The following is a 57,671-nucleotide window of genomic DNA, read 5'->3' on the forward strand; positions in this document are numbered from 1 at the left end:
ATAATAAATAGTTACTTCAGAAGACAATAGAGACATTACCCTCAAAGCAGTGTGACTGCTTTGCCAACTAATTTGATGAGAAGGTCAAGGATGACGATAGATAATAATGTGTTACGGGAACGCACGAGCTTATTAGGCTCTTTCTTAGGGGCTGCGATTTCTCGCCAGTCTGGTGAACAGACGGTACATACCATCGAAAAATTGCGTAAAGGTTTTATCCAACAACGCCGCGAGCCTAACGACGCACAAAAGCAGGAGCTTATTGACTTTATTGCCTCTTTAGACAATCAAGCATTGAAAAATGTCATACGTGGCTTTTCTATCTATTTTTTCTTAGCAAATTTAACGGAAGAAAATTACTTACGTGAGCAGCGTCATAACCTGCGTGCGCAGTCTGAGCAAAGCTGGGAAGGGTCGTTTCGTCGTACCCTGCTTGAGTGTCGTGAACGTAATATTGAACCTGCCCAAATGCAAGAGCTCATAGATCAACTCAAATTTATTCCTGTCTTTACCGCACACCCTACTGAAGCGCGTCGCCGCACGACGATGAATATCTTGCAAAGTCTGTTTACTCATAGCGATGCCTTAAACAATCTTAATGAAGACAGTTTCGCCTACGAGCAAGCGAAAGAACAAACGGCGCAAACCATTGATTTGTTATGGTCATCTGATGAGGTGCGTACGCGTAAGCCTTTGGTTTATGACGAGATAAATAATGGTTTACACTATTTTAACGCCAGTTTATTTAATGCCATTCCCAAGGTTTATCGTAATATTAAAAAAGCCATTATCGATATCTACCCAGAGCTAGCGGACAACCCATTACCAGCGTTTATGAGCTTTGGCTCTTGGATCGGTGGTGACAGAGATGGTAATCCATTCGTGACTTTTGAGACCACAGAGCTTGCTGTATTAATGCATGCGGATACCGTGTTGCGTCACTATCAAGTACTGCTCAAAAAACTGCGCCGCCAGCTCATTCATAGTGATACTACGGTTCATGTTGCTCCTGAGGTCTACGCCAAAATCAAAAGTTACGATGAGCTCGATAGACGAGTATTTGATTATAATCTCGATGATTATGGCAATGAGCCTTATCGTAGATTGCTTTCTTTAATCCTTACTAAAGTCAACGCTACTAATCGCCTGATTCAAAGTAAAGGCAGTGATAGTGACGCTAAAAAAGATGCCTACGCCGACCCACAAGAGCTGTTAGAAGACCTGCGTATTATTCGTCAGAGCGTGAATGGCCATGATACTGCTCATAGCGATGGCTTATTGCTTGACGTTATTCGTCTGGTGAAAACCTGTGGCTTTCATTTAGCCGCGCTGGATATCCGTCAAGAGTCGTCTTATCATAGTGAGGTGATTGACGATATTTTTGCCAGTGCCTCTAATCTGCCAGATTATCAAACTTTGAGTGAAAGCGAGCGCCAAGAGTGGCTGACTCGTTTGCTTGCAAAGCCTGGTACACCGCTCATTTATACTGATAACTTGACTGATAAAACACGTGAACAATTGGCATTGATGAACTCAGTGGCGACATTACGTAAGCTGGTAGGGCAAGAGACTTTTGGCAGTTATGTTATTTCGATGACTAATAATGCCAGTCAATTATTAGAAGTTTTATTATTGATGCGGTTTGCTGGCCTGTGCAGGGTTGATGAGGCAGGACAGTTATCTGCTGATTTGCCCGTTGCACCCTTGTTTGAGACCATTGAAGATCTTAAAAATATTGACAAGATTCTACCTGCCGTGTTGGATAATCCACTGTATCGAGGGTTGCTTGCGCACTCAGATAACACCCAAGAAATCATGCTTGGCTATTCAGATTCATCAAAAGATGGCGGTATCATTACCTCTGCATGGCAGCTGTATAGCGCGCAGCAAACTATCAATCGTATCGCTGAAGAATACGGTATTAAAACACGCTTGTTCCATGGTCGTGGTGGCTCAGTGAGTCGTGGTGGCGGATCAACGCATAACGCGATTGCCGCACAACCAGCGGGTACATTGCATGGAGAAATTAAAGTCACTGAGCAAGGCGAAGTGCTTTACGCCAAGTATGCCAACACTGATACGGCTGTATTTGAGCTGACCATGGGCATCACTGGTACATTGAAAGCCTGCTCTACCAGATTCGTGGTGCAACCGCCTGAACTGCCAGATTATGAAGCACTCTTTGCGCGTTTGGCAGATGCAGGTGAGCAGCGTTATCGTCAACTGACTGATAATACTGAAGGGTTTTATCAGTTCTACTCACAGGTGACCCCTGTGCAAGAAATCTCTTTATTAAATATTGGCTCACGTCCAGCGCATCGCAAAAAAGGCTTGCCGAGCAAAACGACTTTACGGGCAATTCCTTGGGTATTTGGTTGGTCATTAGCGCGTTTCACCTTACCGGCTTGGTATGGCGTCGGCAGTGCGTTACAGAGCGTTAAAGCAGACGAAGACTTAATGAGGGAGATGAATAAACATTGGCCATTTTTTAGCGTATTTATCAGCAATATCGAAATGGCTTTTACCAAATCTGAGATGAATATCGCTCAGGCTTATAGCCAGTTATGTGACGATGAGGCGTTACGTGAAAAAATTATGCAAGCGGTCATCGATGAGCACCAGCTGACCTCTTCTGGTTTAAATTCCTTGCTTAACCAAACATCGTTATTAGAGCACCAGCAGAATCTTGCCGCCTCACTACAGTGGCGAAACGCTTATTTAGATCCGATTAATTATATACAAATCGAGCTGTTAAAACGTGCCAGACAAAAAGACGTTACAGGCGTCATCAATCATGATGAGCTTGATGTTGAGGATCCATTAATCCGTAGTATTAACGCTTTGGCAGCAGGTTTGCGCAATACAGGTTAATTATTAGAGCGGCATATTCTTCGGTTAAGATTAAATATATAGTCAAAATATCCTAAAAACATTAGGGCGTGTCCTCATTTTAAAAATGGTGATAAAAATGAGGTAAATTGCAGTCAAACAAGGAAAATAGTGCAGATAATATCGAGATATTACCTAGCTATTTGACGATGTTTGGCAAGATTTAACCATTTTTAGCCCATTTAGATTGCTATCGGTTGAATTGAGGACACGCTCTAGGGTATTGCTGATATTAATTTTTTGTCGCCTCTGTCTGCGCAGGCACAGCAAGCAAGAAAAATTGATATCAGCAGGGCGTCGTGTATCGATATTACTTTTCACTGACTATAGTTTCGTTGATTAAATATAATCAACCAGTACTGGATTAATAAAAAAATCTTCAAGCTATAGTATATAGAGCTTGAAGTTTTTTATTTTAAGGAGATGCTTTCACTGTTGTACTGAAATAGACAGACAGTCTATTATAAAAACGTGACAGCATTCATCTCGTTTGAAGTATCATATAGCCCTCTGCAATCAAACATGGGTACCACGAATAGGGTAGTCGTTTTTTCGAACAAAAGACAATCCGTTGGCAAGGGCTTCAAGCTCAGGTCTGGCAAATGGGGCATTAGAGATGTCAATGATTTGAATCTCTTCTTTAGCATTAATAACGAAGACACCAGGCTCTGCAAAAGGATGATCGGTTTCTTTTTCAGAACGTGGGTCGGAGATATAAAGCCCCAAGGTATTCATCTGCTCAACAGTCAAGCTATAAGCTATTGGAAAGCTGATATCCAGCTCTTCTAAATGCGCCTCTAGCTGCTGTTTACTATCACCTGATACAGCAATGATGTCGACGCCAGCATCAGCGAATGATGATTTTACCGTTTCTAATTGATTGAGATATTTAGTACAGATCGGGCAATGTTTACCGCGATAAACCACCACTAACTTCCAATCGTGACCATTTTCAGGCTTGCCTAAGGTTTTCATTTCACCATCTAACATTGGTACTTGTATGTCAGGGAATTGACTACCGGCGCGGAGTTTTTGAGTATCTTTTGCTTGCATCATATTATCCTTTGAGGTGTTGTATTAATGTGAGTGATGAGGGTTAAAAAACTTATTTAATTATTGGGTAATGAGTGTTTGTGAATAAGTTAGCGTAAACCTTGCTAAGCATTCCATTAAAGGCTGGTTACGCCTACTTTAACTGGACTTGAGTAATCATTCAAGATAAAATTGGCTAATTACTCAAACGATACAGCCATGCTGACTTCATATAGAGGTCATGGCTTTGAGAGGTTGGAAGATATTATGTCACGTACCACACTATACAATCGTCACGAAGCCTTGGAGCGTGCTATACAGCTGTTCTGGCAAAAGGGCTTTCATGCCACTTCCTTAAAAGATATCGAACAAGCTCTCGATATGCGGCCGGGAAGTATCTATGCGGCGTTTGGTAATAAGGATGGGCTGTTTCAAGAAGCACTCGATCATTATGCTAACGCTTCGCTGACTGAGCTTGAACGCATATTCGCCAGCCACGAGTCCCCTTTATTAGGATTGGCGGCTTATATGCGTCAGCTTGGCGGTATCTGTGATCAAAAGATACCGAGTCGAGCTTGTATGTTGGTCAAAAGCTTACTCGAGCTTGGTGCTCGTGAGCAATCAGCGTTAGATAAAGTAGAAAAATTACTGGCTGGCATGGAAACACGTTTTACAAAGTGTTTCGTTGAGGCGCAGCGCCTAGGCGAGCTTGATAGTGATCTTGATGCGACTAGGCTGGGGCGACGCTTGCAGGCTGAAGTGATGGGCTTGCGTGCCTTTGCTCAGCGTGATGTTGATAGTGCAGCGGTGCAAGCATTGGCTGAAGATATGGCATTGTCTATAGAAAACATGCGTAATGGCGCGTTTGTTAATTAGACTGCTAACTGGTTTAGACAAGAGTGATCTTTAGGATAATTAAAAGCTAAGCTGAGAACCAAGCAATATGCAATAAGGTCAATTATCGGTATGAATAAATGAGAAAAGGGCTGCTCAAATATTAAATTTTGAGTTGCCCTTTTTTATATCTGGATTTTAATAACTGATTTTGCCAAATCAATTTTGAAATAATCAAAAATGCTTTTTACTCTGGTAGTTCTGCTAAATGCTGCAAGATACTTTTGAAGTTCTCTACCCCTTGTGCACCGCTAACCAAGTGTTTTTGATTAAAGATAAAGGAAGGCACACTTTGGATACCTTGCTGCCGCCAGTGCTGCTGCGCTTGACGTACTATTTCGGCAAAGCGTTGATCCTCTAATACCGCGAGTGCTTCACTACGATCTAAGCCAATCTGTGCTACAATATCTGCCAATATATCTCTTTTAGAGAGGTCTTTAGCATGGGTAAAGTGAGCCGCGAATAACGCTTGTTTTAACTCATGCATGCGCTCCTGCTGATCTGCCCAGTGCAGCAGCTGATGCATATCAAAGGTATTATAGGTGCGAGTCCCTTCGGTAAAGTTAAACTCAAATCCCACTTCCGCGCCCGCCTCAGTGATTCGGGCACGACTGGCATCAAACTCCTCTCTACTAGAGCCGTACTTTTTAGCAATATGCTCACGCCAATTTCTCCCTTCACTTGGCGTATCAGGGTTCAATTCGAACGGATGCCAATGAATCTCATGTTCAGTGTCCGTTTGCTTTAGTGCTTCAGCCAACTGTCCATAACCAACGGCGCACCAAGGACAAACCACGTCCGATATGATATCTATTCTAAGTGGAGTTTTTGAATTGGTCATAATGTATTCCTTCCTTATTATTGTGCAGATTCTTTTATTCAACCGATGCTAATCTTTGAATGACTTATTTATAAAGGCTTTACTTTTAAACGGCATTACGAGCAATCCCCATAGCGAGGCGTTTTGTTTGGGTGAGGGGTACTCTTTTAGCCCGATATCTAGCTTTTCGTCAGGTTTCTGCGCAGCGCCTTTATAACTACCAAAAATCCAATCCCACCAGATAACGCTAAAGCCGTAGTTTGAGTTGGTCTCAGACACACGTTGGCTGTGGTGAATGCGGTGCAAAATCTGCGTCATCAATATTAAGCGCAGTGGCTTTTCAACTGCAGGTGGCAGGCGAATATTGGCATGATTAAATATCGCCAAGCCATTTAGCGTAATCTCAAAAATCAGTACTGCGATGGCAGGGACGCCCAATAAGCTGACGGCAACGAGCTTTACTAGGATGCTTAAGACAATTTCAATCGGATGAAACCTAAGGCCTGTACTGGCATCAACATGCGCATCAGCATGATGGACTTTATGCAAACACCATAGAATAGGCACGCGGTGGAATAATCGGTGCTGCCAGTAAATAATGATGTCGAGCAATATTAAGCTTAATATGATGACGACGATGCTTGGCAAATTGATAATATTGAATAGACCAATTCCATGCTGCTGATTATAGAGCGCCACAGCCGTTAGACCGACAGGCACGGCTAGACGAGCAATAACGGATGACGCAAGCACCAAGCCAAAGTTAGCGAACCAGCGTTTACGGCTTTTGATCGGCGCGGTGCGTGCAGGCATGCGCCATTCAATCAGCATCATGATGACTAAGATGCTAAAAAAGAACCCAAGCCGCCACCATACTTCGTTAGTCATTACTTACCTCTTGAGAGTTTAAACCAGCTGAGCTACTAACATTCGCCTCTAGCTGTTTAAGGGTATGATAGCCACCATGGATACGGGTAAAAATCGTAATCGCGCATGCCGTTGCAAAAATGCTAGCGAGTAGTACAAAGTGCTGTGGCCAAATGCAAAAGGCCACGAACAGCGCAATAGTCTCAGTACCTTCAGTCAAACCGTTTAAATAATAAAAACTTTTATATTTGAACTGTGGTTTATCCAGTTTAAACTTTTCCGCGGCGATGGCAAACGCCAAAAAGCTAGAGCCTGTGCCGATAAAGGTAGCAAGTAATAAAGCGCCAACAATAGCGTTCTGTTCAGGATTTGCCAAGATAAAACCCAGCGGCACTGCTGCATAAAAGATAAAATCAAGCGTAATATCTAAGTAGCCGCCTGCGCTTGAGCTTTGCTGTGCATAGCGGGCAAGCGCGCCATCAAGACCATCCAAAATGCGATTTAATACAATCACCGCAAGCGCGCCATACCACAATTCAAACGCCAGTAATGGTAAGGCTAACATGCCGATTAAAAAGCCCGCCACCGTGAGTTGATCAGCCGTGATGCCGCGCTTGTGCAAGACAACGACCACAGGGGCTAGTATCGGCTTAATCATGGGCGTGAGAAATTTGTCTAGCATGCGCTTGCCTTTTGTATGGTAAGTTCTAAATAAAATCGATACGCTGATGTCTGCATGCTACTGGAATGAATTTTGCGCAGCCTCTGTCAGCGCAGACACAGCAAGCAAGTAAAAATTATTCCAGTAGCACCGTACCGGTTTTAAAGTGAATCAGCTATACTTTGTTTTGATTTTTAAGTTTCAAATCTAAAAGCATAGGCCTAAAACTATAGCTCTAAATGAATAACTTTACCCTTTGCGGCCTCAACATCGCTATGATCGTGCGTGACCATGATGGCGGGGAGTTTATGAGTACGAATTTGCTCAAATATCAATTGGCGCGTATCTACTCGCAGCTGGGTATCGAGCTTGCTAAAAGGCTCATCGAGTAGTATCGCTTTTGGCTCGCTCAATAGCGTTCTAAGTAGCGCCACTCGTGCTTGTTGTCCGCCCGATAGGTTGTCAGGATGGCGATTTCCCATGCCTGCTAATCCCACTTGTGCCAGCGCCTGTTCTATTTTTTCACTACGCTGTTTTCTATCGCCCATCTTATTGTTTTTAGGCATCGCAAAAGCAATATTACCCGCTACCGATAAATGTGAGAACAATAGGGCATCTTGATACAGTACTCCAATGTGACGCAGGTGCGTCGGCAGATGGCTTACATTCTTATCATTTAACCAGACCTCACCAGTAGCGATAAAACCATTTGGTAAGGTGCCTGTCAGCCAGTTCAATAAGCTCGATTTACCACTGCCAGATGGGCCCATGACGGTCAATATTTCGCCACCAGCAATCTGCTCATCTAGGCTGAGTAGTAGCGTGCCTTGTCGATATAACTGTAAGTCTTTTATCTGTAAAGATGATTGCATCAAGGACCCTTTTTTGTGTTTTTAACGACTGATATTTTCACAGCTACCTGACTCTTAACTTAGTATGGACAAACGTAGGCTGTTTCTTTAAAGTGGAGCGCTTATAGATGTTATTTCTAACGAGTGCCACTTTTAAAGAAATACTTCGGCAACACCCATGCCAATATAAAGCCAATTAATGGCAGTATCATTTGGATGATAGCGTACACCGCACTGGTGCGCCTACTGGCACCATTTGCGAGAGTCACCGCTTCGGTGGTGATGGTGGCGATTCGTCCGCCACCTGCCAATAATGTCGGCAAATACTGACCAAAGCTGATTGCCAAACCAAGGGCGATAGCAATTAACAGCGGCGCAAATAATTGTGGTAATTTTACCTGCAAAAATACTTTAACAGGAGTTGCACCAAGGCTTGCGGCTACATGAGCAAAACGCGGGTCTAGACGCCTGTAGCTACTGGCAAGCGATAAAAACACATAAGGCAGTACAAAAAGCAGATGGGTAAACGCCACATTAAAAAACGCCGTTTGGTTATTTACCAACTGCTGTAGCCATACCAAACCAAATAGAAACGCAATGCTCGGCACTAACAGTGGCAAATAGATAATGAAACTGGTAAATTTTGAGAGTGGTTTTTTACTTAATTGTTCAGCTTCTAGACATAATAAAGTCAGCACAATGGCAAATACGGTGCTCACGATACCGATTGTGATGGTATTAAATAATGGCGTACCCATTTGCGTAAAGGCACTTTGAAAATGTAATAACACCAATTGCTCTGGCAATACGGCGGGAAAGCGCCAAAAACCAGCTACTGACCACATGACCAGACCAATGAGCGCCAGCAAAATAAAGCCAATCAATACAGTGGTCAACGCGGCAGTGATTTTTTGCCATAATGCATCGGCATAGTGGCGCTTGCCATTTATCAACGTGCTGTTAAAACAAGTTTTTATCGCTCTCTCGCTACCAAGCCACAAGGCGATTAAGCTACCCGTCAATGCCAATTGTAATAACGCGCCCGCCGAGGCTTTTATACGTAGGTTTAAATCCACATCGTTAAACCATTGCATGATAGTAACCGCTAGCGTTGGCGGCGTGTTTGGACCCAATATCAATGGCATCTCTACGCTGGCACTGGCATAGGCAAGAACGGCTAAGATAGGCAAACGTAAAAAAGGATAGAGGACAGGGAGTACGGCTTTAAAAAAGGCAGTGATGGGATAATAGCCGAGATTTAGCGCAACTTTATATTGTTGACGCAGCTTTTTACCAAGCTCTGGTTGTGCCAAAGCCCCTAGTGCCATAAGTAATAAAAATGGCAGCTCTTTTAACGTCAAACCTAAAATAATACTGATGCCGTACGGGTCATGTGGAAACATACCGCCTGGCGCCAACTCCCAGCCACTTAGCCACGGTGAAATAAGGCGCGAAAACATACCAGAAGGCGCAATCAAAAAGCCAACCGCGATGGCTGCCGCTGCATGAGGAATGACCAAGATTGGACTCAGCAAACGCTCAATACGGGTCAGCCAAACACTATTAAAAAATGCCGCCAATACCATTAAGGCCATGACAAAAGCGAATAGCGTGCTGATTAATCCAGTAGCGATGCTCAACGCTACCATTTGGATAAGACCAGGCGTCTGCCAAAGATCGTTAAAGCCTTGTAGACCAAAAGTCGTTTGCTCAAGTGCAGGCACCCAGCTAAAGGCAGGTAACAGCACGCTGAGTAAACCACCGAGTACCGGTAATATCAGTAGCAGCAGTAAAAATGTCGGACTCAAGGAGACGGTACGCGTAAATAGATCTGTTTTATAAGGCGCGGTTATGCCAGTGCTTGTTGCGGAATTGACGTTTTTCTTCTCCCTTTTATTATTAGAATCTTTACTCATGGGCTGACTCCATAACGTGTCTGCCAGCCTTGCATAATGGCATCAACCCAGCTCGGATGTGGTTCATTCACGGTACGTTTTATAGCGTCAACCGGTAGGGCGCTCGGATGCGGTTTGTTAGTCTTGAATAGCGCTTGTTGCTCAGGGTCGAGCGTCGATTGGACGAGTACGGTTTTATCACCCCACACAGCAGGCGTTTGCTTTCTAGCCTGTGCTTCTGGGCTTAGCAAGAAGTTTGCCACTAGCTGCGCAGCTTGTGGGTGGCTGGCGTTATAAGGAATCGCCACAAAATGGGTGTTGCTTAAGCTGCCATCGCTCATGGCATAGCTACGAATGCTCTTGGGTAAGTCATAACGCTGCACGGCCGCAGGAATTTCAGGCGCGGAAAAGCTAAAGGCTAAGCTAAGCTCGGTATCATCGACCAAACGCCGCATGTGCGCGCCCGTTTGCACAAATTGGTCACCCTTGCGCCATAAGGTGGGATGCAAATCATCTAAAAACGTCCATAAAGGGGCTAATATAATATCTGTATTTTGCTCAGTGGCTGGCAAGTTGAGCTGTGCTTTGATATTTTCGCCTGTTTTAGCATCTTGCTTTTCGTGCAGCATGACTAAAGCATATTTTAAAAAGCTCATTCCTAAAAAGTCAGGCGGCTTTGGATAGCTAAAACGCCCGGGGTTTTGCGCTGTCCAATTGACTAGCTCATTTAAAGTGGTTGGTGGCTTGTTAGTTGATAAGCTGTCGTAATAAAAGGTCAGCGAGGCTTGTCCCCATGGTGCTTCCATACCATTAGTCGGTACACCAAAATCAAAGTTAACGGCAGGATTATTCTCTGGATCGGTCAAGGCAAAGTTAGGCAGCTTGTTCGCCCATTGTTTCAGTAATAACGAATTCTCACTCATGGTGGCAAAGTTTGCGCCATTTATCCAGATGAGATCAACGCTGCCTTTATCATTGTTGTTGGCAGACTTTTCCGCGAGTACGCGACTAACGGCTTCACTGGTGTCGCTCAATTTGACATGAACCAAATTAATATTATATTTGTCATCCACTTCTTCAGCGGCCCACTGTAGATAGGCATTTATTTGCGGGTCACCGCCCCATGCATAGAAGTAAACGTCTTGGTTTTTACCTTGGGCTTCTATCTGCTGCCAAGATGATAAAGTTTGATTAAGGTCATCGGTAGTGGGTGAGGCAGTGCTTGCTGATATGCCAATGCAAACGCTAAGCACCATAGCATAGGTGCTATAGCGGCTTAGATGTTTTAGCGTTGGCAAAGCTAGTAAAGATTTAATAACGTACATTTATGTTCTCGTTATAACCCGTGTTAAACGTCATTCAGTCATATATTCTGAAGAGTGCTGTTGGGATAAATTTTTTGAAGCCTCTGGAGTGACGAAGTCACACAGCAAGCGAAGAAAATTTGTACCAACAGCACTTATTTCTAAAGCAAATCGATCGTCTAAAAGTTGATAAACTAATGAGTGCCAACAGCATTGAGTTTCACTGGAAAGCTAATCACCCTCGACGCCATGTATGGTATTTCTCAAGCCAGCTTAATACCGTTTCAGGCGCATGATTGCGTTTCCATTCACCAGCCGCGTATTTATTACCCTCCGCCCACGTTGGATACATATGAATGGTGCCAAGTATTTTATTCAACCCTAAACCGTGCTTCATAGCCAGTATAAATTCCGGCATGATGTCTCCAGCATGCTCAGCGACGATGGTCACGCCGAGTATTTTATCTTTGCCTTTCGGCGTAATGACTTTGATAAAGCCATCGTTGGCGCTTTCCGTCACCGCACGATCTAAATCTTTAAAGTCATAGCGAGTAATTTCAAAGTCGATGCCTTTTTCAATAGCCTCTTGCTCATTTAAGCCAACGCGTGCGACTTCTGGATCAATAAAAGTCGTCCACGGAATCACGCGATAATCGACTTTAAACTTCTTTAGATGTCCAAACAAACCATTTACCGCCGCGTACCATGCCTGATGAGAGGCCACGTGAGTAAACTGATAAGGGCCAACGGCATCACCAGCAGCGTAAATATTGGGGTAGAGGGTTTCTAGATAGTCATCAGTCTCGATGGTACGTTCAGTTTCAATCCCTAATGTTTCTAAGCCGTAGCTTTCTAAGCGCGCACTGCGTCCAACGGCACAAAGCAATTCGTCATATTCAATAGCGATTTCTTGCTTATCTGTACCGCTTTGTTTAACTGTACTGTCGTCTTGCGACTCAACGATAATGAACTTTTTACCATCGCGAGCTTCACAGCGAATCGCTTGATGCGAGGTTAAGACATTTACGCCACTCTCGACGAGTACTTTGTGTGCAAATTCTGAGACTTCCAGGTCTTCTTTTTTCATGAGACGCGCGCCTCTCTCAATCTGGGTCACATTGGAGCCTAAGCGTGCAAAAGCTTGTGCTAGCTCAGAACCGATTGGCCCGCCGCCAAGTACCACTAGCTTTTTCGGTGCTTCTTCTAACTCGGTAAACTTGTTCCAAATAGTATCGCTGGTCACATAGCCGGTTTCTTCCAAACCTGGCAAGTCTGGTATAAATGGGCGCGCGCCAGTAGCAATAACGATGGAGCGTGCGGTTAGTGTTTGCGTGCCGCCATCGTTTAGCGCAATCTCTACCGTCCATGGGTCGATGAATTTAGCGTAGCCTTTTAGCACTTCGACACCCAAGTCCGTATAACGCTCGACGCTATCGTTTGGCGCGATATCAGCGATGACTTTATGGATACGGTTCATGACGTTTTTGAATGAGAACTCTGGTGGTGTATTTTCTAAGCCGTAACGCTCAGCATTGCGCATCTGTTCGGCGACTTTCGCGCTTTTAATCAGGGCTTTACTGGGTACACAGCCATAATTTAAGCAGTCGCCACCCATTTCGCCCGCTTCGATTAAAGTCACTTTTGCACGGACGGTGGCTGCAATATAGCTGGTCACTAAACCACCGGCACCAGCGCCAATCACAATCATATTACGGTCGAATTGTTTAGGTTTGCTATAGTTTTTATAGACGCGGCGCTTTTTTAGCATATTTAATATCCCTTTTGCTATTAATGGGAAGAAACCTAACAACGCAAATGAGACAATCAAATTAAACGATAAAATCCCTGACAAACTGTCAATTTGCGCCAGTTGCGTACCGGCATTGACATACACGAAGGTGCCCGCGAGCATACCAACTTGGCTGACCCAGTAGAATGTCCTTGCTTTAATCGCGGTGACGCCCATCAAGAGATTGATTAAAAAGAAGGGAAATATCGGCACTAAGCGCAGGGTAAATAAGTAAAACCCGCCTTCTTTTTCAACGCCAGCATCAATGGCTGCTAAGCGTTCAGGAAAGCGCTGTTTGATAGAATCACGCAATAAATAACGTGAGGTTAAAAAGGCCAGTGTCGCACCAATACTAGAGGCAAATGAGGCAACCAGTAAGCCTTGCCATAAGCCAAACAACGCTCCAGCTGCCAAAGTTAGGATAGCGGCACCCGGTAAGGATAGGGCTGTGACTAATATATAGATTAAAAAGAAGCCACCAATGACCAGCCACGGCGCTTGCGCTTTATATTGGTCGAACTGATCCATCGACCCTTTTAAGCCGTCAAGCGTCAATAGTTCGTTGAGGTCAAAGTAAAAAAAGCCAATGACTAACATCAATACGGCTAATATTAAAACTATCTTTTTAATCATGGATTATCCAGCTATATAGTCATGCAAAATAGTCATGCAAAGGGGCGGATGTGGATGACAGCATTTAAAAAAGTCTTACTTCTAGACGCATCGTTATGTCATCAGTCTTACTATAATCTACTTTTTTATTATTCGTCGTTGCATATGGTTTTTTAGTTTGTAGATCAAAATAACTACTCAGACTTACTAGCAGCTGTCTTAAGCTTGAGCTGATAAAGTCTTTTACCCAAACTTAAACCACTCGAATGCCTTATCAAAGATAGGGCAATACATGCAAACAATGTGGTTTAATTTGAGTGAATGCTCAAATGCAAATAAAATGGCTAATATAGGTCTGTTAGGCATTGTAAGGGTTATTGAATGGTTGTTCAAATTTATCTGACAGGTGACAGGTGACAGGTGACAGGTGACAGGTGACAGGTGACAGGTGACAGGTGACAGTTTTATAAAATAGCGATGAACATTTATTATAATTTTCTTAATTGCTCAATTAACCAGCGATGTATACCACTGTCATTAGTACGTGGATGCCAAGCGGCTATTACCTTAAAGGTGGGCGGTAAGGCTTCTACTTTAAGCTCTTTAACTTTATCGTTTGGCAGTAGTCGCGCAGGATAAAAGGCAATCATGTCGGTGGTATGCAGAATATCTGGCACGGCTGAAAAGCTAGGTACTGACATCACGATGTTTCGCTTAAGGCCTTTTTCAGCGAACCATTGATCATGTGAGCCACGCAAGTTGGCACGCGAAGGCGATACCACCAGTTGCGGCTGTGCGGCGATTTGTGTCAGTGTTAGTGCCTCTGTTGCAAAGGTGTTTTTACAACCAGTAATGCATAAATGTTGCTCTTCAAGCAGCGTCACATACGATAAATTATCAGGAATAAATTCGGGAAAGGTAATGAGTAGATCAAGTTCACCTGCCGCAATCAGCTGATTGATGTTATCTGAAGCAAAGTCGCGCACTATCAACCTCAAATCAGGCGCTTCACGGCGCGTTATATTAAACAGTTGTGGTAATAATGCCTGCGTTGCATAGTCAGTTGCGCTAATCGTAAACACACCCTTATAGGTTTGCGGCGTAAACACCTCGGGCTCTAACAACATTTCTAACTGTTTTAATATATCGTCAATCGGTTGCCGCATCGACAGTGCTTTTGGCGTTGCCACCATGCTATTGCCTTGACGAATAAACAAACGATCATCAAACACCTCACGTAACTTGCGTAACTGCTCACTGATGGCTTGTTGGGTCAGCCCCATTTTGCGTGCGACTTGCGACAGGTTTTTTAGATCAAGTAACGCCTGCAATACTCTAAGTTGCTTGATATCGAGCCGATTCATACCATTCATAATTTCATACCATTAATAATTGTATCTTAAACAAGAAACGGTTGTTTCTAATTGTACCTGCAAAACGCTATGCTGACCAACATTGCTTAAGTAGCCACTAAATGAGCTATTAAGCATTAAAACAGGCTCAATACATTCAATAATAAGCCATCAGCTGCTTTAAAAGAGATACTTATGACACAAACTATTCCAGATACAAAGACATTATTTTCCTCTGTAGCACTTGGGCCTTATACGCTCAACAACCGTATCGTAATGCCGCCATTGACACGCTCTCGTAGCACGCAACCTGACAATATCCCTAATGACTTAATGGCCAGCTATTATGCACAGCGTGCGTCAGCAGGCTTTATGGTGACGGAAGGTACGCAGATTGAGCCAAGAGGTCAAGGTTATGCTTGGACGCCAGGTATCCATTCATCAGCCCAAGTTGAAGGTTGGAAAAAAGTCACGCAAGCAGTACATGACAAAGGCGGTATTATTTTTGCTCAGCTTTGGCATGTAGGCCGTGTGTCGCACACCAGCTTGCAGCCTAATGGTGCTCAGCCGGTAGGGCCGTCTGATATTACCGCTGATAACGTCAAAGTATTTATTGAAACAGGTCCAGGTGCAGGTGCATTGGCTGATCCAAGTGAGCCACGCGCTCTCAGTACCGATGAAGTTGGTGAGTTGGTAACGATGTATGCGGCCGCTGCGCGCAATGCATTGGAGGCGGGTTTTGATGGGGTAGAGCTGCATTGTGCTAACGGTTATTTGGTCAATCAGTTTATCTCTGAGCACACCAATCACCGTGATGATCAATATGGTGGGTCGTTGACCAATCGTTTGCGCTTCTTAAAAGAAATCGTCGCTGCTGTCAGTGATGTGGTGGGTGCTGATCGTTTAGGCGTACGCTTTGCGCCATTATTTGCGAGTACGGATGAGACGCGCGTGTATTTAGGCTTGGTAGAGTCAGATCCCCATCATACCTATGTCGAAGCAGTCAAATTGCTTGAGCAAGCGGGTGTTGCTTACTTATCCATTGCAGAGGCTGATTGGGATAATGCGCCTGATTTACCAGACACTTTTTATCAAGCAGTCAGAGAAGAGTTTTCAGGCCGTATTATTTATGCTGGCAAGTACACGGTACAAAAAGCTGTGAACATTTTAGAAAAAGGCTACGGTGATTTATTCGCGTTTGGTCGTCCTTTTATCGCCAATCCTGATCTGCCAGAGCGTATTGCCAATAACTGGCCATTGAATGAAGTAGATCCTACCACGATGTATGGTGGTACTGATGTGGGCTACAGTGATTATCCTTACTATCAAGAATAGCAAAGTACATAAACAGTGACTGAGATAAGGCCATTAATACTAATGGCCTTATTTTCATTTATAAATTTGTGACTTGTTGGATATTCACAGACAGTCAATCTTTAAGCGACAATTATTGTTTTTGTCGCTTAAAGGTTTTTCTTTTATCGTTTTATCAATAGGTAGTAGGCAATGAATCAGAATTCCAAAGACAGACTTATACGCATATTGATAGGATATGTCGGACTTTATCCAACGCTCCTAATCGTATTGACGTTATTGAAGCCTGTGACCCAAGGATTAAGCCTGCCAGTGGTGGTATTAATTGAAACGATAATACTTGTTCCACTGACACAGTTGGTGTCTTTCCCACTAGCAGGCTGGGTCATTGAGCGTTTAAGAAGAGAAAAGTAGAGGTCTTAGGTTACTATTTGAATCACAACATTTTCATTACAATCATCGCCATGACGACGGATACAATATAACGCACTTCTAAAAATCAAATAACAACTTAGACCATAAGGACGGCTCATGACTAAAACTATTTTAATTACTGGCAGCACTGATGGTATTGGTAAACTTGCGGCTTTAAAGTTAGCAGAAGCGGGACATCGAGTGTATTTGCATGGCAGAGATGCTGACAAACTTAACAGGGTCATTGCAGAAGTCAAAGCAGTGTCAACAGGTGCAGCGGTAGATAATATTGATGGATTTGTGGCTGATTTTTCAGATTTAAATGCAGTACGTCATATGGCTGTAGAAGTAAGCGAAAAACTGTCAAAGCTTGATGTGCTGATTAACAACGCAGGGATTTATACCACTGCATCGGCCATGACCAAAGACGGATTAGACGTACGATTTGTGGTCAATTATTTAGCGCCTTACAAGCTGACCAACGCCTTGTTACCGCTACTCAAAAAATCTAATAAAGCCCGCATCGTCAATCTAAGTTCAGCAGCTCAAGCGCCGATATCCTATAAAGCATTTGCAGGAAACGAGCATCTCAATGATAAAGAGGCCTACGCGCAAAGTAAGCTGGCGCTCACGATGTGGAGTATGGACTTAGCCGATACCGTCGCAGGCAATAGTATCAGTGTGATTGCTGTCAATCCAGGCTCGTTACTCAATACCAAAATGGTCGATGCGGCTTACGGACAATATTGGTCCTCAGCAGATAAAGGGGCGAATATCCTAGCGGAGTTGGCTATCTCGGATGAGTTCGCTGATGATACGGGCAAATACTTTGATAATGATATTAAAGATGGGGCACATGGCGATGCTAGAGGCGAGTTCGGTCAACCGCATGCCGATGCTTTAAATAAAGAAGCCATTACAGCGCTTAAACGCCAAACTCAGGCAGTATTAAAATCGATTTCTACATAAGACTTATAGTCAGTCGGATCATTTATTGGATACCATAACAAAGTGAATGCACTCAAAATCATCATAGTATATAAACATAGGAAGCCATTATGAACACGCAAGCAAACCAAGCCATCACCCTCGTTGCCACTATTGAGATCAAACCCGAACACACTGAGCAAGCCAAATCTGAGCTACTCAAGCTAACCAAAGCGTCACAAGCTGAAACAGGCTGTATTCAGTATAACCTACATCAAGACAATGCCAATCCTAATAATTTTGTCACTTATGAGGTTTGGGAAAATCAGGAGCTGATGGAGCAGCATGGACAAAGCGAGCATTTTCAAAACTTTGTTAAAGTGACAAAGGATATGATCGATAACTTTGTTATCACTGAGATGACCTTTATCGCGTAAATTTTGCCTAGGGCGTGTCCTCATTTTAAAGATAAGGATAAAAGTACAGTCCTATAGACTTCAAAACTCCCTCAGCTTTAGCTTTTATAAATAAGTGGTTGCAGAGTGGTATGCCATATTTATGCAGTGTAGCTACCACGTAACGAGCATCAAAAAATATAGTACATGCATTGGTAGCTAATAACAAAGTTCAAAGCTCAAAAGCCATTAGCTACCAATACTGCCTCTTCGCTAGCTTTCCAAAAGCAGACTGTCCTTTTATTCTCCTATAGTCAATCCCCTATAAAGAAGTTCCGGCGTTAACCTCGCTTGAAGTATTACATATACATCGGCACTCAGTTGCTTTGTAGTACTTTTACATTGGATCAACTACAACAAATACGACATCAGCTTCCTCTGTTTGTAGTTGATGACAGCATTAATGGCTATATAACCAAATCCATATAAACCCGATGTATTCTCGATAACCCTGCTAAGGTATAGATTGCACTTGGTTTCCATGTATGAAAAATATTTGAATTCAACTATATATATCCTAGCCTTCATTGTTCACTCCAACGCTGCATATTAAAGTTTTATTACACCTCATTAAAAACTGAGTTTTTGATGGTGTGCGGCTGTATGAAATTTTTCTATTTTAATAAAGCCGCACTGACCTTTAAAATAATATTATAGTGATAAAGTAATATAAATTACCATTGTTAAAATATGGGTTGCAACCGCATACTTACTATTTTAGTATATCTAGCAGAGTAAGGAACTTTAAATGAATAGATAGTTTTATATTAAGGTAATTATAATTACCTATTATACTATTATGGTTTTATACAATTTTAAATTAATGACTTTTCACCAAGTAATATCGTCAAGGAAAGACTATATGAGTATCGAAACCTTAGCCCCAAATTGGATGACTGAAGAGCGCAAAATGGTTTACGAGAGTGCGCTTAAAATGTTTAAAGGTTGGGAACCAAAAGATGAGCAATGGCGAAAGAACGGCATGATTGACCGCGAGGCTTGGGAAGAAGCCGGCGAAAATGGTTTTTTATGTGCCTCAATGCCTGAAGAATATGGCGGCGGTGGCGGCGATTTTCGTGATGAAGTCGCGATTATTTATGCGCAAGCAGAATCCAATCAGTCAGGCTTTGGCGGTATTGTGCATTCAGGAATTGTTGCTCCTTATATATTGAACCATGCAACCGAAGAGCAAAAGAAAGAGTGGTTGCCCAAAATGGCTAGTGGCGAATATATCGCGGCTATCGCTATGACTGAGCCGGGCACTGGCTCTGATTTACAAGCCCTGAAGACTTATGCGATAAAAGAGGGTGATGACTATATTATTAATGGTTCAAAAACCTTTATTACCAATGGTCAGCATGCCAATCTCATTCTGCTCGCTTGCAAGACAGATCGCGAAAAAGGCGCGCAAGGCGTCTCACTCATTGTAATAGAGACTGATGGTTTAGAAGGGTTTGCGCGCGGTCGTAATTTGGATAAAGTTGGCCTGACATCCCAAGATACCTCAGAGCTTTCTTTTAGTAATGTGCGCGTCCCGCAAAAGAATCTGCTTGGTCCGATAGAAGGGATGGGTTTTATTCAAATGATGCAAGAGCTACCTCGTGAGCGCTTATTAATCGCCTTGACAGGCATTGGCGCGATGAAATTGGCTATCAATTTGACGCTTGATTATGTCAAACAACGTGAAGCCTTTGGCAAGCCGGTTTGGAAATTCCAAAACACCAAATTCAAAATGGCAGAGTGTTATGCCAATTATCTAGCCGCTCATAGTATGTGTGACTTAGCGATAGATGCCATCATGGAAAAAAGGCTGTCTATTCCTCATGCCTCGTTAATCAAATATTGGGTCACTGAAAAGCAGTGCGAAGTGATCGATGAATGTGTGCAATTGTTCGGTGGCTATGGTTATATGAACGAGTATCCTATTGCGCGCCTATACGCTGATGCGCGGGTACAAAAAATCTATGGCGGTACCAACGAGATTATGAAAGAGCTTGCTGCTCGCTTTATGTAACTCGTTTTGTTCGAGAAGTGCTGCTGGATTTATTTATTGAAGTTTTGATCACTTATAATTCAGCCGACAATTTGATATTTATTAGCAATTATATTTGTTACCTATTTAAAAAAGTAAAAAGGGATTTTTATGACTGAGACCGCTTATATCTATGACAGCATCCGTACCCCACGTGGTAAAGGCAAAAAGGATGGTTCTTTATACCAAGCGTCGCCCATCTGGTTGGTGCGTGGTTTATTAAAAGAGATGGAGCAGCGCCATAACTTGGATACCAGCTTAGTGGATGACGTTGTCCTTGGCTGCGTCACTCCTGTAGGCGAGCAAGGTTCTGATATTGCTCGTATTGCGGTGCTTGATGCCGACTGGGATCAAAGTGTCGCTGGCGTCACGCTTTCTAGATATTGTGCGTCAGGGCTTGAATCCATCAATCTTGCGGCTGCCAAAGTCATGTCAGGTATGGAAGATTTGGTCGTCGCAGGTGGCGTCGAATCAATGAGCCGAGTACCAATGGGTTCTGACGGTGGCGCTTGGTACATGGATCCACGAGTTAACGCTGCAACTGCTTTTGTACCACAAGGGGTTGGCGCTGATACGATAGCTACACTCAAAGGCTTTAGTCGTACTGATGTTGACGAATTTGCTACTGAATCACATCGCCGCGCCGCTAACGCTTGGGAAAAAGGTTATTTTGATAAGTCAGTGGTGCCTGTCAAAGATCTTAATGGCATGCTGTTACTAGATGAAGATGAGACTATCCGTCCGAATACGACGGTTGAGACGTTAGCAGGATTGAATCCTTCTTTTGTGATGCCCGGTCAGATGGGATTTAATAGCGTTATTTTGGACAAATACACTACTATCGAAAAAGTGAATCATGTGCATCATGCGGGCAATTCATCGGGTATCGTTGATGGTGCCGCTCTATGCTTAGTGGGTAGCGCTGCTGCTGGGAAAAAAGCCGGTCTTAAACCGCGTGCCAAGATTACCATGGCCGCAGTTATCGGCTCAGAACCTGCCATTATGCTAACGGGTCCAACACCTGCCTGCAAAAAGGCCTTGGATAAAGCGGGTATGCAAGCCTCTGATATTGATCTTTGGGAAATTAACGAAGCCTTTGCCGCTGTTCCCATGAACACCGCTCATGATTTTGGTATTTCTCTTGATATTGTCAATGTAAACGGTGGCTCTATTGCTATGGGTCATCCGCTAGGAGCTACGGGCGCTATGCTAATGACTACCGTACTAGATGAGTTAGAGCGTCGTGATCTTAAAACCGCCATGCTGACGTTATGCGTCGGTGGTGGTATGGGAATTGCGACTATCATTGAGCGCGTATAAACCCTCTATTTAATGCATAAAAATGATAATTTTGAGATCATTTAAAGGATAAAAAATGACTACAAATACAGACAGCATCGATATTATTAATAATCTAGCAAACTTTTCAGCGCAACGTGATGATGACGGTATCGTCATGGTAACTATCGATCAAAGCGATCGAAAAATGAACGTTATTGGCGATGGTTTTACCGACGCTTTTGCCGCTATGACGGACAGTTTTATTAATGATGAGTCTGCTAAAGGCTTGATCCTAACCTCAGCAAAAGACAGCTTCGTTGTGGGCGCTGATATTGATCAACTATCACGTATTGAGACCGCTGAACAAGCGTTTGATTTAGTCGAAGACTTAAAAGGTAGCCTACGTAAACTTGAAACTTCAGGTAAACCTGTAGTTGCCGCTATGACGGGAACGGCTTTAGGCGGCGGACTAGAGCTTGCATTAGCCTGTCACTATCGTATAGCGATTGACTCTCCAAAAACCAAACTTGGTCTACCAGAAGTTAAGTTGGGTCTATTGCCAGGTGGGGGCGGTACTCAACGTCTACCAAGACTTGTCGGCATTCAAAAAGCGCTTGAGTTGATGACGCAAGGAATTGAGCTACGTCCTAAAGCCGCCTTAGATATCGGTCTTATCGATGCTACTGCCTCTGATAATGATGATATGTTAGCGCAAGCGAAAGCGTGGATCGAAGCCAATCCGAAAGCGCAGCAACCTTGGGATAAAAAAGGCTTTAAAATCCCTGGCGGCAATAGTATGCATCCTAAAGTGGTGCAAGTATTCTCTATCGCGCCTGCGATGGCTAATCAAAAGTCGCACGGCAACTATCCAGCGATTACTCATATCATGTCTTGCGTCTTTGAAGGCTGTATCGTCGATATCGACACCGGTCTCGAGCTTGAGTCGCGTTTCTTTGCCGCTTGTGTGCTATCCCCTGAATCTAGAAACATGATTGGCACCCTTTGGACGCAACTGAATAGCATCAAAAAGGGCCAGTCACGCCCTGCTGGTTTTGAGCGCTATAAAACTAAAAAAGTGGGTATTTTAGGTGCGGGCATGATGGGTGCGGGAATCGCTTATGTCAGCGCAAAAGCAGGACTAGATGTGGTACTACTCGATACTGAATTGGCAGGTGCCGAAAAAGGCAAAGGGTATTCTACCAATCTTTTGGATAAAGCGATCACTCGTAAACGCTCTACCGAAGACAAGAAGCAAGCATTACTGGCACGTATTCACCCAACTGTCTCTTATGACGATCTAACAGATTGCGACTTAATCATCGAAGCCGTGTTCGAAAACCGTGAAATCAAAGCCAAGTGTACGCAGCAATCTGAAGCTGTGATTCCAGAATCAGCAGTTTATGCTTCTAACACCTCAACGTTACCTATTACTGGATTGGCTGAGGCGAGTAAACGTCCGCAGCAATTTATTGGTCTCCATTTCTTCTCGCCAGTCGATAAGATGCCTTTGGTGGAAATCATTGTCGGTGAAAAAACTGACGATGAGACTTTAGCCAAAGCTTTTGATTACGTGCTGCAAATTGGTAAGACTCCTATTGTTGTCAATGACAGTCGCGGCTTTTATACCTCACGTGTATTCGGTACCTATGTATCAGAAGGCGTCGCCATGCTAGGTGAAGGTGTGCATCCACGTAGTATCGAAGTTGCTGGCATGAAAACCGGTATGCCTATGCCGCCGCTAGCGCTACAAGATGAGGTGTCATTGAGCTTAGCCTTGCATGTCATCGAGCAGCAGCAAAAGGATATGGAAGCCGAAGGCAAAACGATGGTGATGCCTCCTTCTTATAATATCCTTAGCGCTTTTGTTAAAGAGCACGATCGCGAAGGTAAAAAGAACGGCAAAGGCTTTTATGAGTATCCAGAAAAAGGCGACAAGCACTTATGGTCTGAGCTGGTTAATTTATATCCAACAGCTGCAGATCAGCCTAGCCAAAAAGACTTAGTAGATCGTTTGATGTTCATTCAAGCCAACGAATCCGCTAAGTGTTTTGAAGAAAATGTTGTACGCTCAGTGGCCGATACCAATATTGGCTCTATCTTTGGTTGGGGGTTTGCGCCACATCAAGGTGGTACGTTGCAGTTTATTAATTCTATGGGTGTAGAGCAGTTTGTGGCCCGTAGTCGCGAACTTGCCAAGCAATATGGCGAACGTTTTGAGCCGGCAAATATTCTAGTAGAGATGGCGTCAAGTGGTGAGGTTTTCTCTGATGACTGATTCGATGGCTAATTTAGCTAATGCTATGGATGGCATGAGCGACTGCTTACAAGGATTGCAGGTCATTGATTTGACCCGCAATCTACCAGGACCTTTTGCGACACGTTTGCTTGCTGATTTGGGCGCAGAAATCATAAAAATCGAGCCTAAAGGTGGCGATCCTGCTCGCGCTCTAGGTGGATTGTTCGATGCTTTAAATCATGGAAAAACGATTGAAAAGATAGATTTCCGTAATACTGCAGACATCGAGGCTATTAAGGAGCATCTTAAGAACGCCGATGTCATGCTCGACAGCTTCCGTCCCGGAGTGCTCAAGGGTATGGGTTTAGATGCTCAAACCCTACATGCAATTAATCCTAAGCTGGTCATGATATCGATTACAGGATATGGTTTAGCAGACGACAGCGATGCTAAAGCTGATTCCGAAGTTCAAGTTAAGCATGATTGGGCGGATAAAGCGGGTCACGATATCAACTTTATGGCGATGAGTGGCGTGCTGGATCAGCTGCGTACCGCAAAGGGCGAACAAGCCATGCCTAATATTCAGTTTGCAGATTTGGCTGGGGGTAGTGATACGGCTGTCATTGCCTTACTTGCAGCGGTCTTTGCTGCTCAGCGCACGGGCAAAGGTCGACATGTCGCAGTCAGCATGACGCATAGCTTATACAATCATATGATTATGCCTAAAGCTACGGGGACGCTCGTTAAGAGCTTCTCGGGTCAAAATCCGCCACCACACTATGACTTTTTAGGTGGGTTATTACCATGCTATCGCTTATACAAAACTTCAGATGATCGCTACATGGCGGTGGGTTCGCTTGAGCTGAAATTTTGGCAAGGATTATGTGAGGTTTTAGAGCTGCCGCAGTACAAAGATGCTCATTGGCAGCGCGGAGTTATGCCTAATCTGCCAGCTAGTCAAGAAGCTGCTAAAGCGGTTACTGATAAATTTGCCAGTCAGCCGCTTGATTTTTGGCAACAAGCATTTGAGGCTACAGACGTTTGCGCCACTCCTGTACTGACGTTAGAAGAGGCCAAAGCACATCCACTATTTGCCCATCAGGACGAGCATCACTCAACAATAGGATGGCAAGATATCAAAGAATAATTATCAAAGCTGAATTTTGAAATCATTTATTCTTTAAACTCATTACCAAGGAAGGTAAGTTATGGATAAGTTTTGGACACAGGGTTATCCAAAAGGGGTGAACGCCCAAATAGCCCCGCCGCACAGTACCGTGATTGATATAATCAATGATAAGTTAATAGAATATGCTGATCGAGAGTTCTCTAGCAATATGGGCGTTAGCTACTCTTATGCCCAAATTGACCAGATATCATTAACGATTGCCGCGTGGATTCAGAACTTAGGCTTAGCCAAAGGCTCAGTCATCGGTATTATGATGCCCAATGTTCATCAGTACTTGCCTATTGTTATAGGGATCGTTCGCGCAGGTATGGTGACGACCTTAATCAACCCACTATATAGTCCCCGCGAATTGAGACATCAGTTGATTGATTCTGATGCTGCGGCAATTTTTATCTTAGAGCCTTTCTGCAATACTTTAGAAAAAATAGTCAAAGATACTCCAGTCAAAACTGTTGTCATTAGCAAAATTGGCGACATGCTAGGTACAGCGAAAGGGACACTTGTAAACCTTGCCGCTAACTATGTCAAAAAAGCTATCCCTAGTTATCATTTAAAATCTAACGCTAATTATGAGGTCACTAGCTATAAGTCACTGTTAAAAAACGGCAAAAACTTGCCTTACTCTCGCCCTGCTATAAAACCTGATGACTTATTGATGTTGCAATATACAGGGGGCACTACGGGTGTCGCTAAGGGTATTTTGATTAGCAATAAAAACGTGGTGACGGCGACTTATCAGTTCGTTGAATGGTTTAAACCGGTTTATGCGGACGTTGCTGATAACATCCAGATGAATAGTATTATTGCCCTGCCGCTTTATCATATTTATGCCTTTATCTGCTCGATAGTAGGATTGAGCGTAGGTCAACATCTCACCTTAGTCACCAATCCACGTGATATTCCTGGCTTTATTAAGATTCTAGCTAAACGTCCTTTCCACTTTCTCCCTGGCGTCAATACTTTGTTTCAAGCTTTTGTCAATAATCCCGAATTTAGCAAATTAGATTTTTCAGAATGCAAATTGACCGTGGTTGGCGGTATGGCAGCAACCCCTGAGACAGCAAGGCGCTGGCTTGAAGTCACGGGCTTGCCTATTTTAGAGGGGTGGGGAATGTCTGAGACCCTAGGAGTTGGCACTGCCAATCCATTCGATGGCACCGAGTACACTGGCAATGTCGGCCTGCCACTACCCGGAGTCGATATTAGTATCCGTAATGAAGCAGGGGAAATTATCGAATTAGGTGAAGTGGGTGAGATGTGTATCAAAGGCGATAACGTCATCGCTAGTTATCATAATCTTGACAATGCTGGTTTTTTCACTGCTTCGGTATACATGGATAGCGTTTGTATGACGCCTTGGCTCATCAACAGCACGGCTATAATTACCGCTATCGGCAGCAAAATATAAAGATTACAGCGCCATAAATCTATCCAAGCATTACCCAAGTGCGTGGTTTTTTTAAATACTAGACCGCGCATTAAGGCAAAAGCCACTACGATACCGGTTGCGACTGATAAGAAGTTTTGCAACGACATACCCATCATTTGGGTCAGATAGCTCATGCTACTTTCGCCGCCGTAAGCCTGCCAATTGGTATTAGTGACAAAACTAATGGCGGTATTCATCGCCAAGTCCCATGTGACGCCTGACATATTGGCAGGGTTTAGCGGCAAGTGTCCTTGCACCAACTGCAACACAAATAACCCCAACAATCCAATGAGATTGAATAGCACAATGGCGAGCGCGTACTGTTTCCAATTCATACCAAAAGCAGGGTTGCCCTTGGTATCTTGACCGATCATACCTAGCGTCGTAAAAATACGGGATTCAAGCCGAGAAACAGGGGCTTGCATCCTTTGCAGCAGGTACCCTGATAGAAAATACCCTAAGGTAAATAGAACGATTAAATAAATAACCAGCTGTGAAAGCGCATATATGGTCATTAAAATGCCTCCGGTTTAATCAGTACATATAACAAATAGATGAATAAACCGAGGGCTAGAAACCCTGCAAAAACTTCCATGACACTCTCCAAAAACGCACAATGAACCATGAATAATGAAGATCAGCGATGGTTAGACTGATCTTTTATTACTTTTTTATTGCTTAGTTATTAATAGGAATAGTATGCCGAGAGAGGTATAAAAGTGTTGTCAAGATAACGCGGTGGGGTATAAAGAAAGTATAAAGATGGGTAATATTTTCCCCTACATTATCTTTATAAATACTAAGATAAATAAAAGGACTTAAATCAGGAGCTGAAGTCATGAAAGCAATGACTATCGCCGCCATACTTACCGCAATGACAGTCACTAATATCGCCCGAGCCGAGATCTATAAATGGCAAGATGAGCTATGCGATATGCAGGGTAATTTTGACAATAAAAAATATACCGCCAAGCAAATCAAGAATTCACATTTCGTATTGGAGGGTTTAACGAGGGCAAATCTACAAAGCTTTTTTCCACCGATGAATATTAACGATATAGACAACGTATCGAAGACAGACATAACCAATTTAGATAAAGAGTATGAGTCACTCAAGCGTAAAGTTGAGCCATTAGAAGTCGTACCAGCAGCCCAGACGTATAAGCGTGAGCTACTAAAGTCTATTGAAGGCGAATACGTTCATGATAGATTGAGTATTTTGGCTTATATAGATCCTATACAAGCGATGAGATTGAGCCCGCCGATGTGCAAACAGTATCTTGAACCTTTCTTCAAAAACGAAACTGCCGTACAGCGTAAATGGCGGCAGTTCATTGAACAAAGAATTGAGCAGCAAGCCCTTATGCATAGTGATGGCGGTCAGTCATATCGCAAGTTTGCGACCGAGCGCTATGAGGAAGAAAAAGCCAGCGATCCTGCTAATTATGCCAAAATAAGTTTGTTAACCTTTGGTTTTGGTAACTGCGTCAATAATCAGATTTATCATGCTGACTCTCAAAAAGTCTTTAGTCATTATAATCAACTTAATAAAACCCTCTTTGGCAAAAGTATCAAGAGGGTTTGTGATGAGCCGTAAGCGCTTAACTTAAGCTTAGAAAGTTATAGAACGAAGTAGTAGCGGGTGAGGACTTTACGTATAAAAGCAAAGTTGATTTTATGAATACGATTTAGGATAAGCTCACAGAAAACGAGAGTAGCGCGCTCAAAAGTAGATGACTCGCCCTAACTTTTTATAGTAACTTAACTTTTCGACGAATATAAAATCGATGCTATGTTATTTAACAACCGTGTCGTGGTGCTGCTTGATGATCTTGTAATACGCGTGGCTACAGTATTGACTGCCTCATTCAGAATATGCAAGACAAGTAGCTAACAACCCTATACGTTATAAATTCTTTAATTGCTCAATTAACCAACGGTGTATGCCACTGTCATTGGTACGTGGATGCCATGCGGCTATTACCTTAAAGGTTGGCGGTAAGGCTTCCACAGCAATCTCTTTAACCTTACTGTTTGGCAATAGTCGCGCAGGATAAAACGCAATCATATCGGTGGTGTGTAGAATATCTGGTACCGCTGAAAAGCTAGGGACTGACATAACAATGTTGCGCTTGAGCCCTTTTTCTGCGAACCATTGATCATGGGAGCCACGCAAATTGGCACGCGAAGGGGATACTACTAGCTGCGGGTGTACGGCAATTTGCGCCAGTGTCAATATCTCTGTTGCCAACTCATTTTTATAACCTGTAATACATAAGTGCTGCTCTTCAAGCAAAGTAACATACGATAAGTTATCAGGAATAAACTCTGGAAAAGTAATCAGCAAATCAAGTTCGCCTGCGGCAATCAGCTGATTAATATTGTCCAAGGCGAAGTCGCGCACGATCAATTTTAAATCAGGCGCTTCACGGCGCGTTATATGAAACAATTGCGGCAATAATGCCTGCGTCGCATAGTCGGTCGCGCTAATCGTAAAGACGCCTTTATAGGTTTGCGGCGTAAATACCTCCGGCTCTAATAATACTTCCAACTGCTTTAATATCTCGTCAATAGGTTGTTGCAGCGATAGTGCCTTTGGCGTTGCCACCATGCTATTGCCTTGACGAATAAATAGACGGTCATCAAATAGGTCGCGCAGCTTACGCAACTGCTCGCTAATCGCTTGTTGCGTCAGACCCATTTTGCGCGCGACTTGTGAGAGATTTTTTAGATCAAATAATGCCTGTAGCACTCTGAGCTGCTTGATATCAAGCCGGTTCATACCATCCATAATTAATACCATTAATAATTGTATCTTAAACAAGAAAAGGTTGTTTCTAATTGTACCTATAAAACTCTATGCTGACCAACATTACTTAAGCAGCCATTAAACCTAAAAACAGATTCAGTGGCTCAAAAATAAGCCTATCCGTTTGCTTTAAAAGAGAGTGTTATGAAACAACCTATCCCAAATACCAGTACATTATTTTCGTCTGTAGCGCTTGGCCCTTATACGCTTAAAAACCGTATCGTGATGCCACCGTTGACACGCTCTCGTAGCACGCAACCAGATAATATTGCTAATGACTTAATGGCAAGCTATTATGCACAGCGCGTACAGCGGGCTTTATGGTGACTGAAGGTACGCAGATTGAGCCGAGAGGTCAAGGTTATGCGTGGACGCCAGGTATTCACTCACCAGCCCAAATCGAAGGCTGGAAAAAAGTCACGCAGGCGGTACATGCCAAAGGCAGTATTATTTTCGCTCAGCTTTGGCACGTTGGACGTGTGTCTCATACCAGCTTACAACCAAATCAAGCTCAGCCTATCGCTCCATCTGCTATCACTGCCACTAACGTCAAAGTATTTATTGAAACCGGTCCAGGCGAGGGCGCTTTAGCTGATCCAAGTGAGCCACGCGCACTCAGTACAGAAGAGGTGGGCGAGTTGGTCGCGATGTATGCACAAGCTGCTCGCAACGCATTAAAAGCTGGATTTGACGGGGTAGAGCTGCATTGTGCCAATGGTTATTTAGTGAATCAATTCATCTCTGAGCATAGCAATACACGCGATGATCAGTACGGTGGTTCACTGTCTAATCGTCTGCGTTTTTTACAAGAAGTGGTCGCTGCCGTCAGTGAGGTGGTTGGTGCGGATCGTTTGGGCGTACGTTTTGCGCCTTTATTTGCGAGTACCAACGAGACCCGTGTGTATTTGGGTCTCGTAGAATCAGACCCGCATCATACTTATATCGAAGCCGTTAAAGTACTTGAACAAGCAGGCATTGCTTACCTATCCATTGCAGAGGCTGATTGGGACAATGCGCCTGATTTACCAGAGCCTTTTTATCAAGCGGTCAGAGCTGAGTTTTCAGGACGTATTATTTATGCGGGTAAATACACTGTGCAGAAGTCGGTCGATATACTATCTAAAGGTTATGGGGATTTATTTGCTTTTGGTCGTCCTTTTATTGCTAATCCCGATTTACCTGAGCGCATAGCCAATAATTGGCCACTTAATGAGACAGATCCTGCCACGATGTATGGCGGCACTGAGATTGGCTATAGTGATTATCCGCGCTATAGTCAGTCCTAAATAAAAAAGTATAACTATTATCAGGCGCTACTGGTGTAAATTTTAACGCTGTATTTATTTAATAGTGGAACGACTATATCAAGAATAGTTAAAAAACGAAAATAGTTAATAAAATAAGGCCATTCGTGGCCTTATTTTTACTTATAAACTTAATGGTTTCTGGTGTAATACAATGAATGAGAAAGTTAAAGACAGACTGATACGCATATTAGTAGGATATGTCGGCCTTTATCCGACGCTCTTGATCGTGTTAACGTTACTAAAGCCTGTGACCCATGATTTAAGTCTGCCGGTGGTGGTATTGATTGAAACGATAATACTCGTTCCGTTGACACAGATGGTGTCATTCCCACTGGCAGGCTGGCTCATTGAGCGTTTAAGAAGAAATAAGTAATCGCTATGTATACCGTGATTTTGCCAAATAAGTCTCTATCAGACGACAATATCTTGAATTTGTATTTTATAACTTCATTCAAATACTCATGACAGTTGAAGGTATTGCCCTAGCGACTAAAGCGTCTTGTGTTGTTTGGTTTAATTGATGATACGCCCTAACTAAATAGTACAGCGCATAGACCGACAACCGCCATAACGCGTTGAATAATCAAGCTATCTTGCAGGTAATTGTTTAGATAAGTGGCCACGCCTTTGCCGACAGTATATAGACCTAGCATAGCAACAATCATACCTGTAAAGAAGCCAGCGGTATTGCCGTTTACAGGAACTTCGATTGCATGGGCTGCACCGTGGAACATAGCAAGCGCCCCAAAGCCGATTACTAAAAAGTTATACACGGTTTTGACGGACGTCTCACTGCCTTGATTTAATGCACTGTTAAAGTAGCTGCTCATAAGTGCCATGGTTAGTAATACGATAGACAGTACGATACCGTATTCGATAAACAAGCTGTTCAGGCTCACACTCAAACTCATTGCAAAACCTGCTACTAAACCAATTAACAGTGCTACAAAGCCCTTTTTAAAACTGTGCATTTGAGAAAATAGTAAGCCCATACCTAGCGCTAACATAAGATGGTCTAACCCAGTTAAAGGGTGCAACATACCAGATAATATAGAAGTACTAAATGAGCCATCTGCTAGCAAGTCGTGTCCAGGGTGAGCAAATGCTAGTGTTGGTAGTAATGATAACAATGCTAAGCCACTAGCCGTTGCAGTTTTGCTAGTGACACTTTTACGTGTCATATATTGTGAGGTTTTTATGGTCATGATATATCCTTAATGGGTAAACAAATCGATAGGATCACTGTCTAATAACTTACCTATTAGACGGTGGTTTGTAGAACATCTCTTTATGCCATGGCATGAGACATTATATGTAGTGTCTTACGCCACACTTATCATGCCTTTATCAAGAATAAAGTTAACAATGTCATCAAGCCCTTCGCCTGTTTTCATGTTACTAAAGACTACTGGCTTATCACCGCGCATTTTTTTCGCATCATGTGCCATAACCTCAAGCGATGCGCCTACGAAAGGGGCAAGATCGGTTTTATTAATAATGAGTAAGTCAGATTTCATGATGCCAGGCCCACCTTTACGAGGGATTTTATCGCCTGCAGACACGTCAATGACATATAAGGTCAAGTCTGATAATTCAGGGCTAAAAGTTGCTGCCAAATTATCACCACCAGATTCGATAATAATAAGCTCAAGATCTTTAAATTGATTTTGTAATTCGGCGATAGCAGAGAGGTTAATTGAGGCATCTTCACGGATGGCAGTATGCGGGCAGCCACCCGTTTCGACACCGCGAATGCGCTCGGCTGGCATGGCATTATTGCGGGTTAAAAATTCAGAGTCTTCTTTGGTATAAATATCATTGGTCACCACTGCCATATTGACGTCATCGCGCAGGCGTTGACACAATCTCAGCGTCAATGCCGTTTTTCCTGAACCTACAGGACCGCCAATACCTAGGCGTAGGGGAGACAGTGTCGTGTCTGAATGTTTGCTTTCGACTTTAGGTGTCAGTGCCATAAATAAATTTCCTTAAGAAGGGTTGTGTTGATTAGCGATTAAGAGCGAAATAAACGGCTGTATTGCCTTTCATGCTGACAAGACAGTATCGCTAAATTGGGTAAATTAGCGGACATGTGTAGCTGTTTATAAAGTAGATTTAGCTTTAATATACTTACATTAGGTGTGTTGAGCTCTAACGGCATGTCTTGAACTTGCAAAAAGCTTTGCTTGACGCTGGTAGCCAATGGATATACCTGCGTGCTTAATAACTGCTGTAATTGCCAAATGATTCGCTGTCCTGCCATTTGCCCAAGCGGTACCGTTTTAACCGCCGCCAGCACCATATTTTCTATTTGACCAAAGGCGTAAGTAGTCATAGCTTGTACAGGGTTAAATTGCCAATGTGAGCTGATATGGGCAAATAGTGGCAAAAACCCATGTGCGAGTAAGCTATCAGGCACGTTGAGCTCAAGAACATTGTCTAGCCATGCAGATAAAGACAGTGCCAATTGGCTCGACTCATAAACGAACTCTTTGCTTTCACGGCTGGCGTGGTAATCTGCACCTAAAGCATCAGCCAGCTCTACGTCATCAACCATAAGGGCTTCAATCATGAGCGCCAGTAGTGGTAGCTCATAACGACATAACGCCAGTTCCAAATAATCACTCATAAAATCCATACTACTGCTTTCATCATGAATAAGCCCTGACTCAATAGCCGGTTCTATGCCTTGCGAGTAGGTATAACTGCCAATAGGTAAGTTGCTTGACGCCAACATGAGCAAACGTCCAGTCACATCTGTATTATTCAAGTTGTTTGTACCTTGTGCTGTACTGGTAGTCTGCTGTGAAGGCGTGGCATGATTAGTCATGAGAGTGACCATGCCTGTGTGAATGATCATGACCATGAGAATGCCCGCCATGATTGCCTTTGTATGCACCAGTTTCTGGCTCAAACGGCGCTTGTACGGCTTGGGTACGTAGTCTAAGTTGATTTAACATTGCTTCTAAAACATGGTCAGGCTCAAAATATAGCGCCTTAGGTGTAATCATTAAAGGAACATGACGATTGCCTAAATGGTAAGCGCCCTTCATGAGATCAAAGCTATTATCGGCAGTCACTTCGATTAAGGCTTGCTTGGCAGCCATAATCTGTATTAAGTTGCCTTGATTATCCGCCAGTACACTGCCATTTTTAATGGTTTCCGTACGCGGTAGATCAACACCAACGGCTTCTTGATGTTGAGTTTCTGCTTTAAACCGGCTACGTTGACGAGTATCAAAATCTAGATATAAAAAGTTTTTTGCCTTTTTATGGCTATCAATCAAGGCTTGCTGTACAGCGTTTAGGTCTGATTTATCGAGGCGTTGCGTATAAATTTTCATAAGTATGTCTATAGTCAGTTAAAACCAATAATTTAAGGTTTTATGTTTGATTAGGGGTCATCACTACTAAAATAAAAAGCAGCTAGAATAAAAAATAGCGCTGTGCCATCGGTAGATATTCAGCAGGCTCACAGGTCAACAGTTCACCATCAGCATATACTTCATAAGTCTCGGGATTGACCTCCATTTGAGGACAGTAGCTGTTAAACTTCATGTCTTGTTTGCGTACTTGACGGATGTTGTGTACGGCTTTGATAACTTTTTCTAATCCTAATTGCTTGTCAACGCCCTTGTCTATAGCAGCGCTTGACATAAAGGTAATGCAAGTCTGCGCTACAGTTTTGGGGAAGCTACCAAACATGCTGCGATAGTGCACAGGCTGCGGAGTGGAAATGGAGGCATTGGGGTCGCCCATAGGCGCTGCTGCAATTAAACCCCCTTTAATGATTAGGTCAGGCTTTACTCCAAAAAATGCAGGCGACCATAACACTAAATCTGCCCATTTGCCTATTTCAAGTGACCCCACTTCATCACTAATGCCATGAGTGATTGCGGGATTGATGGTGTATTTTGCGAGGTAACGTTTGATACGAAAATTATCATTGCCGCTATCAGAGTCAGTAGGACTTAGCATGATATGCTCTGAAGATTGCTCGGTTTTAGCTGATTGATCTGGAGCAAGGTGGCCACGTTGGGCTTTCATCTTATCAGCCGTTTGCCACGTGCGAATAATGACTTCTCCCACGCGTCCCATCGCTTGCGAATCACTACTCATCATGGAGATGGCGCCCATATCTTGTAAGATATCTTCAGCGGCAATGGTTTCTTTACGAATGCGGCTTTCTGCAAAAGCCACATCTTCAGCAATGGCTGGGCTTAGATGGTGGCAAACCATGAGCATGTCGAGATGCTCGTCAATGGTATTAATAGTGAAAGGGCGCGTTGGGTTGGTTGATGACGGCAAAACGTTGGTTTCGCCAATAGCTTTTAAGATATCTGGGGCATGACCGCCACCGGCTCCTTCGGTATGGAAGGTATGAATACAGCGATCTTTAAACGCGCCTAGAGTGCTATCCAAATAGCCGCTTTCATTCAACGTATCGGTATGAATAGCCACTTGCACATCATATTCTTCAGCCACACTAAGGCAGTTATCAATGGCTTTGGGCGTGGAGCCCCAGTCTTCATGAAGTTTAAGACCAATAGCGCCTGCTTCAATCTGCTCCACAATAGGCGCAGGCAAACTAACATTGCCTTTACCTAAGAATCCGATATTCATCGCAATAGAATCAGTGGCTTTTAGCATACTATGAATATGATAAGCACCAGGCGTACAAGTAGTGGCTAGAGTACCTTCAGCAGGCCCCGTGCCACCGCCAAGCATCGTAGTCACACCAGACATCAATGCCGTTTCACACTGCTGCGGCGCGATAAAATGAATATGACTATCAATACCGCCAGCAGTCAAGATTTTACCTTCCCCTGCGATAATTTCGGTAGCCGCGCCAATAGGTAACGTCACGTTAGGCTGAATATCAGGGTTGCCAGCTTTACCAATACCACTGATACGACCCTCTTTGATAGCGATATCTGCTTTATAAATACCGCTATAGTCGACAATCAAAGCATTGGTAATAATAGTATCGGCAACTTGCTCACCTATTAGCTGTGACTGACCCATGCCATCGCGAATGACTTTACCGCCGCCAAACTTAACCTCTTCACCGATGCTAACAATATCAGTACTTTGGTCACTATGGTTAGTCAAATCATACTCGACCTCAAGCCATAAATGAGTATCTGCTAAGCGTACTTTGTCCCCTGTAGTAGGGCCAAAGTGCTCAGCATAAATACGTCTATCAATGCGTTTTTGCGAAGTGTCTTTGGTGGCTTTGACTTTGGCTAGTCCCATGACTTTTCCGGCAAAACCATAAATGTGATGTCTACCGGCGATAGCGACTAGCTCCACTTCACGCGTTTGCCCCGGCTCAAAGCGTACCGCAGTGCCAGATAGGATATTGAGTCGATAGCCAAGCGTCGACTCTCGATCAAAGCTCAGTGCCGCGTTTACCTCAAAGAAGTGATAGTGAGAACCGATTTGAATAGGGCGGTCGCCTGTATTGATTACCGCTACCGTTTGAACACAGCGATTAGCATTTAAAGCCATATCGCCTGCTTTAATCTTATATTCGCCTGCTTTCATCGTCATTTTTATTATCCTTAATTGTCTTACGGCAATGGCTTTATTCGCGTTCAATATCGTTTTATACGGTTTTATAGCAAACAAGCTATACGATGGGATTATGTACCGTCACCAGCTTAGTGCCATCGGGGAAAGTGGCTTCAACTTGGACATCCTGTATCATCTCTGCAATGCCTTCCATGACGTCATCGGTAGAGAGATAAGTGGCCCCTTCACTCATCAGCTGCGCCACGGTTTTGCCATCACGCGCACCTTCCATCAGTAACATGCTGATGTAGGCGATAGACTCAGGGTAATTTAGCTTGACGCCACGATTTTTACGACGTTCCGCCACCATACCGGCAGTAAATAGCAGGAGTTTATCTTTTTCGGTAGGGTTTAATTGCATAAAGCTTCCTCGATAATTATTTTACTTTAAAGGTTATTAACCGTTTTTAACCTTTATAAAGCAAATATTTTAAATAAAGTTATTTCGGTTTGACCAAGCGTAGTTTAAGGATGAGATTAAGTGGAAGCACATAATATTAGGTGTCCCAAATTCTCGGTCGATGAGGCTCAAGCGTGTACCATTTAGACCTGATAAGCTCGCGGACTTGGTAAAAAGATTCAAAGCAGGCGCGCACATCTGACCCCAAATAACGGCAATTAATACCTTGATAATTATGAGTACAGTGAATGGGTAGTGACTGCTGATCGATAAGATGGCGTATCTCGGTAATAGTGGTATCTAAATACTGACCAAGCTTGAGCGGATTATTCTGCAGCTCAGGCGCAATAATCTCTGTGCTAGGTATTGCCCAAAAAGAGCCATGAACATGATGATTGTTTAACCCAAGCGGTGAGGTAAACCAGCGCGTATTGGCTTGCTGGGAGGTGCACTCACTGACCAATAAATTGCCATCACGCCATATCTCTAAGCGGTTGGCATAATAACCATTAGCAAAAGTTTCTTGATACGCTTGCCGTCCGAACACCGCAATATCCCAAGTCAGCAAGCTTGCCGTCTTAGCTAAATAAAAGCGATTGTTGGCATTAGAGACGGAATGATCATAATAAATGCTTTCTTGGGGTAGCCATTCAAGAATAGCGTGGTCATCAAGGCGCGCGTCGATATGTTGTTCTGCGCTGACGGTATCGTTGAAAGTGTTGCTAATAGTATGAGAGCAGGAGCTATCATAAAGGGCATGGTCGGAGACGTTGTTTTTTGCTGATGAAGTACCGTTGGTAAATTTTGCGTTGGGTCTAGAGGATCGCAATGACTTGCGTTGTCCGTACCATTTGCCGGCTCCAGGGGTGGTAATCACCGCGTGACTATTAGAGTGTAGATTAAATGCTAACGTTAAGCGGTCATTATCGGCAATACCAGCAGGAGGATACAACACATAAATATGGCAAATCCCTGTTTGACTGTCAGGCTCAGGATAAAGCGCGCGCTGCACCATTAGCGCACCAGTATGGGCACGATGACACAGCCGAGTTTTAGTCTTATCCGCTAAATGGTCGAAATGGAGCTGTAGCGAGGATTGCCAAGTCAAAATATAATATCCTTAAAACTATGCTGTATGTTGTTAAACCCAATTTTGACTATAAGTTTAACTATCACAGCTAGTAAAAATATAGCATGTATTACCTTCTCGAAGCTTTATTTAATACGTAGAATCTAGTAGCTGCTCATTAGATTGCCACCAATTCTTGGATATTATTTTCTGCCATATCACATCCCGCTCCATGAGCAACGACTTGCCCTCGAGAAAGCACAGTATAGTTATCGGCAAGCTCTTCAGCAAAATCATAAAATTGCTCGACCAAAATGATGGCCATATCGCCTTTATCAGCAAGACTACGAATGACTCTACCGATGTCTTTAATAATTGACGGCTGAATGCCTTCGGTAGGCTCATCAAGTACCAGCACTTGAGGCTCAGAGGCCAGCGCACGCGCAATAGCTAACTGCTGCTGTTGACCGCCTGATAGATCGCCGCCGCGACGATGTTTCATCTCGTCCAGCACTGGAAATATATCATATAAGTGTTTGGGTACTTTACTTGCTTTTCGTTGAGAGAATTTAGCCATGCCAATTAGAATATTTTCTTCAACGGTCAAGGTGGAAAAGATATCACGGCCTTGCGGTACATAAGCGAGTCCTGCGCGTACACGCTGTTCAGGCGTCATCTTACTAATATCCTTACCGTTTAATAAAATTTCACCTGATTTGATGGGTAGGATACCCATCAAGCATTTAAGCAAAGTGGTTTTACCGACGCCATTACGACCCAGTACCACGCTACATTCTCCTACCGGGGCGGCGAGGGTGACATCACGTAAGATGTGACTGCCACCGTAATATTGATTTATGGCATTGACTTCTAACATATAAATACCTTTATTCTTTTTTAAGTCAAGTTTAAGAGCTACTATTTATTATCGACCTGAATGTATCATCGACCTAAATAGGTCTCGATAACGGCCTCATTGTTCTGTACTTCACTCAATGTCCCTTCAGCCAAAATAGCGCCATTTGCCAAAACTGTCACTTTCTCACTGATGGCATCAATAAAGGTCATATCATGTTCAACCACGATTAAGGTATGATTCTTTTTAAGGCGCAAACATAACTCAGCGGTATGTTCAGTTTCGGCATCGGTCATGCCTGCCACAGGCTCATCAAGTAAGATAAGCTTTGGTCTTTGCATCAGTAACATTCCAATCTCTAACCACTGCTTTTGACCATGAGATAACAGTCCGGCTGGCTTGTTGATCAGGTCTTTTAAGCGAATCTGCTGTAGCGTTGAGTCAAGTGTGTTTTTTGTGTCAGCATCAATTTTAGTAAACCAGCTTTTTGATACCCGCTTATCTTTGGGGGCCGCTAGCATTAAGTTATCAAGGACGGTAAAGTTTTCAAATACCGTTGGTTTTTGAAACTTACGACCAATGCCTGCTTCGGCAATCTCTTCGGTAGACAGCTTGGCCAAATTATGTACTTGACCAAAAAACGCGCTACCTTTGGTCGGACGCGTTTTACCAGTGATAACATCCATTAAAGTGGTCTTGCCTGCGCCATTAGGACCGATGATGCAGCGTAGCTCGCCCGTCTCAATGTATAAAGATAGATCATTGAGTGCCCGGAACGAGTCAAACCAGACGCTGACGTCTTCCAAATACAGCGCAATACCATGTCTCATATCTGGCCCTGATTTGGGAACAGGTTGTGCTAAGCCAGCACTATCTCCATAATCTTCAGCCAAAGTAGTGACTGGTCGGGTAGGTGTGGTTTCTGCAGTCGCTATGCTGTTAGCAGACTTAAGGTTCCTAGCTGGGGTATTGATATTATGGTCAGTTTTATTAGGTACTTTTGACATTATTCTTTTTCCTTCTTAAAACGATCGAGTACGCCAATAATGCCGTTAGGTAGAAATAAAGTAACCACCACGAATAATCCACCTAGGATAAGCAACCAAAACTCAGGGTAGGCCACCGTAAAGTAAGTTTTAATAACATTCACGGCACCTGCGCCTACGATAGCACCGATGAGTGACCCCCTCCCTCCAGCAGCCACCCATACTGCCATCTCGATAGAGTTGACTGGGTTCATCTCGCCTGGGTTAATGATGCCAACTTGCGGTACATATAGAGCACCAGCGATACCAGCAATGACTGCAGACAATACCCAAGCCGAAAGCTTGTACCAAAGCGTGCGATAGCCTAAATACTGCAAGCGATTTTCACTATCACGAATGGCACCGAGCACGCGCCCGTAAGGCTGACTCATCAGATAGCGTAGGCCAAGATATGACACTAGCAGCGCCAAAGCAGTCGTAAAGCACAGCACAGCTCTCGTTGAAGCAGCAGTGATGTCATAGCCTAATAGCGTGGTAAAACCTGTGAAGCCATTGTTACCACCGAAGCCTGTCTCATTACGGAAGAATAATAAGGCGGCAGCGTAGGTCATGGCTTGAGTGATAATCGAAAAATAAACACCTTTGATTTTTGAGCGAAAAGCAAAATAACCAAAGATAAAAGCAACCAAACCGGGAACTAACACCACTAGAGCCATCGCCCACCAAAAGTGTTGAGTGCCTGCCCAATACCACGGCAATTCGGTCCAACTTAAGAAGCGCATAAAGTCTGGGATACCAGCGCCAGCCGTTTCACGCGTCAAGTACATACCAAAGGCATAACCGCCCAAAGCAAAATAAAGACCATGTCCTAAGCTTAGAATGCCAGCGTAGCCCCAGACGAGATCTAGCGCCAGTGCTACCATAGCCAGTGCCATTATTTTACCGATGAGCGTTATCCAGTAAGCAGACAAATGAAAACTAGAGGTTTCAGGTAGTAGATGGAGCCAAGGCAATATCAGTAACACCAAAAAACATAAACCAATCAAAATGGCATTACGTGGGGAATCAGATAATAATTGAGTCAAACGCATTAGGTTCTCCTTAATCCACAAAACGGCCTTTGAGGGCAAATAAACCTTGTGGACGTTTTTGAATAAACAAAATCACAAGAACCAGTAACACAATCTTAGCCATCACAGCACCAATGCCAATCTCAAGCACCGTACCACTGACGCCAAGACCTAAAGATGCCAATACTGCACCCCATACTTGTCCAACACCGCCAACCACGACGACTAAAAACGCATCAATAATATAAGTCTGACCAAGATCAGGTCCGACGTTACCTACTTGCGCTAACGCACAGCCAGCGAGACCTGCGAGACCCGAGCCAAGTCCAAAAGCCAACATATCGATACGGGCAGATGAGATACCAACCGCGCGCGCCATTTGCCGGTTTTGCGTCACAGCGCGCACAAATAGCCCGAAACGAGTCTTTTTAAGTAAGTACACTAGTAGCATAAGAATAATGATCGTAAAGCCGATAATAGCGATACGGTTGAAGGGGAGTACAAGGCTAGAGGACACTTGATAGGCACCGCTTAACCAGTCAACATTGCTGACTTCAACGTTTTGCGCGCCAAATATCATCCTTACCAACTGCATAAGAATCAGACTGACACCGAAGGTTGCCAGTAAGGTTTCAAGCTCCCGTCCATAAAGCGGTCGAATAACGATTCGTTCGATAATCATGCCGATAATGGCACTGACTAAAAAAGCAACGGGTATAGCGGCAACCAGATACCAACCTGCCATACCGGGAAAATACGCTTGAAATAAATTTTGCACCATATAAGTGGCGTAAGCACCAATCATAATCAGCTCACCGTGCGCCATATTGATGACACCCAGTAGCCCAAAGGTAATAGCAAGACCAAGTGCTGCTAATAACAAGATACTGGCGGTACTCATACCAGTAAAGAGATGTCCTATCCAAGTACTGATAGTAATACGTCGCTCGATACTCGTCTCAGCGTCTAACAGGGCAGATTTGAGCACAGGATCGATATCGTCCGCCGCCAATGCCCGTTTGACATCGACTAAGACTTGCGGGCTATCACTATCGGCAAGCACGGTAAGCGCGACAATTTGCTTAGCGACGTCGCCATCTCTAAAATCAATCCTCGCTTGTAAAGTGCTCAACGCCGTTTTGACGTCGACATCTTGCTCATTAGTGGCAGCAGTACTTATGAGCGCTGGATCTAGCTGCTCGATATTGTCCGCTAAGATGGCTACTGCCTGCATACGTTGCTTAGGATCGTCTGATTCAAGCTTAACTTTGGCTTGTCCAAACACCAAAGCTGAGCGTAGCGTATTGGTCAAAGTCACTTGCGCCAAGTCGCTGGGCCACTCGGTGGTCAGCTGCTTAGTAGGATAAGTAAATAGCTCATCTTCGCTGTTAAGTAGGTAGGTTTGCCCGCCATTGCCTTGGTAGAGCTCATCATTTTTTATCAGCTCAACCAAAGTATCTAGACTCTCAACTGACCCTGGCCACTGATTGAGCATGGTTTGGCGCTTGGTGAAATCAGCAGCAACAAATTGTTCTATAGCATCCCCTTGACCTATCACAGCATTAGCTGGCGTGATTAAAGACTGCTCGTTTTGAACAAGCAAAGTCTTATTACTGACAGCAGTGGATGTCGCAGCCACCATATTAGTAGATATTGCCTCGTCATGACTGTGTACTACTGGCGTCTCGTGAGCATAAACAGACGATGTGGGAGTAATCAGTAATAGTGCTAAAGATAATAGGGTAATGATAAAAGTATTATTAGAATAATTGGCTGGCGCGTCACTTTTATAATAGGAAGGATAATGTGACATGATAATTCCTTTTTTGCAGTCAACACTCCTCTAACCTCTACTAAAAAAATGTTTTATCAGTAGAGGCGCTAAAGGGTTGCTGGTATTGATATCATTAAGGGACTAAGGTTTAAGGTTTAGGTGACCATAAACTTATTTAGGAATGTACTGACTCCATGGCTCAGCACGAATGACTTTTGGCGTTTTGCTGATCACATCGAACTGACCATCGGCACGGATTTGACCGATCATGACAGGCTTCCATAAGTGATGATTTTCTTCATCCATTTTCAAGGTATATCCTGATGGCGCGTCAAAAGTCTGACCTCCCATACTAATACGCACTTTATCGACATCAGTAGTACCCGCTTTTTCAACCGCTTGTTTCCACATATTGATACCGACGTAAGTGGCTTCCATAGGATCATTGGTCACAACCTTTTCAGCATTCGGTAGCTTATGATCTAGCGCATATTTCTTATACTTTTTGGTGAAGGCGCTGTTAACGGGATTCTTAACCGACATAAAATAATTCCATGACGCTAAATGCCCTTGTAACAAGCTGGTATCGATACCACGAAGCTCTTCTTCTCCCACTGAGAATGCCATAACTGGAATGTCAGAGGCTTTAATACCTTGGTTGGCAAGCTCACGATAAAATGGCACGTTTGAGTCGCCATTAATGGTAGAGATAACTGCCGTCTTTTTACCGGTAGAGAAGCTTTTAATATTGCTAACGATAGTCTGATAGTTGCTAAAGCCAAATGGAGTATATTCTTCCATGATGTCTTTTTCAGCGACGCCTTTAGACTTTAAGAAAGCCCGTAAAATCTGATTGGTAGTACGGGGGTAGACATAATCTGTCCCAAGCAGTACAAAGCGTTCTGCACTACCGCCCTCTGGACTCATTAAGTATTCAACGGCAGGAATGGCTTGCTGGTTGGGAGCCGCACCAGTGTAAAAAATGTTTTCTGACTGCTCTTGACCCTCGTACTGCACAGGGTAGAACATGAGGCCATTTAACTCTTCAACGACAGGCAGCACTGACTTACGTGACACCGATGTCCAGCCACCAAATATCACATCAACTTTGTCTTGGGTTAATAGCTGACGAGCTTTTTCAGCGAATAACGGCCAATCAGAAGCGGGATCTACAACGACGGGCTCTAGCTGCTTACCTAACACGCCGCCATTGGCATTTATTTCATCAATGGTCATGAGGGCAGTATCTTTTAATGACGTTTCAGAGATGGCCATCGTTCCAGACAAAGAATGTAAGATACCCACTTTGATCGTATCGCCATTTGCCGCAGGGGTAGCAGTAGTCGCAGTTGTTTCAGTTTTTGTTGCTGTAGAGTTGGTTTCAGTATTGGTTTCAGCAGGTTTTTGACAACCAATCAGGCTTAAACTTCCTATAATGGCGACTGCTAATACAGATAAACGTGATGTCAATTTTGAATCGATACGATAGTTTGTATTGATAGGAGTAACAGTGATAAGAGTGGGCAACAAAGACATATATTTCTCCAAAAGATAAAGTAGCAGCTTGGTTAGGCTGAATGAACAGCCCATTCCTAACTACTATTAATACCTCAATATTTGTGCCAACCTAAAGTATAATAATTTGCACCAAAATCGTTCTTAATTAGAGAATATTGTTCTTATTTATGCACCATCATGGATTTATGGTTTTTTATGCACCATAAGCGTCTGGTTTAGAGAACCAAAGCTGTGCATAAAAAACGATTGGGTGGTAAGCGAGGTGCTATTAAGTTTAAAAAGTGTGAACGGATAAGACTTACGCTGTCAATCCTATAGACATTAACTTAGAATATTTCACCTTGAGTCAATATCCAATAAGCCCACCAGTGTATGTAGATAAAGTGACACTATCCAAAATACCGATTGCCTCTTTGCATTGCTAAAAACACTGCTCAGCCTTGCTGATTAGGCGCAGTTTATATATTGATCGGATAAACAACAAAGTATTAATATTGTTCTATAAGTATTTAATAGAGGCAATCATGATCGCTGGACAGAGATCCACATGACAGGCACAGGCACAGGCAGATAAATTGTTCATCCGTACCATTTCTATAAAAATAGGTAAATCCTAAGTGCTTATGAAAATAATGTATCGGTACTAGTCGTTGGTGCAGCAAGCGGCGTGGGCTCAATATTGACGCAACTATTAAAAGTGAGAACATCGGCTACTATTATCGGCACCGCTTTAAGAGATGAGAGCGTACAATGGTTTAAAGACTTGGGCGCGGATCATGTGATTAATCACCGTAATGCTTTGTACGATGAGCTGCAAAAGACTGGCATTACTGAAGTAGATTACGTCGTCAGTCTTAATAATACGGAAAAGCATTATGAAGAGATTATTAAGTGCTTAAAGCCACAAGGAAAGCTTGGACTTATTGATGATCCAGTCACACTGGACGTCATACCGCTTAAAATGAAAAGCTTAAGTTTACATTGGGAATTCATGTTTACCCGCTCAATATTCCAAACGCCTGACATGATTAAACAGCATCGTTTATTGATAGATGTAGCAAAAATAATTGATGCTGGCGAGATTAAAACCACCATCGCCCATCATATTGGTACGATAACGGCTGAGCACTTACGAGACACGCATCAAATGTTAGAAAACAGCCAAGCATATGGTAAGGTTGTACTAGAAGGCTGGCCTGTATAAGTTCTTAAAAACAAATGTTTTATAGCGTCTAAAACAATCCCAATATTTGAACATAGGAAGCATTTATGAACACACAAGCAAACAAACCACTGACTATCGTTGCCACTATTAAAGCTAAACCTGAGCATGCCGAGCAGGTCAAATCTGAGCTGCTGACACTAACCGCAGCATCACAAGCGGATCAAGGTTGTATTCAATATATCTTGCATCAAGATAATGCGAATATGACTGGTTTCATCGTTTATGAGATTTGGGAAAACAACGAGTCGTTGCAGCAGCATGTACAAAGTCCGCATTTCCAAAATTATGTAAAAGTGACAGATGGGATGGTCGATGAGTTTATCATTACTGAGATGACGGCGATTTCATAAATGTAGCTAATTTTAAGTTTTTAGACGCTACTCAAAATCCATGGTTTTGTTCGATTACATTCGAATCTGATAGAGCAAAATCATGAGATTGACTTATACATGGCTAAGCGAACTACAACATAAAACATTTTCAAACTACAATACAAATCCGTAAATTTACCCTGCCTAAGTAAAATATTTATTCGCTTATTTGTATCAGTACCAGTAAAATGCGAGACTGTTTTCTACACTAGTTTATGAGTAACCAATGATACGTTTAACTGAAATTAAATTGCCATTAAATCATACACCTGAAGATCTAACGACTGCTATAACGACAAAACTTAAAATTTCTGCTGAGCAAATGGCGTCATTTGTGATGTTTAAACGTGGTTATGATGCTCGTAATAAAAGAAATATCCAATTAATTTATACGCTAGACATCACACTGACTGACTCGAATTTAGCCAATGATTTACTGGTTCAATTTGAGTCAGACAACCATGTTAAAGCAACACCAGATACCAGCTACAAATATGTAGGTGAAGCGCCAGAGAATTTAACTGAGCGTCCTGTTGTGATTGGTTTTGGTCCTTGTGGGTTATTAGCAGGGCTTACCCTTGCCCAAATGGGTTTTAAACCAATTATCATTGAACGTGGTAATGAAGTCAGACAACGGACCAAAGACACCTTTGGCTTCTGGCGTCAGCGTAAATTAAACACAGAATCAAACGTACAGTTCGGTGAAGGGGGAGCCGGTACTTTTTCTGACGGTAAATTATATAGCCAAGTGAAAGATCCCAATCATTATGGCCGTAAAGTCATGACAGAATTCGTAAAAGCTGGCGCACCAGATGAAATTTTATTTGTCAGTAAACCGCACATAGGTACTTATAAGTTAGTCACTATGGTAGAAAAAATGCGTACCGAGATCATAGCGCTTGGTGGGGAAGTCCGTTTTGCTACTCGCGTAGACGACTTGCATATCACTGATTCAAAAGTAACAGGCGTGACACTTAATAGTGGCGAGATCTTAAAAACCAACCATGTCATTCTTGCTGTTGGTCATAGCGCCCGAGACACTTTTGAGATGATCCATGATAAAGGCGTGTATGTTGAAGCAAAACCTTTCTCAATTGGCTTTAGAATAGAACATAAGCAGTCAACCATAGACAAAGCACGCTTTGGTGACAATGCTGGAAACGAAATACTTGGCGCTGCGGATTACAAACTGGTTCATCATTGTAAAAACGGTCGTTCTGTTTATAGTTTCTGTATGTGTCCAGGCGGAACGGTTGTTGCCGCAGCATCAGAAGAAGGCCGGGTGGTCACTAACGGCATGAGCCAATATTCAAGAAATGAACGTAACGCCAACAGTGCTATTGTTGTCGGCATTGACCCAGAGCGAGATTACCCAAATCACCCTCTTGCTGGTATCGACTTACAAAGACAACTAGAAACCTTAGCGTTTGAATTGGGCGGCAAAGACTACAGTGCACCAGCGCAAACCATTGGTGATTTCTTAAAAGGAAAGCCAGACTCAGAATTAGGCGATGTAAAACCCTCTTACACACCGGGTATTACCTTAACTGACTTAAGCAAAGCGTTACCTGACTTTGCGGTGGATGCCATACGTGAAGCCATTCCAGCATTTAATAAAAAAATTAAAGGATTTTCATCTGACGACGGTTTACTCACTGGCGTAGAAACCAGAACATCGTCACCAATCAGCATTAAACGCAATAAAGAATTCCAAAGCATTAATACCAAAGGATTATTCCCTGCAGGCGAAGGCGCTGGCTACGCAGGTGGCATATTATCAGCAGGGATTGATGGCATCAAAGTGGCCGAAGCCGTGGCAAAATCGATGTTGAAGATGGAGTAAGAGTGGCTGTAAATTGTAAGCAAACCCCAATATTAAAACGCTTACTTAGATAAAGACATGTGATCGGTAAAGCCTTTCAAGCTATAAAATATAAAGCTTGAAAGGTTTTTTTTTGCTTTGAAGGTATGCTGTATGAAAATGCATCGTAAGTTATGCAATGTTATGTTGTGATATATTAAGACATTAAAAACCCCAGAGCGTATAGGCTATGGAGTTCTATGATTGCTTATAAGAATGTTTGTTGGTGCGCCCACCACGCAACGACTAACTTAGCATAACCCTTTATAATTAAGGGTTAAGGTTGTTAAGGATTTATTTTTAACAACAAATTTAACAACTTCTTAAGGTCTATTGATTTGCCATCCGATTGAGATTGGCTTTTATATCATGAATGACCTGATTTGATAATTCTTTCTCAATGTTATGATCTTTAATAACAGTCAAAAAGTCCTCAGCAACTGATGCTACCTGATCAATAATAGCTTGTGCCTTGTTTTGCTTAATATCAGCAAGTTTAGCCAACTTTAATAAGTGAGATCGGGTAGGGTATTGAGCTTCACCAGTCACATCCATTTGATGATAACCGTTCATACCTGAGTTATAAACGAGATCATAGACAGGCGACAATGACCACCTGCCAGCCTTGTCCATCATAAAAGAGAAGTTCTTGCTATGATCGTCTTTATTGTTAAAGATGACATTAAATACAGCATGTCTAAAACCCTCTTCTACAGCAACTTGTGATTGGGTCAACATACGCACGCAGCGTAAATACTGCAGATAATCTAATGATGGGATGCGAAAATCAATGTCTAATAAACCTGCCAGCGTATGAGTATGAACGCGTTGATTGCCCATACGGTCAAAACGCTCAACCCCAAAAGCAGCATGTTTTTCACCGATATCAAAATAATGATGCGCAGGCATGTTTAGGCCTGCTTGCTTAGCCATATCAGCATAAATTGACTCTAATAGGCAAACGCTTTTATGCTCAGATTGGGCAGGAAACTTAATCAGCCACGGCGCTGCGGATGGCTGTTCGCTTTTTAAGTCCGTAGTAATAAACTCGGTTGCCTCATCATATAGGACAAGTGCTTTTGGTCTTGCACCTTGTGGTGAGCCGCCGATAACGATGAGCTCAGCCAGTATGTTGCTATCTTGTCCGGATAAAATCGATTGATTGGCAGCGGCCAGTTTGGCTAAAGTAAAATCATTAATATCGATATCAGCGCCTGATAAATCTTGTTGTGGCTCAAAACTAAGTGCTCCCATTGCTGAATTACCAATATAAGCGAGGCGATCTAAAACATTGATTGACGTAGCATGAGACATTGTTTTTCGAAAGAACCTATCCATGAGCAGCATTCCCCAACCATCAGGTAAGCTGTCTGATAATAATCCGCATAGGTAATGGCTCGACGCATGAGTACCATAATAAGGTGCTGATCGTAATGGCATCTCAATTGGTGATAACTCCAGTCCATCAGTCAGCCACGCCGCATCATAGCCAAAGGTAGGGCGTCGTCCATCCATCGTTAATTTACCGATAAGACGTTTGTCTCCGAATCCTTGGTAGTAAATATTGACAATTGATATCGGTTGATACATTGAGGTGGCTACCTTATATCAGCTTTTATTTGAGGCGCGCAAGCGTGGATTTTGTTTAGCGATAACATCTTCTATATTGGTAGGCACTACATCAAATAATTCAGAAAAGTGATTTACCATGCCAAGAGCCATAGCGAGCCTGATTATATTGTCTAGTGTACCGCCCTGACCAGACTCAATACGAGCAACAGTACTGATGCCAGTACCAGCCTTATCTGCTAAAGCGGCTTGTGTTAAGTTTAATGCCAGTCTTTGCGTTTTTAAGCGTTCACCTAAAATCTGAGAAATTTCACTTGGCGTATAAAAATCAAATCTTATGTTCATAATATAATCATTCATATAAGAGTGTTAAAATACTATTTTAGCACTTAGTCATTCAAATATGAATTCTTGTTTTTATAAAGCTAATAATTAGAAAAAATACTTGCAATAAGTACCTGTTCTTTACATAATCCTTTCACTATAAAAAAAGTGGACTTATATATACAAGTATTTCGAGAACCAATATAGCTGGCCATACTTTAAGCTTTTTAACGGTTAGTATTATCAGCGTTTGTATCAATGCCAATGCGCTTACGCCTGAGTGACCCCTGCCGTCAAACCCCAATATTAACAACATCACCTAAGAAAAGTGGATTTTATACATCAGTCTTCTGTGAGCTATGCTGAAGAAACCGTATAAGTAAACTTGGTAAACTAAGCACAATAATAGGAGTTTACCATGACCAAGAAAATGAGAACTTACAGCACAGAATTTAAAGCAGAAGCCGTCAAGAAGATAGCAGATAATAATGGCAATATCTCAGCGACCGCAAAGCAGCTTGGCATCGCCATGCAGACCTTATCTAATTGGCATAATAAAGCCAATCAAGGCAAGCTTGCAGGGACTGAACATTACGATCCACAGCTTATGGTCATTATAGAAGAGAACAAGCGCCTAAAACGCCAGCTCAAAGTAGCGGAGGAGGAGCGCGAGATACTAAAAAAGGCCACAGCGTACTTTGCAAAGCACAGCTAGTGAAGTACGCCTTTATTGAAGATAATCAGCAGCTTTTTAGTATCACTCGCATGTGCCGTGTGTTACATGTAAAGCCATCAAGCTACTATGACTGGCTAAGCCGTGGTCTCAGCGACCAGCAGATACATAGAAACCAGTCTGAGCTACTGGTTAGAGCCGCTCACAGTGAAACTCGTGAGCGTTACGGCGTCGAGCGTCTACATGCGCATCTGAGTGAGCAAGGGCATGATATCAGCACTTATATGGTGAGACGCATCAAAGAAGAGCACGGCATCAAATGCCTGCGTCATAAGCGCTTCAAAGTGACAACCGACTCTGATCACAACAAACTTGTCTATGACAATGTGCTCAATCAGCAGTTTGATGCCAAGCGTCCTAATGAATCTTGGGTCAGTGACATTACTTATATCTGGACAAATGAGGGCTGGCTGTACTTAGCTGGAGTGAAAGATTTATACACCAAAGAGTTAGTCGGTTATGCTATCAATAAACGCATGACAGCAGATTTAGTATGCCGTGCGCTCAACATGGCCATTAAGAACAAAAGACCAAGCCAAGGACTGATTGTTCATTCTGATAGAGGTAGTCAGTACTGTAGCCACGCGTATCACAAGATTATCAAGCAACAGCAGTTTAAAGGGTCAATGAGTGCTAAAGGTAATTGCTTCGACAACGCGCCAATAGAAAGCTTCTGGGGCACATTAAAGAATGAGCTGGTATATCACCAAGACTATAAAACAAGGTTTGCAGCCATCAGTGATATCATTGGATATATCGAGCTGTACTACAACCAAACAAGGATTCAAAAGGGCTTGGGCTATAAATCGCCAAGACAGGTGTGGTTTGACTTCTATCGTCAGGCTGCGTAATTAAAATCTCCCAAGTTTGGTTCTACGGATTTGACGGCAGGGGTCATCTGCACTATATAAACAATAGCATTTAGGTGATTTTCGAATCATTAGAGTAAAAGAATTCCATGGTAAGGGATAGGTTAATTATATTTTGGACACCATAATATTGAGGTGTTTATCACCCAACAAGTTATAGTTTAGATTAATATTTGGTCTACTCTAGCATTGAGTAATTCTTTGCTATCGATATTAATTTTAAAGCTATCCCCTAATAAAAATAAACAGTAAATAGAAAATTCGTTAAAATTATAACCCCTAAATTTAATGTCTACGGATTCGACAGCAGAGGTCGGTAACAAGAGGTTGAGCCATCTAGCTTAGTATATTTATAATTACTGTATTGTATTTAACTATGACATCACTACGATTTTGATATTTGAGAATAATTACTCTACAGCTATTTACTTTCCAGTAACCTCTTTCATAAATACTACTTAATACATCTCTGGCCAAAAAATTAATAGTGACAAGCTATGAAACATAATTTTGGGCAATTTTCATATCTATTAATACTCATCTTAAAGCGAACCTCTCTCTTAACAAATATCCTAATATTTTGTGGCATTACTTTTAGTCATGGTTGACAGACTTTATATCATTTTCCAATGGTCTGTGATTTGGAGTAATCTTGACCGTAATCAGAACCATAACAAGGAAGTTTGTATGGCAAAATTACGACCAGTGACTTTTTGGCCCGCATTTGTTTGCTTGGTATTAACCGTCGCTTACACACTCATTGATAAACAAAATTTTATCACGGGCACATCAAGCCTAAACACGATAATCATGACTAACCTTTCTTGGTTATTCAACCTTAGTGCTTTATTCATGGTGTTTATCGCAGCGTACGCCTTTTTTGCCCCAATCGGGCGGGTACGTATTGGCGGCGAAAACGCCTCTCAAATGCTGACCCCATTTCGTTGGTTTGCCGTGTCGCTAACCACAGTTATTGCAATGGGTATTCTATTTTGGTCTGTTGCCGAACCAGTTCTACACTATCATGAGCCCCCCGCATATTTAGGCATAATCCCTGAAAGCCCTGAAGCGATGCGCTTTTCGATGTCTACTATCTTTGTACATTGGACGATTACCCCTTATTCAAACCCCAATATTAACAATATCACCTAAGTAAAATGCCAAATTAAAAAAGGTTACCGAGGCTATATTTGGTATAGCATTGGCAACCTTTTTTTATGTTTTTAATATTTAAAAGTAAGTTTATACGTTCATTATAATCAGATTTTCAGTCCCTCGATAGCGAAGTCATCATCACCTAAGCAGTTATGTTCTGGCTAGTACATTGCAGTCGCTGAGAAACAGATCAAAAATACAAATATTTAGTGTAGGAGTAGGTTTTTAATCAACTGTCTGAGTAATCCGATGATGAATAGACCTTAGGTGCAGCCATAGTTTTCCAAGCCTAAATAGTACGTTTTACCGTACCTTGCCTTATATCAAATAAATATGCCTCAACATCACGAATAACAGAAATGCCTGAACCAGCTCATTCAGAACTAGTTATTGGCATACCTATTCCAAGTTTAATTCAAGTGGTAACCCACCCAAACCTAAGACACTAATCTAATAGAATTAAGCTGCGTGAAATAGTTTCTGCATTGGCGTAAAGCCGCCATTGCCCATGTTCGGGCGCTCGTTATTGTAGTGGTACAACCAGTGTTCTGCTTGTTCTCTGACTTGAGCTAAAGTAGTAAACAGCTCTTGGTTTAACCAATCATACCGCATCGTTCTATTATAGCGCTCTACATAAGCATTTTGCTGTGGATGACCAGGCTCAATATATCTGATAGCAATATCTTGCTCTAGTGCCCAGTCTTTGAGTGCATTACTAATGTACTCAGGACCGTTGTCACATCTCACTTGATCAGGCTTGCCTCGATATTCAATCAGCTGATTCAGACCGCGTATCACTCTTTGAGCAGGTAGTGAAAAGTCAATCTCAACGGTTAGCGCATCAGGCATAAAGTCCATGCTTCAGCTTTGATTGATACTATCAGGTACTGCTAGAGGTATGGGTTTGTCACGTTTAATACGGCGCTTGGGCTTGATTCTAAGGTTCAATTCAAGATCGCAGTAGATGCGATACACGACGCGTTTGTGGTTGTAGGGCAACCCCAGAAAGTTATACAGACTTAAAAAGCATAATCCAAAGCCCCAATTCTTATTCTTCTGCGTCAGATCTATTAATAAATCCGCTATTAGCTTGTTTTCATCAGAGGCAACTGACTTATGATAGTAGCAAGTGACGCTGATGTTAAAGATATGGCAAGCCCTGCGTATGCTAATAAAACGCTCTTCAAGGTAGTGACAAGCCATCTCACGGCGCCTTGATGGCGCTACCATTTTTTTGACATGACATTCTGTAATATGTCAGATTTAAGACATTCATCGGCATACATCTTCTTTAGTCGAGCGTTCTCAATTTCAAGCTCTTTAAGACGTGAGATTAAAGAGGCATCCATACCGCCGTATTTAGAACGCCAGTTATAAAAGGTGCTTTGTCCAATATTGTGGTCACGGCATAGCTCAGTGATAGGGACACCTTGCTCTGCTTGCTTTAAGATGTTGACGATTTGGTTGTCGCTAAAGCGGATCTTTTTCATAGGGTTCTTCTGCTGATAGTTTAGCAGTTAATCTCTATTTCTAAGCGTTCTTATTTATCGGGAGGATTGCCGGAGTATGCGCAGTACTGAAGGGATGGCCGAACGGATCGATCAAGGTTTGCAGCGACGCAAACGCTGGATATTGCCTGAACCTGTTTCGCACCTTGGCAGCTTACTGTAGCGAGTCGCACCGGCTCTGTACTTGCATCAGGTGCGTAAACGCTTTAAAGGCGAACTACGATAAATTAATTATTGGATTCGTCTCAGCTTTTATTCTAATATTGTGCCGTTTAAAAAATAATGTTGCTAGCAACGGTATTTTAAACGGTATTTTTTATCACCACCTAGAAATGTCATGACATATTACTCACTATATGAGTGTTTGGTTTTTAGCTTCCTAAGCTAGCCTTAAGGTTTGTTTGTTGTAATAGCAGTAGAGCAGATGATGTAACGTCTAGCCTACTAGCGGTATCTCGCCTAGGTTTGATGTTTAGCAATTATATCGTCAAAAAACAAACGAACTATTAGGGGAGTGATGACCATGAACCAAAACAGTACAACGAATCCGACCCACGAGTCTGATATATTGTTATCAAACATTCCTAAAACTCAGAAAGTACGAGTTTGGGATATTTTGGTCAGAGTGACTCACTGGGCCGTCGCGGCTGGTATCACTGCTAATTTGCTTTTTACCGAAGAAGGCAGTGAGCTGCATCAATATGTCGGTTATACCGTGGTAGGGCTAGTGGTTATCCGTCTACTTTGGGGATTTGTGGGTACACGTTATGCACGCTTTAGTAACTTTTTCCCCACGCCGTCTCGTATTAAACACCACCTATCTGATTTAAGTATCCGCCGTACAGATGAGCAGCATTTGGGTCATAATCCACTGGCTGCTATTATGATGCTGTCGTTATGGGCCGTGATTATAGGATTGGGCATCAGTGGTTATCTGATGGAAGCCAAAATTTTCGGTAGTAAAGATATCCTTGAAGAAATCCATGGAATACTAGCCAATAGTTTATACTTGCTGGTGCCGTTGCATATTATCTCTGCAATTGCCATGAGCTATTGGGAACGGCAAAATCTGATCAAGTCGATGATAACGGGTAATAAAACGGTGACGACGCGTCGCCCACAATAAAAACAAGATAGCAGGATACATAACGTAATAGGACAGTCATGGCACGCATACTATTAATAGAAGACGATAGCAATATTGCTGAAGGCCTCGTTGTTGGGCTAAAGAGCCATGGCATGATGGTTGATTGGTTTAGTGATGCTAGGCAAGGTGAGATGGCACTGCAAGAGGATATGTTTGACGCGGTGCTACTTGATTTGACGTTGCCAAGAGGGGATGGTATGACGGTGCTACAAAATTGGCGATACAAACAGTTAGACACACCAGTGCTGATCATTACCGCTCGTGATGCCATTGCCAATCGCGTGGCGGGACTCAATGCGGGCGCCGATGATTACTTGGTCAAGCCATTTGCACTAGATGAGGTGGTTGCCCGCCTGCAAGCATTGATACGGCGCAGTCAGGGACGTAGCCAGCCTGAGATTCGTTATGGTGACGTCGCTTATTGGCCTCATAATCATCAGGTTTCTTATCAAGGGCAAGTCGTTGAGCTGACCATCAAAGAAGTGGCGATACTAGAGCAAATGCTGACCCATCCCAAACAGATACATAGCCGAGCGAGCTTAGAGGACAAACTCTATGGCTGGCAACAGGATATTGAGAGTAATGCGATTGAAGTACATATTCATCATTTACGCAAAAAGTTGGGCAATGACTTTATTTTAACCAAACGCGGTATCGGCTACTACCTCAATCCAGCACATAACCATTAATATATTTATAGTCAATTTGGCTTTCAACATACGAACAATATATGAGCAACATGTGAGCTTATGAAAAGTATCCAGCAGCGACTGTTCATCTCCTTACTCATTGGTCTGCCCTTGCTATGGCTTGTCACGTCGAGCTTTATTGCTTGGCGGTTGTGGCACGAAATCAATGAAATGAATGACACGCAAATCACCCAAGTGGTTCGTTACTTGATGGGTATCTCGGCTGATGACAGTGACTTAAAAGAGGTAGATTCCAAAGACGGGATTCCAAAAACTGGAGATTCAGAAAATAGTGATCAAGAAGACGATGACGACGATCATCATAAACAGAAGAGCGAACATGCTGCCAAAATATATAATTTAAAAAGTAAAGAGCTGTCAGGGGATCTTGGTGATGCGGAAGATGACTATATGGGCTTTGCTATTTGGGATAAAGAGGGACGACTATTAATGGCTGATGAAAACGGACAGTCGTTTTCTTTCCTGCCAGATCAGCGTGGTTTTATAGAAGAATACAACTCTGCTTATCAGCGTCTGAATCCCTTTAGCAAACGTTGGCGGTTGTTTTATGCGCACGATGACTATCATAGCGATGATATGCACGAAGGGCGTGTGATTGCGATTGGCCAAAATCTTGATTCTCGCCGAGAAATGATTGTTGAAGCGATGTCTGTACAAGTGCTGCCGATGTTAATTGGGCTGCTTTCCTTGATGATCTTGACTATCGGATTGATACGACACGGACTGATGCCATTAAGTCAAATCAGCGCCGAAGTGGAACAGCGCAAGCTGCAAGACGATCATCCGATCACAGCAGACGTCCCACAAGAGATTCAGCCTTTAGTGACCGCTTTAAACGTGTTGTTTGTGAAAGTGGCAGATACTTTGGCACGTGAACAACGCTTTACTGCTGATGCTTCTCATGAGCTGCGTAGTCCACTGGCTGCGCTAAAACTACAAGCAGACTTGTTACAGCAGCAGCTGTTACAGCTGTCGGGTATAGAAAACGACAGTCAACTGTTTTATCACACGCTAAAAATTAGCGATGGTATCGAGCGTGCCACCCATTTGGTCGATCAATTATTGGTTTTAGCCAAAATAGAGCCGCAACAGCAGTTGCCCCCTGAGCAATTAGAACGTCCAGACTGGCTGATGCTCACCGATACTGTGCTGAGTGACGTCAACCGCTTGGCGCGTGAAAAACACATTCAATTAAAACGCACCGTACACTGTGACAATCCTGCCGATATTTTGCCCATTCTTATCAATCCAGTATTATTTAAACTATTAATCCGTAACTTACTAGACAATGCCATTCGCTATTGCCCAGAGGGCTGCCAGATCGAACTGCAGTTGGATACTGATAGTATCAAAGTGGTGGATAATGGCTTGGGCGTAGAACCAGAACAGCTAGCACGCCTGAGCGAACGCTTCTATCGCCCAGCCGGTCAAACTCAAATAGGCAGTGGGCTAGGACTGTCAATCGCCAATCGAATCGCAGATCTGCACAACCTCACCTTAGCATTTGCCAACCACCCTCAACCAGAAACAGGCTTTGTGGTAACGGTAAGAAGTAAAAACGTACTCTCAAAACCATTGTAAAAAAATAAATCATACTGTCTTAAGCTTGAGTTAATATTCGGTGCGTATGCTACTCGTATTCCCTAATAACATTATATGGAGTACAACCTGTGAGCCTACCGCTCTTAAAACCACTATTATTAACTGTCGGTGCGACTTCCTTAGTATTCTTTGGTGGGGTTATTGCCTTAGCCGTGCAGTCTCCCGAACCTGCTAGTACTTTATCAGTAGCTGATCCCATCACTCAAAATGCTGACATCACACCTAACGCATCATCCTCATCGGTGCAGCAGTTACCTCTTGCTGCGCTTAGTCCTGCGCAAGCGACAGCACTGGCAAAACAAGACGCACCCAATGCGATATTGCAGGCCAATCCAGAGCTCATCAACTATAACGGTAAGGTCGCTTATGAAGTGCTATTAGATAATAGCGCCACTTATATTGACGCCAATTTAGGCACGGTTCTAAATCCGGTAGCGACCAATAATTATCGTGTTGAGAATTTTTATGAAGACTACGATGAAGATGATCGAGATGAGCATCATGATGACGACAGGGACGAAAATGAAAAAGTCGGCAAATACCGTGACGAGGATTACAAAAAGAGTGATCATCTAATCGCAACGAGCTACAAACACCATGAGGAGGAAGATGATTATGATGACTAATACACAATCAACGGCCCAAGCAACTCCAAAGAAACCTGCTAATAAGACGAGTAAAAAAGCTGATCCGTTCGCCTTTCTTAAAAGCAGTATCATGATTGCATCGATTGCAGGCACGATGGGTGGATGGTTATTTTTGCTCAATCAAGAGACAGACAGCCCATCTGTGAGCGCCGTCACTGTAAATACTACAGATTCTGGGAGTGGTGAGCTAGCTGCTGCATCAATACCCATTGTTGACATCACACAGCTGAGGCAGGTCAATGAAGCTGCTCCTGTAGAGGCAATAACAGTCGTCGCCCGTACGCGTTCTTCTCAATAACCAGCAAATCAATAAATAAGCAAAGATGAGTAATGATTGAGCTTAT

At 43.0% G+C, this 57,671-nt stretch carries 49 protein-coding genes and 2 pseudogenes; 24 read left to right on the plus strand and 27 right to left on the minus strand.

From position 1 onward, the window contains the following. The first annotated feature begins 90 nt into the window (after positions 1 to 90). Positions 91 to 2,871 (plus strand): phosphoenolpyruvate carboxylase, encoded by a 2,781-nt coding sequence (gene ppc, locus CXF65_RS03420; protein WP_101211040.1) that lies wholly within the window; start codon positions 91 to 93, stop codon positions 2,869 to 2,871. A 534-nt stretch (positions 2,872 to 3,405) separates the two neighbouring features. Here the strand turns inward: ppc and CXF65_RS03425 are convergent. Beyond that, positions 3,406 to 3,942: a peroxiredoxin-like family protein gene (locus CXF65_RS03425; protein WP_101211041.1), complete on the minus strand. Its 537-nt coding sequence runs from the start codon at positions 3,940 to 3,942 to the stop codon at positions 3,406 to 3,408. A 246-nt stretch (positions 3,943 to 4,188) separates the two neighbouring features. Between CXF65_RS03425 and CXF65_RS03430 the strand changes: the two genes are divergently transcribed. Continuing rightward, positions 4,189 to 4,797 (plus strand): TetR/AcrR family transcriptional regulator, encoded by a 609-nt coding sequence (locus CXF65_RS03430; protein WP_025652901.1) that lies wholly within the window; start codon positions 4,189 to 4,191, stop codon positions 4,795 to 4,797. A gap of 205 nt (positions 4,798 to 5,002) precedes the next feature. Here CXF65_RS03430 and CXF65_RS03435 read toward each other — a convergent pair whose 3' ends face one another. From CXF65_RS03435 to CXF65_RS03470, 8 genes are all read right to left on the minus strand, one after another. Further along, on the minus strand, positions 5,003 to 5,656 hold the full coding sequence (locus CXF65_RS03435; RefSeq protein ID WP_101211042.1) for a DsbA family oxidoreductase: 654 nt from the start codon (positions 5,654 to 5,656) through the stop codon (positions 5,003 to 5,005). A 48-nt stretch (positions 5,657 to 5,704) separates the two neighbouring features. After that, the gene (locus CXF65_RS03440; protein ID WP_101211043.1) at positions 5,705 to 6,523 is read right to left on the minus strand and encodes a sterol desaturase family protein; all 819 of its coding nucleotides are present in this window, start codon (positions 6,521 to 6,523) and stop codon (positions 5,705 to 5,707) included. Next, the gene (locus CXF65_RS03445; protein ID WP_025652898.1) at positions 6,516 to 7,184 is read right to left on the minus strand and encodes a CDP-alcohol phosphatidyltransferase family protein; all 669 of its coding nucleotides are present in this window, start codon (positions 7,182 to 7,184) and stop codon (positions 6,516 to 6,518) included. The genes CXF65_RS03440 and CXF65_RS03445 overlap by 8 nt, the downstream gene beginning before the upstream one ends. 206 nt (positions 7,185 to 7,390) lie before the next feature. After that, positions 7,391 to 8,035 (minus strand): ATP-binding cassette domain-containing protein, encoded by a 645-nt coding sequence (locus CXF65_RS03450; protein WP_101211044.1) that lies wholly within the window; start codon positions 8,033 to 8,035, stop codon positions 7,391 to 7,393. Positions 8,036 to 8,151: 116 nt separating this feature from the next. Continuing rightward, complete coding sequence (locus CXF65_RS03455) at positions 8,152 to 9,930, minus strand: ABC transporter permease (protein ID WP_227523191.1); 1,779 nt, start codon at positions 9,928 to 9,930, stop codon at positions 8,152 to 8,154. Then, on the minus strand, positions 9,927 to 11,234 hold the full coding sequence (locus tag CXF65_RS03460; RefSeq protein ID WP_101211045.1) for an ABC transporter substrate-binding protein: 1,308 nt from the start codon (positions 11,232 to 11,234) through the stop codon (positions 9,927 to 9,929). The genes CXF65_RS03455 and CXF65_RS03460 overlap by 4 nt, the downstream gene beginning before the upstream one ends. 214 nt (positions 11,235 to 11,448) lie before the next feature. Beyond that, positions 11,449 to 13,635, minus strand: coding sequence for an FAD-dependent oxidoreductase (locus CXF65_RS03465; protein ID WP_101211046.1), 2,187 nt, complete (start codon positions 13,633 to 13,635; stop codon positions 11,449 to 11,451). 467 nt (positions 13,636 to 14,102) lie between these two features. Then, the gene (locus CXF65_RS03470; protein ID WP_025652893.1) at positions 14,103 to 14,987 is read right to left on the minus strand and encodes a LysR family transcriptional regulator; all 885 of its coding nucleotides are present in this window, start codon (positions 14,985 to 14,987) and stop codon (positions 14,103 to 14,105) included. Positions 14,988 to 15,173: 186 nt separating this feature from the next. On the opposite strand from CXF65_RS03470, the gene CXF65_RS03475 reads away from it, so the two are divergent. The 9 genes from CXF65_RS03475 (at position 15,174) to CXF65_RS03515 (ending at position 26,222) form a co-directional block, all read left to right on the plus strand. Further along, the gene (locus CXF65_RS03475; RefSeq protein ID WP_264754725.1) at positions 15,174 to 16,301 is read left to right on the plus strand and encodes an alkene reductase; all 1,128 of its coding nucleotides are present in this window, start codon (positions 15,174 to 15,176) and stop codon (positions 16,299 to 16,301) included. Positions 16,302 to 16,472: 171 nt separating this feature from the next. Continuing rightward, entirely contained in the window at positions 16,473 to 16,694 is a 222-nt protein-coding gene (locus CXF65_RS03480; RefSeq protein ID WP_101211048.1) for a hypothetical protein, read from the plus strand. A gap of 117 nt (positions 16,695 to 16,811) precedes the next feature. Further along, complete coding sequence (locus CXF65_RS03485) at positions 16,812 to 17,663, plus strand: SDR family NAD(P)-dependent oxidoreductase (protein ID WP_101211049.1); 852 nt, start codon at positions 16,812 to 16,814, stop codon at positions 17,661 to 17,663. An 89-nt stretch (positions 17,664 to 17,752) separates the two neighbouring features. Beyond that, positions 17,753 to 18,058 carry a putative quinol monooxygenase gene (locus CXF65_RS03490; protein ID WP_025652889.1) on the plus strand — a complete coding sequence of 102 codons (306 nt, stop codon included), beginning with the start codon at positions 17,753 to 17,755 and terminating at the stop codon, positions 18,056 to 18,058. A gap of 880 nt (positions 18,059 to 18,938) precedes the next feature. Then, complete coding sequence (locus tag CXF65_RS03495) at positions 18,939 to 20,090, plus strand: acyl-CoA dehydrogenase family protein (RefSeq protein WP_101211050.1); 1,152 nt, start codon at positions 18,939 to 18,941, stop codon at positions 20,088 to 20,090. Between the two features lie 129 nt (positions 20,091 to 20,219). Beyond that, on the plus strand, positions 20,220 to 21,428 hold the full coding sequence (locus CXF65_RS03500) for an acetyl-CoA C-acetyltransferase (RefSeq protein ID WP_101211051.1): 1,209 nt from the start codon (positions 20,220 to 20,222) through the stop codon (positions 21,426 to 21,428). A 55-nt stretch (positions 21,429 to 21,483) separates the two neighbouring features. Continuing rightward, positions 21,484 to 23,664, plus strand: a complete 2,181-nt coding sequence (locus CXF65_RS03505; RefSeq protein ID WP_101211052.1) for a 3-hydroxyacyl-CoA dehydrogenase NAD-binding domain-containing protein — start codon at positions 21,484 to 21,486, stop codon at positions 23,662 to 23,664. Beyond that, entirely contained in the window at positions 23,657 to 24,772 is a 1,116-nt protein-coding gene (locus CXF65_RS03510; RefSeq protein WP_227523192.1) for a CaiB/BaiF CoA transferase family protein, read from the plus strand. The genes CXF65_RS03505 and CXF65_RS03510 overlap by 8 nt, the downstream gene beginning before the upstream one ends. A 61-nt stretch (positions 24,773 to 24,833) precedes the next feature. Continuing rightward, entirely contained in the window at positions 24,834 to 26,222 is a 1,389-nt protein-coding gene (locus CXF65_RS03515) for an AMP-binding protein (protein ID WP_101211053.1), read from the plus strand. Here the strand turns inward: CXF65_RS03515 and CXF65_RS03520 are convergent. Together CXF65_RS03520 and kdpF are read right to left on the minus strand one after the other, a co-directional pair. Next, a complete protein-coding gene (locus tag CXF65_RS03520) occupies positions 26,105 to 26,758 on the minus strand; it encodes a potassium-transporting ATPase subunit KdpA (protein WP_264754723.1) in 654 nt (217 codons plus the stop codon). The genes CXF65_RS03515 and CXF65_RS03520 overlap by 118 nt on opposite strands. Further along, positions 26,758 to 26,868: a K(+)-transporting ATPase subunit F gene (gene kdpF / locus CXF65_RS15255; protein ID WP_084212332.1), complete on the minus strand. Its 111-nt coding sequence runs from the start codon at positions 26,866 to 26,868 to the stop codon at positions 26,758 to 26,760. The genes CXF65_RS03520 and kdpF overlap by 1 nt, the downstream gene beginning before the upstream one ends. A gap of 213 nt (positions 26,869 to 27,081) precedes the next feature. Here kdpF and CXF65_RS03530 point away from each other — a divergent pair, with 213 nt between their 5' ends. Continuing rightward, complete coding sequence (locus CXF65_RS03530; RefSeq protein ID WP_025652882.1) at positions 27,082 to 27,840, plus strand: hypothetical protein; 759 nt, start codon at positions 27,082 to 27,084, stop codon at positions 27,838 to 27,840. A 309-nt stretch (positions 27,841 to 28,149) separates the two neighbouring features. Here CXF65_RS03530 and CXF65_RS03535 read toward each other — a convergent pair whose 3' ends face one another. Further along, entirely contained in the window at positions 28,150 to 29,034 is an 885-nt protein-coding gene (locus CXF65_RS03535; RefSeq protein WP_101211054.1) for a LysR family transcriptional regulator, read from the minus strand. Positions 29,035 to 29,196: 162 nt separating this feature from the next. Between CXF65_RS03535 and CXF65_RS03540 the strand changes: the two are divergent. Next, positions 29,197 to 30,338 (plus strand): annotated as a pseudogene (locus CXF65_RS03540) (alkene reductase). 172 nt (positions 30,339 to 30,510) lie between these two features. Next, the gene (locus CXF65_RS03545) at positions 30,511 to 30,732 is read left to right on the plus strand and encodes a hypothetical protein (protein WP_101211055.1); all 222 of its coding nucleotides are present in this window, start codon (positions 30,511 to 30,513) and stop codon (positions 30,730 to 30,732) included. Positions 30,733 to 30,889: 157 nt separating this feature from the next. Here CXF65_RS03545 and CXF65_RS03550 read toward each other — a convergent pair whose 3' ends face one another. The 12 genes from CXF65_RS03550 to urtA form a co-directional block, all read right to left on the minus strand. After that, entirely contained in the window at positions 30,890 to 31,564 is a 675-nt protein-coding gene (locus CXF65_RS03550; protein ID WP_101211056.1) for a HupE/UreJ family protein, read from the minus strand. A 117-nt stretch (positions 31,565 to 31,681) separates the two neighbouring features. Further along, positions 31,682 to 32,335 carry an urease accessory protein UreG gene (gene ureG, locus CXF65_RS03555; RefSeq protein ID WP_101211057.1) on the minus strand — a complete coding sequence of 218 codons (654 nt, stop codon included), beginning with the start codon at positions 32,333 to 32,335 and terminating at the stop codon, positions 31,682 to 31,684. Positions 32,336 to 32,373: 38 nt separating this feature from the next. Continuing rightward, positions 32,374 to 33,189, minus strand: coding sequence for an urease accessory protein UreF (locus tag CXF65_RS03560; RefSeq protein ID WP_101211058.1), 816 nt, complete (start codon positions 33,187 to 33,189; stop codon positions 32,374 to 32,376). After that, positions 33,182 to 33,703 carry an urease accessory protein UreE gene (gene ureE / locus CXF65_RS03565; RefSeq protein WP_101211059.1) on the minus strand — a complete coding sequence of 174 codons (522 nt, stop codon included), beginning with the start codon at positions 33,701 to 33,703 and terminating at the stop codon, positions 33,182 to 33,184. The genes CXF65_RS03560 and ureE overlap by 8 nt, the downstream gene beginning before the upstream one ends. 82 nt (positions 33,704 to 33,785) lie before the next feature. Next, the gene (gene ureC, locus CXF65_RS03570; RefSeq protein ID WP_101211060.1) at positions 33,786 to 35,912 is read right to left on the minus strand and encodes an urease subunit alpha; all 2,127 of its coding nucleotides are present in this window, start codon (positions 35,910 to 35,912) and stop codon (positions 33,786 to 33,788) included. Between the two features lie 79 nt (positions 35,913 to 35,991). Further along, a complete protein-coding gene (ureA, locus tag CXF65_RS03575) occupies positions 35,992 to 36,294 on the minus strand; it encodes an urease subunit gamma (protein WP_025652874.1) in 303 nt (100 codons plus the stop codon). Between the two features lie 136 nt (positions 36,295 to 36,430). Then, entirely contained in the window at positions 36,431 to 37,441 is a 1,011-nt protein-coding gene (locus tag CXF65_RS03580) for an urease accessory protein UreD (RefSeq protein ID WP_101211061.1), read from the minus strand. Between the two features lie 139 nt (positions 37,442 to 37,580). After that, complete coding sequence (gene urtE, locus CXF65_RS03585) at positions 37,581 to 38,279, minus strand: urea ABC transporter ATP-binding subunit UrtE (RefSeq protein ID WP_101211062.1); 699 nt, start codon at positions 38,277 to 38,279, stop codon at positions 37,581 to 37,583. A gap of 65 nt (positions 38,280 to 38,344) precedes the next feature. Further along, positions 38,345 to 39,265 carry an urea ABC transporter ATP-binding protein UrtD gene (gene urtD / locus CXF65_RS03590; protein WP_101211063.1) on the minus strand — a complete coding sequence of 307 codons (921 nt, stop codon included), beginning with the start codon at positions 39,263 to 39,265 and terminating at the stop codon, positions 38,345 to 38,347. Further along, positions 39,265 to 40,335 (minus strand): urea ABC transporter permease subunit UrtC, encoded by a 1,071-nt coding sequence (urtC, locus tag CXF65_RS03595; RefSeq protein WP_025652870.1) that lies wholly within the window; start codon positions 40,333 to 40,335, stop codon positions 39,265 to 39,267. The genes urtD and urtC overlap by 1 nt, the downstream gene beginning before the upstream one ends. Positions 40,336 to 40,345: 10 nt before the next feature. Beyond that, the gene (urtB, locus tag CXF65_RS03600) at positions 40,346 to 42,127 is read right to left on the minus strand and encodes an urea ABC transporter permease subunit UrtB (protein ID WP_101211064.1); all 1,782 of its coding nucleotides are present in this window, start codon (positions 42,125 to 42,127) and stop codon (positions 40,346 to 40,348) included. A gap of 132 nt (positions 42,128 to 42,259) precedes the next feature. After that, positions 42,260 to 43,570: an urea ABC transporter substrate-binding protein gene (urtA, locus tag CXF65_RS03605; protein ID WP_101211103.1), complete on the minus strand. Its 1,311-nt coding sequence runs from the start codon at positions 43,568 to 43,570 to the stop codon at positions 42,260 to 42,262. Between the two features lie 703 nt (positions 43,571 to 44,273). Between urtA and CXF65_RS03610 the strand changes: the two genes are divergently transcribed. The 3 genes from CXF65_RS03610 (at position 44,274) to CXF65_RS03620 (ending at position 47,045) form a co-directional block, all read left to right on the plus strand. Continuing rightward, a complete protein-coding gene (locus CXF65_RS03610) occupies positions 44,274 to 44,810 on the plus strand; it encodes a zinc-binding dehydrogenase (RefSeq protein ID WP_025652867.1) in 537 nt (178 codons plus the stop codon). Positions 44,811 to 44,875: 65 nt separating this feature from the next. Next, entirely contained in the window at positions 44,876 to 45,181 is a 306-nt protein-coding gene (locus CXF65_RS03615) for a putative quinol monooxygenase (RefSeq protein ID WP_025652866.1), read from the plus strand. Between the two features lie 247 nt (positions 45,182 to 45,428). Continuing rightward, positions 45,429 to 47,045, plus strand: a complete 1,617-nt coding sequence (locus CXF65_RS03620) for an NAD(P)/FAD-dependent oxidoreductase (RefSeq protein ID WP_101211065.1) — start codon at positions 45,429 to 45,431, stop codon at positions 47,043 to 47,045. Between the two features lie 348 nt (positions 47,046 to 47,393). Here CXF65_RS03620 and CXF65_RS03625 read toward each other — a convergent pair whose 3' ends face one another. Together CXF65_RS03625 and CXF65_RS03630 are read right to left on the minus strand one after the other, a co-directional pair. Continuing rightward, positions 47,394 to 48,653, minus strand: coding sequence for a type II toxin-antitoxin system HipA family toxin (locus tag CXF65_RS03625; RefSeq protein WP_101211066.1), 1,260 nt, complete (start codon positions 48,651 to 48,653; stop codon positions 47,394 to 47,396). A gap of 18 nt (positions 48,654 to 48,671) precedes the next feature. Continuing rightward, the gene (locus CXF65_RS03630) at positions 48,672 to 48,992 is read right to left on the minus strand and encodes a helix-turn-helix domain-containing protein (protein WP_101211067.1); all 321 of its coding nucleotides are present in this window, start codon (positions 48,990 to 48,992) and stop codon (positions 48,672 to 48,674) included. A 382-nt stretch (positions 48,993 to 49,374) separates the two neighbouring features. Between CXF65_RS03630 and CXF65_RS03635 the strand changes: the two genes are divergently transcribed. Both CXF65_RS03635 and CXF65_RS03640 read left to right on the plus strand, forming a co-directional pair. After that, positions 49,375 to 50,540 (plus strand): IS3 family transposase gene (locus tag CXF65_RS03635; RefSeq protein WP_101211068.1). Its coding sequence is split into 2 segments (ribosomal slippage): positions 49,375 to 49,633 and positions 49,633 to 50,540, totalling 1,167 coding nucleotides; the frame shifts between segments, so codons are not numbered across the junction. Positions 50,541 to 51,245: 705 nt separating this feature from the next. Then, on the plus strand, positions 51,246 to 51,710 hold the full coding sequence (locus tag CXF65_RS03640; protein ID WP_198551955.1) for a BCCT family transporter: 465 nt from the start codon (positions 51,246 to 51,248) through the stop codon (positions 51,708 to 51,710). A 462-nt stretch (positions 51,711 to 52,172) separates the two neighbouring features. Here the strand turns inward: CXF65_RS03640 and CXF65_RS03645 are convergent. Next, positions 52,173 to 53,203, minus strand: a pseudogene (locus tag CXF65_RS03645) (integrase core domain-containing protein). A gap of 541 nt (positions 53,204 to 53,744) precedes the next feature. Here CXF65_RS03645 and CXF65_RS03650 point away from each other — a divergent pair. From CXF65_RS03650 to CXF65_RS03670, 5 genes are all read left to right on the plus strand, one after another. Then, positions 53,745 to 54,347 carry a cytochrome b/b6 domain-containing protein gene (locus tag CXF65_RS03650; protein WP_101211069.1) on the plus strand — a complete coding sequence of 201 codons (603 nt, stop codon included), beginning with the start codon at positions 53,745 to 53,747 and terminating at the stop codon, positions 54,345 to 54,347. Between the two features lie 38 nt (positions 54,348 to 54,385). Continuing rightward, positions 54,386 to 55,057: a response regulator gene (locus CXF65_RS03655; protein WP_101211070.1), complete on the plus strand. Its 672-nt coding sequence runs from the start codon at positions 54,386 to 54,388 to the stop codon at positions 55,055 to 55,057. Positions 55,058 to 55,117: 60 nt separating this feature from the next. Further along, positions 55,118 to 56,659, plus strand: a complete 1,542-nt coding sequence (locus CXF65_RS03660) for an ATP-binding protein (protein ID WP_101211071.1) — start codon at positions 55,118 to 55,120, stop codon at positions 56,657 to 56,659. An 89-nt stretch (positions 56,660 to 56,748) separates the two neighbouring features. Beyond that, a complete protein-coding gene (locus CXF65_RS03665; protein WP_025653060.1) occupies positions 56,749 to 57,306 on the plus strand; it encodes a PepSY domain-containing protein in 558 nt (185 codons plus the stop codon). Then, on the plus strand, positions 57,296 to 57,625 hold the full coding sequence (locus CXF65_RS03670; RefSeq protein WP_227502415.1) for a hypothetical protein: 330 nt from the start codon (positions 57,296 to 57,298) through the stop codon (positions 57,623 to 57,625). The genes CXF65_RS03665 and CXF65_RS03670 overlap by 11 nt, the downstream gene beginning before the upstream one ends. The last annotated feature ends 46 nt before the right edge of the window (positions 57,626 to 57,671 follow it).

The organism is Psychrobacter sp. Sarcosine-3u-12, from assembly GCF_002836005.1.
In the GTDB taxonomy this organism is placed as follows: domain Bacteria; phylum Pseudomonadota; class Gammaproteobacteria; order Pseudomonadales; family Moraxellaceae; genus Psychrobacter; species Psychrobacter okhotskensis.

Coding starts and splice junctions, on each gene's coding strand:
- ppc (WP_101211040.1), top strand. CDS start 91: ATGACGATAGATAATAATGTGTTACGGGAACGCACGAGCTTATTAGGC.
- CXF65_RS03425 (WP_101211041.1), bottom strand. CDS start 3,942: ATGCAAGCAAAAGATACTCAAAAACTCCGCGCCGGTAGTCAATTCCCT.
- CXF65_RS03430 (WP_025652901.1), top strand. CDS start 4,189: ATGTCACGTACCACACTATACAATCGTCACGAAGCCTTGGAGCGTGCT.
- CXF65_RS03435 (WP_101211042.1), bottom strand. CDS start 5,656: ATGACCAATTCAAAAACTCCACTTAGAATAGATATCATATCGGACGTG.
- CXF65_RS03440 (WP_101211043.1), bottom strand. CDS start 6,523: ATGACTAACGAAGTATGGTGGCGGCTTGGGTTCTTTTTTAGCATCTTA.
- CXF65_RS03445 (WP_025652898.1), bottom strand. CDS start 7,184: ATGCTAGACAAATTTCTCACGCCCATGATTAAGCCGATACTAGCCCCT.
- CXF65_RS03450 (WP_101211044.1), bottom strand. CDS start 8,035: ATGCAATCATCTTTACAGATAAAAGACTTACAGTTATATCGACAAGGC.
- CXF65_RS03455 (WP_227523191.1), bottom strand. CDS start 9,930: ATGAGTAAAGATTCTAATAATAAAAGGGAGAAGAAAAACGTCAATTCC.
- CXF65_RS03460 (WP_101211045.1), bottom strand. CDS start 11,234: ATGTACGTTATTAAATCTTTACTAGCTTTGCCAACGCTAAAACATCTA.
- CXF65_RS03465 (WP_101211046.1), bottom strand. CDS start 13,635: ATGATTAAAAAGATAGTTTTAATATTAGCCGTATTGATGTTAGTCATT.
- CXF65_RS03470 (WP_025652893.1), bottom strand. CDS start 14,987: ATGAATGGTATGAATCGGCTCGATATCAAGCAACTTAGAGTATTGCAG.
- CXF65_RS03480 (WP_101211048.1), top strand. CDS start 16,473: ATGAATCAGAATTCCAAAGACAGACTTATACGCATATTGATAGGATAT.
- CXF65_RS03485 (WP_101211049.1), top strand. CDS start 16,812: ATGACTAAAACTATTTTAATTACTGGCAGCACTGATGGTATTGGTAAA.
- CXF65_RS03490 (WP_025652889.1), top strand. CDS start 17,753: ATGAACACGCAAGCAAACCAAGCCATCACCCTCGTTGCCACTATTGAG.
- CXF65_RS03495 (WP_101211050.1), top strand. CDS start 18,939: ATGAGTATCGAAACCTTAGCCCCAAATTGGATGACTGAAGAGCGCAAA.
- CXF65_RS03500 (WP_101211051.1), top strand. CDS start 20,220: ATGACTGAGACCGCTTATATCTATGACAGCATCCGTACCCCACGTGGT.
- CXF65_RS03505 (WP_101211052.1), top strand. CDS start 21,484: ATGACTACAAATACAGACAGCATCGATATTATTAATAATCTAGCAAAC.
- CXF65_RS03510 (WP_227523192.1), top strand. CDS start 23,657: ATGACTGATTCGATGGCTAATTTAGCTAATGCTATGGATGGCATGAGC.
- CXF65_RS03515 (WP_101211053.1), top strand. CDS start 24,834: ATGGATAAGTTTTGGACACAGGGTTATCCAAAAGGGGTGAACGCCCAA.
- CXF65_RS03520 (WP_264754723.1), bottom strand. CDS start 26,758: ATGACCATATATGCGCTTTCACAGCTGGTTATTTATTTAATCGTTCTA.
- kdpF (WP_084212332.1), bottom strand. CDS start 26,868: ATGGTTCATTGTGCGTTTTTGGAGAGTGTCATGGAAGTTTTTGCAGGG.
- CXF65_RS03530 (WP_025652882.1), top strand. CDS start 27,082: ATGAAAGCAATGACTATCGCCGCCATACTTACCGCAATGACAGTCACT.
- CXF65_RS03535 (WP_101211054.1), bottom strand. CDS start 29,034: ATGGATGGTATGAACCGGCTTGATATCAAGCAGCTCAGAGTGCTACAG.
- CXF65_RS03545 (WP_101211055.1), top strand. CDS start 30,511: ATGAATGAGAAAGTTAAAGACAGACTGATACGCATATTAGTAGGATAT.
- CXF65_RS03550 (WP_101211056.1), bottom strand. CDS start 31,564: ATGACCATAAAAACCTCACAATATATGACACGTAAAAGTGTCACTAGC.
- ureG (WP_101211057.1), bottom strand. CDS start 32,335: ATGGCACTGACACCTAAAGTCGAAAGCAAACATTCAGACACGACACTG.
- CXF65_RS03560 (WP_101211058.1), bottom strand. CDS start 33,189: ATGACTAATCATGCCACGCCTTCACAGCAGACTACCAGTACAGCACAA.
- ureE (WP_101211059.1), bottom strand. CDS start 33,703: ATGAAAATTTATACGCAACGCCTCGATAAATCAGACCTAAACGCTGTA.
- ureC (WP_101211060.1), bottom strand. CDS start 35,912: ATGACGATGAAAGCAGGCGAATATAAGATTAAAGCAGGCGATATGGCT.
- ureA (WP_025652874.1), bottom strand. CDS start 36,294: ATGCAATTAAACCCTACCGAAAAAGATAAACTCCTGCTATTTACTGCC.
- urtE (WP_101211062.1), bottom strand. CDS start 38,279: ATGTTAGAAGTCAATGCCATAAATCAATATTACGGTGGCAGTCACATC.
- urtD (WP_101211063.1), bottom strand. CDS start 39,265: ATGTCAAAAGTACCTAATAAAACTGACCATAATATCAATACCCCAGCT.
- urtC (WP_025652870.1), bottom strand. CDS start 40,335: ATGCGTTTGACTCAATTATTATCTGATTCCCCACGTAATGCCATTTTG.
- urtB (WP_101211064.1), bottom strand. CDS start 42,127: ATGTCACATTATCCTTCCTATTATAAAAGTGACGCGCCAGCCAATTAT.
- CXF65_RS03615 (WP_025652866.1), top strand. CDS start 44,876: ATGAACACACAAGCAAACAAACCACTGACTATCGTTGCCACTATTAAA.
- CXF65_RS03620 (WP_101211065.1), top strand. CDS start 45,429: ATGATACGTTTAACTGAAATTAAATTGCCATTAAATCATACACCTGAA.
- CXF65_RS03625 (WP_101211066.1), bottom strand. CDS start 48,653: ATGTATCAACCGATATCAATTGTCAATATTTACTACCAAGGATTCGGA.
- CXF65_RS03630 (WP_101211067.1), bottom strand. CDS start 48,992: ATGAATGATTATATTATGAACATAAGATTTGATTTTTATACGCCAAGT.
- CXF65_RS03640 (WP_198551955.1), top strand. CDS start 51,246: ATGGCAAAATTACGACCAGTGACTTTTTGGCCCGCATTTGTTTGCTTG.
- CXF65_RS03650 (WP_101211069.1), top strand. CDS start 53,745: ATGAACCAAAACAGTACAACGAATCCGACCCACGAGTCTGATATATTG.
- CXF65_RS03655 (WP_101211070.1), top strand. CDS start 54,386: ATGGCACGCATACTATTAATAGAAGACGATAGCAATATTGCTGAAGGC.
- CXF65_RS03660 (WP_101211071.1), top strand. CDS start 55,118: ATGAAAAGTATCCAGCAGCGACTGTTCATCTCCTTACTCATTGGTCTG.
- CXF65_RS03670 (WP_227502415.1), top strand. CDS start 57,296: ATGATGACTAATACACAATCAACGGCCCAAGCAACTCCAAAGAAACCT.